Raw genomic sequence first — 57,671 nt, forward strand, 5'->3', positions numbered from 1 at the left:
AGGCATGAGCAACCAGAGCGTCGACACCGAGATCAACCCAACGACGGGGATGCCCGCATCGCCCGCCGGCATGCATCGTCCGCATCATGACGCCGTGGATACCGCCGATATAGCGGCGCATGACGAAGTACTGCACGACGCGGCCTTGCGCGAATCCATGGTGCGCATGCCGCGCTGAGCCGATAGCCGGCTGGCCCATGCGCGGCCGGCCGGAACCGGTCAGGCTCAGTGCCTGCTATTGAAGGTCCAGTCCGCCTGCAACATCACTTCGCGTCCGTAGATGTTGTAGTTCTCGTTATTGAAATACGGATAGCTGACAAAGGTGGGATCGTTGGGCGGCATCTTGTTGGCGATATTGTTGACCAGGAACGACAGCTCCAGCTGGCGCATGAGGCGATAACCCACGCTGCCATTGAAGGTGATCCACGGCGAAAGCCGTCCGGCGCCCGGGTAGCCCGCGCCGTCGTTCGAGGCGATGAAATTCGGCGAGGGGCCGTAGCGGTGCCCATACAGCGTGGCGGTCCATTGTTCATCAGGGCCGGTCCAGGTCAGGCTGCCGCTGACGATGCTCTTGAACTCGTCGCTGTACTGCGGATCGGCCAGTTGATTGATCGGCAGCTCTCCGGGCGCCATTTGATAAGCGTGCTTGAGCATGTCGGCATAATCGAGCTGCACGATGACGCTGCCGAGCCACGTTGGCGCAAAGCGATAGCGTGCGCTGCCGAGCACCGAACTGGTTTCCTCGTTGGATAGATTCGCGTAATACGTGGTGACGCCGGTGATCGGTCCATCGATGTTCGCACGCTGCACTTGGCCGCTGACCGGATGGATGATCGCCTGGCACGCGGCTGAATCGGGATCGAGCTGGCCCAGCAGGCATTGCGCGTCGGTACGCATCAGCAGATCCAGGCTCTGCTGCACGACTTCGTTTTGGATCGCGATATGCAGGTAATCGACGCTCAGGTCCAATTGATCCAGTGGCGACCATACCGTGCCCAGCGTCCAGCTCTCCGCGACCGTCGGTTGCAGGTCGGGATTGGCCAGCGAAGTGCCCTTGACTCCGTACTGATAAGCGGTAGCGCAATTGCTGCCGTGCGCCATCGCGCAGGCGTAATAGTCGACCACGGTGGTGTAGTAGTCGGTGGGCCCGAGAAAGATGGACGCCAGGTCCGGCGCCTTGAACGACGTCGTGTAGTTGCCACGCAGCAGCAGATGATCGAGCGGATGGTATTCAAGGCCGATCTTGTAGGTGAATTTATGATTGTCGCTGCCTCGGTCGAGCGCATAGTGGTCGTAGCGCCCGGACAGATCCAGGGCCAATGTTTTCCATAGCGGCAGGTTCCATTCGAATGCGGTAGCGGTATGTGCGCGCTGGCCGCCGCCGCCGGTCGCGGCATGCTCGAACACGGCGTCTTGCATGTACAGCGGATTGAGCGGTTCATACCAGGCTTCATTGCCGCCCTCGAGCAGGGCGGCGAAACCGGCGTCGCCGCCGGGCAGGGCGAACAGCGAGGCGTCGCTGAGGGTGGCGCGGGTATCGTTGATCCAGGTATTGCTGAATTCGCCGACTCCTTGCATGAAGCTCGCATATTGCGCCGGCGCCAGCGGCTGGAAAAACGCTTTGTAGTCGGGGTTGTACAGGTTGAAGCCGGTGCCGGGATCGACGCCGACGACTGGCCCGAGCACGCGGCTGAAGTACGCATCGATGTTGGCGCTGAGCGCCAGCGGCTCCACCACTTCGGTACGATCGCCGCTGCGCAGGTAGTAGATATCCCAGTTCCAGCCCGAATCGCCCCACTGGCCGTTTGCGCCCAGATCGGCCTGGTAAAGCAGATCGTCCTGCCGATACATCTGGCCAGCCACGCCTTCGGGCATTTCCTCTGGCGCGAAGAATTTTTCGGGATAAAGAATATGCCCGGTCGCGGCATCTTCGATGGCGCCCTGCGGCAGGTCGTCGGCGAACCAGTCCGGCACGCCCGGATACCAGCGCTGCTCCTGCCAGTTCACCATCGCGTCGGCATACAGCCGAACGCGCTCGGTAACTCTGTCGTCGAGTTTCAGCATGCCGCTGTAGCCGCGATTCTGGTTGCTGTAGGTCGTATAGCCGTCCAAGCGCTGCGAGCCGCAATAGAGGCCGGGCGGACTGGTGCTGTGGACCTGCGTGGTGCTGCCTCCGAAAAGACCACTGGCGCAGCCATCCGGCGGGGCGAGGTAACCCAGCGGATAACCGGTAAACGTGCTGGCCGTGCCGTAATCGAGGATGCCCGCCTGCACGCTCGCCGGCGCCGTCCCGCCCGGGCCGGAATCGGTGCCGACCGTCAGTGGACGCTGATAACCCCAGATCGGCGATGCGTTGTCGAACTCCGCCGCGGCCATGAGCCTGAAATTTTTCCAAGCATGGCCATATACCGCGCTGAAGCGCTGGTTCGCGCCACCGCCATCCGAATAATTGCCGGTACGCATCGAAACATCGCCGCCGTTCCAATCGTGCCGCGTGACGATATTGATCACGCCGCCGATCGCCTGCGAGCCGTAGATCGACGATGCCCCGCCCGGCATGATGTCGATATGGTCGACCATGGCGATCGGCAGGTTGGCGACATTGGTGACATTCACGGTGCTGTTGTAAAGCCGGCCGAAATCGGCAATCGGCTTGCCATCGACCAGGATCAGCGTGAACTGTGGGCTGAGTCCGAACAGGCTGACCGGTTGCGCGCCCTGGGTAAACGAGCCCGATACCTGCGGGCCTTGCACCGAGCCGGTGGCCAATACGGAATTCTGCAGGGCCTCGGCGACACTGTTGAAACCGCGCGCCTTGATTTCCGCCGCCGTGATGGTCGACGTAGGTGTCGCGGCCTGGATCTGGGCATTGCCGATCAGCGAACCGCTGACGTTAACCGGATCCAGCGTTCGCGGCGCTTCCGGCGCACGTTTGATAACCGGTGCCGACAATGAGGCTGGCGTGGGTACCAGGATGAACGTGGAAGCATTCACCGCCTTCCAGCTCAAGCCGGTGCCGCTGAGCAACCGGCGCAATGCTTCTTGCGCGGTAAAACGCCCGGCGATGCCATGCGTGTTTTTGCCGGCGGCCAATGGCGGCGAATACACGATTTGCAGATCGCTTTGCATGGCCAGCGCATCCAAGGCATCACGCAAATTGCCCGCCGCGATCGAATAGGTTTTTACCGCGGGAGAGGCCGCGGCTGCGGCGGCCATGGCAAACATCAGGCCCGCGCCAAGCCACGGCACGACCAGCGGAACCAGGCGCGCCATGGCATGACCAAACAAGCTGCCGGGCATGCCTGGGCAGCACGCGGTGCGACGGGAAGGGGTCCGCAAGGACTTTCCCCGGGAACCTCCTTGCATGGCTGTCTTCGGCCTCCCCAACTATCCCTTGAGCGCGAATCTGCACCAGTCCGGACGACACCTGGACTGATGGATCATAGGGCAGCACAAGACCTCCGTAGTGCCCGAATACGCATAACGAAAGCGGATTGGCAGTGGAATCCAGGTGTACGCCAGGATCAGGCTTCCTGCTGCCTGCGATGAAAGGCCTGTGCAGAAAAAACTTGCGACCCGGCAATGCAATGTCCAGAACCGCTGCCTGCGTTGCCGACCATCATGGCAAGCTCAGGCCGTCCCGTTTCGGCAACAGCGCCTGCATCGCCGCACGCCAGTGCGACCATCGTCTTGCCGATGAAAAGCCATTACCGGTTGGGCAGCAACAGGATCTGCGTTGCGCTCATCCGCCTGGCATGGATGGGCCAGCCGCGCTGCAACAGTTGCAGCAGGGTTTGTTGATCCCTCGTGCGAAACACGCCACTGATGTGGATATCGCGCAGCGACGGATCGCCGATTTCCAGCTTGACCGCGTTGTACCGGTTCATTTCCGCCAGCAACTCCGGCAGGCGCCAGTCATGCACGAACAGCTTGCCCTGCGTCCAGCCTTCCGCTTTCTGCACATCGATCGCATGCACCGCTGCAAGGTGTCCGTCTGCACCGAACGCCAGGCCTTGGCCGCCGACCAGTGCCGCCTCTTGCGTGCGACCCTGCGGCGACTCCGCGGCAACGGCAAGCTTGCCCCGAAGCAGCGCGACATCGGTGGAGTCGCCATCGAGCCGCACCTGGAACTGCGTGCCGACGGCCGTTACCGTGCCGTGCCCGGCATGCACTACGAACGGCCAGGCATGATTGCCTTGCACGGTGAATTGCGCCTGCCCGCGCAGCAGGTCCACCCGTCGCGTGCGGGCGCTGTAACGCACCGTCACTGCGGTGTCGGTATCGAGCAAGATGGATGAGCCGTCCGATAGCGGTACGGTCTGCTGTTGTCCGGCGACCGTGCTGTAACGGGTGCCGTCCGCAGCGGCTGGCGTCGTCAGCCACTGCGGCAGGGTGACCACCGCCAGCAGCAATGCGAACCCGGCGGCCAGGGCCGGATAGAGCCAGCGCCGCGGCACGTGGTTATCCGGTCCGCTGCGCAGTGCGCGGTTCGCCGCCGCCACGATCGATGGATCCTTGGCGGCTTCCTCGCTTTGCCGCCAAAGCCGCTCGATCTCGTCGTAGGCGGCGGCGTGCTGCGGGTCGGCGCTGCGCCAATGCTCAAATTCCGCACGCTCGCCCGCCGAACACTCCGGATCGAGCAGGCGCACGAACCAATGCTCGGCATCGTCATACGAGCCCAGGTCCGTCGCTACATGTTGGTCGCCCCTGCCCATGCCCATTAAAACGGTTCCGCCGGCGAATCGCCTACCTTGCGCCGCAACTGTGACAGCGCCGAGGCAAGATGCTTTTCCACCATCTTTACCGAAATGCCGCAGCGCTGTGCGATCTGGGCGTGACTCATGCCATGCACGCGCTTGAGCAGGTAGACCCGCTGGCATTTCGGCGGCAGTTCGAGGATGGCCTTGCGCAGTCGAGCCATTTGCTGCTCGTGGATGGCGCGTTGCTCCGGCGAGTGCCCGGGCGTGGCGATCTCCATCTGATCCAGCGTGACGTGCTCCTTGCTGTGCCGGCTGAGCGCGACCCGGAACTGGTCGTGCGCCACGTTGACCGCGATGCGATACAGCAATTGCTTCCACGCCGAAGGCGGCTCCGACTCGCGATAACGCAATAGCTTGGCCATGCTCTCCTGCATCGCATCTTCCGCATCCTGCTCGGACGCTGTCCGAGCGCGCAGGAACTGCAGCAAGCCGCGGGCCTGGCTGCGGAGGAACGCCTCAAAGCTGTGCGCGTTGGCGCGCACGTCGATGGCCGGCCCCTCCGGCATCGAACTCATCGATACACCCTCCCGCTCGTTTTCCATCCCCGAATGTGCACCTGCCCAACCCAAGGTCCGGCCGAATGTGACCCAAAAGGCGATGGCGCGCAACAACGTGCCGGCCGACGGGCGAGCGATGGCGACCTTGCCGCGCAAAGCACGTTGGACTGTAGCTATCCGCCCCGGACACGACAGGCGGCACGCACCCGACAAGTCACGGGCTTTTGCCGGCGCCTTTTATGAAACATCCTGCGAAGCAGCTACTTTTGAGGGTGATCGGACCCATGGACCAATTGGACGATGACGCCCGGCGTTCGTAAACAAATCAACGCAAAGGCGGGCGTTCCAGCGCTTATTCGGCTATCCGGATGATCTTGATTTCACGCTTCCGACCGTAGAATCGGCCCGGTTGCGGCGGCATGCTGTTGAACAGGGGAACACCTGAGGTTTGCGCCGATGAATACGACAATACCGCTTGAAACCAGCGAAGTGGCGGCGCTCGAACACGTGGCAGAGGGGCTCGCGGCAAGCATGCCCGACGATGTGGCCGAGCGCCTGTTCGGCATGGGCCTGATCCAGAAGGCGGACGCGCGCGCCGGTAACGGCGAAACATGGCAACTCACATCCGCCGGGCTCGCCGTCATCCGGTCGAGCGATCAATAGCACTGCCCGTATCCGGCTTTCTTCCTGCTTGCGTGCGTTGCCTTCATCCCGGCGCGGACCTTTTGCGCCGGGATTCGTGCGGGTGGCCCGCACGATCGTCACCCGGCTCCTGCTGCCTGGAGTGGAGCAAGCCCACGGCGGACAGCGCTATGATCCCTGGATACCCGTGCCAGATCCCATTCCACACATTAAGGATTGCCCATGCGCTTTGATCGAACCCTGATGACCCTTGCCGCGGTGGCCCTGGCGGCCACTCCGGGCATGGCGCCGCACGCCCAGTCCGGCAACGGCAACATGCCGCTGGACGGCCCCGCGATCGCGGGTGTCTGCATGCTGTCCCGCGAAGCGATCTTCGCGAACGCGAAGGTCGGCCTGGCCGCCTCCGCGCGCCTGAAACAATTGGCGCAGCAGGCGCAAAACGATATCGATGCCGAGCGCAAGCCGGTCGACACCGACATCCAGGCATTCCGCACGCAGTCCGCTTCGCTTTCCGCCGACCAGCGCCAGTCACGCGAACAAGCGCTGACCCAGCGCATGCAGGCCATACAGGCCGACCAGGCATTGCGTACCAGGGAACTGGAAGCGACCCGCGCCAAGGCCATGCAGCAGATCGCCCAATACGCACAGCCGGTCATCACCAGCACGTACCGCGGCAAGAACTGCGGCCTGCTGCTCGACCGCAATGCCGTGCTGGGCGGCAACATGAGTAATGACATTACCGCTGCGGTGGTGCAAGGGCTGGACGCGAAGGTCACCACCATATCCTTCAACCTGGAAACGCTTCCCGCCAGCGGTCCGCAAACCGGCACGCCATGACTTCGGCATAAGTGCGCGTTTCCACGCAGCCATTCGCGTTGTGGGTAACTGCGTTTTTTCGGTAACCGCATGATCGCCGCGCAGGCGCCACGATCAAATCCGCGGTCGTCATGCCGCTTTCCCAGGCATGACGACCGCAGGGGTGAAGCTACTTCGAAATCAATAGCAGCAGTGATTGCCCGCATTGGCTGTAGGTGGCGCCGCTTCCGCCAATCAGGGTTTCGTTGCCCGGGGTGACGAAGGTATTGGGACCGTCATTCCAATCGCAGGTATCCGTGACGCGATACCACTGCGTGCCAGTGGGCGGTGGCGGCAACGTAAACGTGACGCTGCCCGACCAGCCGTTGTAGGCGATATACATCGAATTGCTGTCGCCGAACGAAGACCCGTTGACGGTATAGGCAATGGCGTAGTTGCTGGTGTTGTTCCAGTAGCTGCTGGTGGCGGCAGCGCCACTGGGTTCGTACCAGGTGACCTGGCTGGTGCTGTACCACGTGGCAGGGCGCAGCGCCGGATGCGCGAGCCGGAACGCAATCAGGCGTTGCGCAAAGTTGTAGAAATTCGACTGGTTGGTATTCCAGCTGTAATTGAGCCAGTTCGCGGTGGAGTCGAGGTTGTAGGCGTTGTTATTGCACTGGAGCGTGCGCAAGTATTCGTCGCCACCCTGCATGATCGGCGTGCCGGCCGACAACATCACGAAGGCGAGGCCGGTGCGCGCGGCGCGGCGTTGATCGTAGGCGGTGCCGGTACCTGCCGACATGCCTTGGTCCCAACTGTAATTGTTGCTGATGCCGCCATCCGAAGGGCCATACGGCCACGCCTGATCGTTATTGGCGCCGTTGCACGAATACACGTCGTTGAGCGTCAGGCCATCGTGGATATCGATGAAGTTGGTGGAATTCCACGGCGACCGGCCGCTGGCCTGGAACAGTTGGGATGATCCGGAGAAATCATCCGCGTCCTGGCCGATCGAGATGGTCATGTTGCCAAGTTCGTTCTGTGCTTCGCGCAAACTGTCGCGGAACACGCCGTTCCATTCGGACCAGCCTTTCGGGAATCCGCCGAGCTGATATTCGTTGCTGCCGCTTGCCGCCCAGGGTTCGGCATACAGGTCCAGTCCGCTGCCGCCTGCTGCCGGGCGCACCGTGAATTCCTTGAGGATGCGGTTGATCGCGACGTTCTGGTCGGAGGCATCGAAGTTGAAGCCGCCGCTGGGACAATTCGGCGCCGCGGCTTGTGCAGCGCCATTCAAGCAGCTGTTGCCCAAGATGGGGCCTTCGTCGAAGCGAAAACCATCCACACCCATGGTGGTGGACCAATACGCCAGCGAGTCCACGATCAGGTTTTGCGCTACCGTGTTGTAGGTGTTGTAGTTGGCGCCGGTGCCGGTGTTGTCGTAGAAATACTGGTTGGTCGAATCGAGTTCGTAGTAGGTGGCATTGTCCAGGCCGCGCCACGAATATTCGGTCACCGTGTCGGGATCGGAGCTGCTCCAGCTGCCGCCCTCGGCCGTGTGGTTATAGACCACATCCATGTACACCTTGATGCCGGCTTTGTGGAATGCCTGCACCATCGCCTGGAATTCCGCGGTCGGGCCGCCAGGTGCCTTGTTGTAGGCGTAGCGGCGATCCGGCGCGAAATAATCTTCGGTCATGTAGCCCCAGTAGTTCTGGTCGGCATCCGAATTGGGAATGACATCGTTCTCGTCATTCTGGGTCTCCTGCAGCGGCAGGAATTCCACCGCGGTGACGCCCAGGCTCGCCAGATAGCTGGCCTTGAGGCCGGCGCCGTAATAGGTGCCCTGGTATTGGCTGGCGATACTGGAATCCTGCTTGGTCAGGCCGCGCACGTTCACTTCGTAGATCACATCGTCTTTCTGCGCGCGCGTCGGCTTGCTGCCGATGCTTTGCGTGCTCGGCGCAAGCACGATGCCCTTGGGCGCATACGGGCCGCTATCGATCAGCCGGTACGCCGTGCCAAAGGATGCATCGACGTCGCCACCGGTGGCGAAGATGTCGGCGTTCTGGTTCTGCGCGTTGAGCGGGTCCTGGCTGATTTCCAGCGCATAGGGGTCGAGCAGCAATTTGTTCGGATTGAAACGGTCGCCGTTGCTGTCGACGTCGGAAATGAAACCTGCCGATGAACCCTTTGTCCAGCTCGTGCTGTATGGCCAGTTGGGCCCCCAGGCGCGGTAGCCGTAATAGACCGATCCGGTAATGCCGGCGGCCTGGATCGACGATACCGGTACCACCGATTGCCATACGCCGTTGCCGACCGAACTCATGGCATAGGTAGCCGACTCCTGCGCGCCATAACCGCTGGCGTACAGATACAGCACAATGCGCGTGGCTTTGGACGAATAGACGCGAAAGGTTATCTGGGTTTTCTGCGTGTTATAGCTGGCGCCCAGGCTCATGCTGTCGATCGCAGCATGAACCGGTGCGATCGGCGTGGCAGCGAGGCCGACGCAGATCAACAAGGCGGCGAGAATCTTCGGACATTTCATGCGGGCATGCCTCCATCCTGCTTCGTTGACGAACAGGTTCAATGGACGTGCTTGGCGAGTTTTCCCTGGCGAGCTGCAGGGCCGACATGAAAGTCCGCCTGCGGCAGCGGTGTCGAATACCGAATCGATCTCCCCATCGATTGCGTAGTCACGCTATGCGTTACGGGCTATGCGACAGCTGTTGCGGGCATGGTAGGAAGCATCGCAGTGCAGCAACCAGCGGCTGCATACGTATTCATGCAAAGAAAATATGCGGCTTTCACATGGCCTGCACGATATCGGCACCGGCGCAGGTCTGTGCGCCTGGAAGCAGTGCTGGAAAGTTTTTTTTCGGGCAGCTTTTATCGCGCTCGATCGTCGTGTAGACGAAAGCGCAAGCCGTCATCGCGCTTGGCCCGGAAGCAGCAAGACGGACCGGCTGCCCCGTGGATAAAAAAAGCCGCCGCGATTGTCAGGTCGCGGCGGCTTTTTTAAGAGAAGAGCTTATACGTGTCGGCCGGTTACCACGGTGCGGCGACCAAGGAAATGGGTTCCCAGAAAACCGACGATTTCATTGCATGCGGATCGGCAGCAGTGAGGGCTTCCTGGTGGCGCGACGAGGATGTCCAATCGTTCGAGCGCATGATCGCGAACGCGATGGTCAAATTGCCCTGGAAGGCGGGGATGGCGTCGTGGGCGATGGCGCGCAGCGCCAGATCCGACGAAGTCACTTTCATCGCTTCATAGGCCGAAATGATCCGGCAATGGCTGCGCACCAGCGTGCTGGCGAAAGTTTTATCGAAGGCATCGCCGTCCAGCGATTGCAGCTTGTCCATGGTGGCGTCGCCGCTTGCCGGGAATTTCGGATCGACTCGGATACTGCCGCGCGCCAGCAGCTGCGTCAGGCGCGTGTTGAGCGCGGTGCGTTCTTCGATGATGCGATTGGCGAGATCGATGACGCGCGGGTTCCGGGATTTCTCCAGCGCCAGTTTCGCTACCGCGATCTGCGTTGCATTGTCCGACATGGCTCGCATCAGGAAAGCCTGGTCCGCGGATTCGAGCGGCTGACCGTCGGCAGCGCGTGCAAAGGCGGGTGACAGCACCAGCAAGGCCAGCATCAGCGAGATCGAGATGAGTCCGGTGAAATTCGCAGCGCGCATAACAAACCGCCTATTGCCTGAGCAGAACGCCCCCATGCCTGCAATGTGGACTTATACAAGTTCAAAGAGTGTTTAGAAATTGTCAGTCCGTTACCCAGGAGTCCGCTCGCCAGCGTATTCCTTCAGAAAGCTCGTCCGAACGTGTTGGCCGGGATCGATATTCGTCACGCGACGATGGCATTTGGCAGGGCACGGGCTGTGGGCTCGCCTGGTCGGCGCATCGGCCAATCGCGATATATGAAGTCAACCTTTGTAGTTCACCTTATGAACTGCTAGGGTTGCGCGAATGAACAAGCACTCGCCGGCTTCCGCCATTCCGCTTGCCACCACGGTCGGCGACCTGCGCCTGGTAGTGGGCCGGCTCAAGCGCCGCATGCGCGAGGAAGTCGGCTCGGGCGGACTGACCTGGTCGCAGATTTCGGTACTCGGGCACCTGGACCGTGAAGGCCCCGCCACCGTGACCGCGCTGGCGCGCGCCGAAGGCGTGCGTCCGCAATCCATGGGCGCCACGGTGGCTGCGCTTGAAGGGGCGGGCATGCTGGCTGGCGAGCCCCATCCGACCGATCGCCGCCAGGTTTTGCTATCGCTGACGCCGGCCGCGCGTGAATGGATCAAGGCGAGCCGGACGGCGCGCGAGGACTGGTTGCTGCACGTCATCCAGGGCCGTCTTTCGCCAGCGGAGCAAAAGCAGTTTGCGCGGGGCGTCGAGCTGCTCAAGCGGCTGGTGGATGCCTGGCAATAAATTTTGCGTAGTCGCCACACGGCAACGCGCATGTTGCGCGCTGCCACACCACGGAGCATTCCACCATGCCATGGCTTCACTATCTGGCTTATTTCTTCGGCGGTGCGTTTCTTGCCAACGCCATTCCCCATTCAGTCAGCGGCCTGATGGGCCGAGCTTTCCAGACGCCGTTCGCCAAGCCTCCCGGCGAAGGACTTTCTTCCTCGATAACCAACGTATGGTGGGGTTTCTTCAACCTCGTGGTCGGCTATCTGCTGATCTGCCACGTTGGCGATTTCGAGCTGCGCTCGGTGGGCGACGCCGCCGCTGCCGGCCTTGGCGCACTGCTGCTGGCCTTGATGCTGGCGCACCGGTTCGGGCGTTTCAACGGCGGCAACCTGTGACGACAGGCACCTTCCGTTCGTTGCGAGGCTACAACTATCGCGTATGGGCGGCGGGCGCGTTGGTCTCGAACGTGGGCACCTGGATGCAGCGGATCGGGCAGGATTGGCTGGTCCTGACCCAGTTGACGCGCCATAACGCCTCGGCCGTCGGCGTGGTGATGGCGTTGCAGTTCGGTCCGCAAATCCTGCTGCTGCCGCTGACCGGCTATGCGGCCGATCATTTCAACCGGCAACGGCTGTTGCGTTTCACCCAGGCGGCGATGGGCGTGCTGGCGCTCGGGCTGGGCCTGCTCACCATCACCGGCGTGGTGCAACTGTGGCAGGTGTATGCCTTCGCGTTGACGCTCGGCTGTGTAACGGCGTTTGATGCCCCGGCGCGCCAGACCTTCGTATCGGAGCTGGTGGGCGAGGAAGACCTGTCGAACGCCGTCGCGCTCAATTCCACTTCCTTCAACGCCGGGCGCATGATCGGCCCGGCGATCGCCGGCCTGCTTATCGCGGCGGTGGGCACCGGCTGGGTGTTCGTCATCAATGCGCTGTCTTTCGGTGCGGTACTTTGTTCGCTGGGCTTCATCCGGCGCGAACAGCTGCATGTGAAGGAGTGGGCACGGCGCAGCCGCGGCAGCCTTACCGAGGGCTTCCGCTATGTGTGGCGGCGGCCGGATCTTCGTGCGGTATTGCTGATGCTGTTCCTGTTCGGCACCTTCGGGCTGAATTTTCCGATTTATATTTCGACCATGACGGTGACCGTGTTCCACGCCGGCGCGGGCCGCTACGGCCTGCTCACCTCGACCATGGCGATCGGCACCGTGATCGGCGCGTTGCTCGCCGCCAGGAGAGCAAGGCCAAGCATCGGGTTGCTACTGGTAGCTGCCGCGGTATTCGGAACGGGCCTGATCCTGGCTGCGTTTTCGCCCAGTTACGAGTTGTTCGGCGCGGTGCTGGTGTTTATCGGCATATCCGCGCAGACCTTCACCACGTCCACCAACAGCCTGGTGCAGCTTTCCACCGAGCCGGCGATGCGCGGCCGGGTAGTGGCGATCCTGCTCGCCATCGCGCTGGGCGGCACCCCGCTTGGTGCGCCGATCGTAGGCTGGGTGGCCGATACGTTCGGTCCGCGCTGGTCGCTCGCGGTCGGCGCCGCGGCGGGGTTTGCCGCCGTGCTGGTGGGGATCGGCTATCAGGTACGGTACCAGGGCCTGCGCATGAGCATCGATGCCGGACGGATGCGTTTGCGTTGGCATGATGATGGCCTTTGAGCTTTCGCGGCGCGCTAACGCCAGCTCACGCGGACGCTGTCGCGAATGCTTTGCTTTGGCAACGTGATCGTCGCGACGGTGTTTTTATCGTCCCAGCTCCACGTCTTCACAGGCTTGCCATCGGCGCTGACCGACTGCGGTTTGGCGGTGGCATGGATGCGCAGCACATAGGCGCGTGAGGCCAGCTGGCCGTTGAAATGGCCCTTGCTCGGCGCGATGACAAGCTGGTGTGAGCCGTCGGCCGCGGTCGCATATTGCATCGAGGTCAGCGCATAGCCGCCCTTGGCATAGTCGAGCGAGATGCCATCGTCTTCGTAGAGGTCGAAGCTGCCATGACCCGAGCCATAGACGTTGACGATGACCGTATCGAGCGGCTTGGCGTTGGAATAGTCGCTGACTTCCTGTTCGGGCACGATCGAACCCTCGCGCATGAATACCGGTGTTTCGTCCACCGCATAGTGGGCGGTAAACGAGCGGCCGCCGTCGTAATGCTTGCCGCTGAAGAAATCGATCCACGACCCGGGCGGCAGGTAGATGGTGCGGTCGCCGCTGGCGGCAAGCACCGGCGCGACCAGCATGTCCTGGCCGAAGAAGTATTCGTGCGAGTGGCGATAGGCCTCTTCCAGCTCCGGATATTGCAAGTACAACGGCCGCAACAGCGGCATCGAGCGGGTATGTGCCTGCCACGTATAGGTATACACATAGGGAATCAGCTGCGTGCGCAAAGTGAAATATTTGCGCATCAGCGCGATGCCCTGGTCGCCATATACCCAGGGCATGCGTACATTGCCCTCGTGCGGATTGGCATGCGCGCTGTGCATGCGCAGGATCGGGCTGAAGGTGCCGAACTCGATCCAGCGCGCATACAAGTCGAATGGAATCTTCGCGCCGTGGAAACCGCCGATGTCGTGGCTGATGTACGGCACCAGCACATTGCCGCCGCGCGCGGTAAAGGCCACTTCGTAGGCCAGCACCGGCCATTGCGAATACGTATCGCCGGTGAAGAAAGCCGGATAGCGTTCGCTGCCCCAATCGCCGTAGCGGCTCAGGATGAAGCCGCGCTGGCCGGTCACCTGCTGGGTGTAGTCGTAGAAAACCTTGTTGGTCCACAGCTGCTTGTTGAGTCCCGGCATGTCCGCCGCGCCGCCGCCGCCATCCACCCACCAGGCGCTCACGCCGGCCTGCATCAGCGGTCGATGCAGGTCGCGCATGAACACGTCGGCCTGCTGCGGGTTGGACAGGTCGAACGCGATCCGCGCCGGTGGCAGTACGTCCCTGATCGCGACGGGGCCGCGGAAAATGCCGCCGCCGTTCTCGCCCGGCACGACGCGCAATGCGATGTCGTTGCGCTGTCCGGCCTTGGCATATGGGCGGATGTCGGTATAGGTAAGGCGGCGCGGCCATTGCACATGGCTATGCTCCACCTCCTTGCCGTTGACGAAGACGCGATAGTTCTGGCCCACCTCGCCCAGGTACAGGTAAAGCGCGTCCGGCAGCTTCGCCGGCAGCAGGATCGACGCGCGATACCAGCCGATGCCGTGGTAATCCGCATAACCCTGTTGTTGCCACGATTGATCGGTACGGATCGGTTTCCACTGGCCGTTGTCGCCATCGGCGGCGAACCAGCGTTGGGCCACGCCCTGGTCCTGCGGATCGGTGGCAAAGCTCCACTGCCGGGACACGTCCAGGTCGAACGATGGCTTGGGCGGCAACGGCCGACCCAGGTCTTTCAATACTTCCGGGGCATGGCTGTCGTTGAAGGAAAGAATGCTTTCCTCCGTGCCGGCATAGCCAGGATGGTCGTTGAGGCTGAGCTTGATGCCGCGATCGTGCAGCCAGCGCAGGAACTGGTCGGGATGGGGAATCAGCGGACTCCAGTCGTAACCGCCCTGCCAACCGTAGTTGTGCCAGGCGAAATCCAGCACCAGCGTGTCGAATGGAATATGGTTCTGGCGCAGGCGCGACAACTCGTCTTCCAGGTATTGCTGGTTGTAGTGCTCGAAGTCCGGCGCGTGCGCGTCGGCGGTATCGGGAAAATACTCGAAGTTGAAATCGGTCACCCAGGTGCCGAGGGTGTAGCGGGGAATCATGGGAATGGCGCCGCACAGCTGCGCGTATTCCTGGAACACGTTCTGGTAATCGTGGTGATAGGTGAACAGGTACCAATCCTGGCCGTAAGGCTTCGCCCGCGGCGTGATCCATTGCGTTTGCGCGTTCCACAGCGGCGTTTGGCTATCATCGATGAAGGCGTAGCCGCTGCGGCTGAGCAGGCCCGGCTTGGCTGGCTCGAGCGGAATGTCGATGCCGGGAATCATGTCGTTGACCGGGCTTTCCAGGTCCAGCTTGCCCTTGGGCAGATTCGCTTCGCTGACGTGGTCGAGCGAATAGGTGAGGCCGCCGAGATTTTGCGTATCCACTTGGCCCGGATGCCACGCATGCTCGGCGCCGCCCGTGTTCCAGCTCACCTTGAGGTTATCCGCGCTGAAAGGCCCGGTATTCAAGCGGTAGCGCAACGTCATCGCGCTGGTGCTTGCGACCAGCCAGCCGTTTTCCTTCGCCGAATGCACCGGCACCGCGGGCCAGTCGCGCTTTTGCACCACGGCGGTGGGCGCATCGGCAAAAGTACCGGTGGGCGCGTATTCCATGCGCACCAGTGACGGCGTAAGGAACTCGAACCGCGCATCGCCTGCCACCACGGCCGAAGTGTTCTGCGCTTGCGCGTCAGCAGCCGGTGCGAGTGGAACGAAGGCGAACCCTAACCAGCAAGCGATGAAGCCCGTACAGCGGAAGCATTTCATGCGGCAATCTCAGCAAGTCATCGGAGCAGCCAGGTTTTATACTCGCCGCGCCGAGGTAATGGCACCCCCTGGCAGAGCCCGCGATCGATCTGGCCGCTTCGCCACCCATGGAATACGCGCTACGCCGCGTGGCCGGCCCAGTAAGCGTCCCCAAACTGGCGATGAAGCTGATTCACCCAGCCAATAAAAAAGGACGGAGGCGATGGCCTCCGTCCTCCCAGCGATGACCTGCGATGGAATTACTGGCTCAGCGTTGTGATCAGCGCCGCCTTCGGACTGCCCCAGCCGGTCACCAGGTCATAGCCCGTTACAGCCGAGTAGCTGCCGGACTTGCCGCTGGTGATGTCGTGGAAGTCGGTGGAGTAGGTGCTGGTGGTCTTGCCGCCGGATTCGTTCTCCGGATACACGGTTGCGTTGAAGTTACCGATCGGGGCGCTTCCGTTCGCCGCCAGCTGCTGGTTGACCAGCGCGATGAAGCCCGCCCACATCGGCGCGGCAAAGCTGGTGCCACCGTAATCGTTAGCCGTGCAGGTGGTCTGGTCGGCGCAGACATAGAAGGTGAAGTTGGCATTGGCCGATACGTCCGGACCATTGCGATAGGTGGTCGAGCCCTTGTTGCTCGAATTGATTACGCCGGAAAGTTTTTGCCACGAAGGAATGGCGATCTTGTCCGGCGAGATGCCGCCGCCGCTGTCCACCCATGCCGTTTCCGACTTCCAGGCGCCGCCCGCGCTGGCGGTGGTCAGGTCGGTGCCGCCGACGGAAATAACGTAGGCATCGTCGGCTGGCCACGCTTCGTTGCGCGAGGACCAGGTCGAGCTATCGCCGGATGCCGCGAAGAACGTCTGGCCCTGCGCGGCCATCTTCTCGAAATACGGATCGAGCGTGGACGGATCATCGGGCGTCCAGCCCCATGAGCAGCCGATGGTGGTCGGCAGCGGACTGTGCGTGGTCATCGCACTGATGATGGCGGTATCGGTGGAACCGACATACATCACCAGGCTGCTAAGGCCCGGTGCCATGCCCAGCGCCTGCGTCATGTCCAGCGTCTGCTCGGTATCGTCGCAATTGCTCTTGGCGGTACAGGAGGTGCTGGTGCCATCGACCGAAATGACCGAGACCGGCACATTATTGGTCTGCTTGGCGTTCTTGTAGTACGTAGTGAGGTCGGCCAGGTCGGTGCCTTCGTATTCGAACAGGCCAAGGTTCTGACCGGCACCGGTAAGGGCGCTGCCGCCGTAGTAGGCAGCACGCATATCGCTGCCGAGGAACGATGACGACGGGCCGGAACCGGTGGTGGCGTGACTGACCACGGCATCCGGGCTGATGCCGCTGGCCGCTGCGTAATCGCTCTTCTTCACGTACAGCGGCTTGGGAATCGAATAATTATTCAGGCCCGAAACGTGCCACAGCGGAATCGCCAGCGAGGTGGTGGGCTCGCGATCGGCGCTGAAGAAGTTGCGGCTTTCGGTAGGATGCTTGTAGACGCGCATCTTCACGTTGAAGGCCGATTCCACCGCGGAAACCGGACCGGCAATCTGCACGTCCATGCCATCGCGGCTGCCGCCGGTAACAGTGAAGCCGTGCTTGGTCAGGTAATCCACGACGGTGGCGTAGTCATTCTGGGTGGGGCCGAAACGTGCGGTGAATTGCGCGGGCGTGAGGTAATGATGGAAATTGGGGCTGGCCGGATTGGTGACATCCGCCACGAATTGATCCAGGCCCGCCTGGTCGCGCACTGGCAGCACGACATCCAGGCTCATCCATTGCGTGGCCGGCAAGCTGCCGACCAGCTGCGCCGTACCTTGGTTTACCGCATCCCTCACATGGTGCGTATACACCTGCGCAGCATGGGCTGCGTTGGTAGCACCGAACACCATGGCGATGGCAAGCGAAAGACCGCAGGCTTTGCGAACGAGGCCTGTGCCGAGCGTTGTATAAGTTCCAGTCGAATCTGTTCTAGTCATAACTAGCTACTCCCTAAGTGAGCTGTGACAGAGAAAGAAAGATCGAGGAAACAAACGAGCTACTCCCCTCCCCAGGGGTGCCGAATGGCCGCCGGAGCGTAAGACTGCAATTGTGCTTGCCGAGTGAAAAGACGTGTGTTTTGGCGAAAAAAGTTCTTGTGGCGCGAGCGTGCATAAGTGGGACAGGTTGCTTTACAAAGATGATGCGGCTTCTGAGTATCCAGTCATGGCGGCGTGCAAGCACCTGTAGCACGTAACGTGCTTACCTGGCAGCGTGGGTCCTGCTTTGATCGCACCCAACCATTGCGAACAGGCAGCTTCGCCGTGCGCAGATCGGGCCGATATAGAACTTCATTGTCAATCGACGGCTGATATCTGCGCACTGCCGCGACGCCGATCAATCGGCGCGGCTTGCCCGATAACCACTAGGCGTTTTGCACCAGGCAGCGTAGCTTTCGTTCCAAAGAGGCCTGCCTTGGCTGCCGTTCTTTTGGGAGTCACATGAAACATCACCTATTCACAGCCGCCATCCCCGTCGCCGCCATGGTGCTGTATGGCTTCGGTTTGACTGGCGATGCTTCGATGCTCTTTATTGCCGGCGCAGCATGCGAACTCTGGTTCTGGGTTCGGTTGCTTGCCGGAACGCATCCGTTAAGGAAGAGAGTATGAAAAAGACGGACACAGCCGCGGCTCAGTCGGCGTCCGAGCTGATTGATACCAGAATTGCCGAACTCGCAGACTGGCGTGGACAGATCTTGTACAGGGTGCGCGAACTCATCAAAGAAGCCGACCCGGACGTGCAGGAGGAATGGAAGTGGAGGGGTACTCCCGTTTGGTCGCACGATGGAATCCTTTGCACCGGCGAGTCTTACAAGGCGAAGGTGAAGCTGACCTTCGCCAAGGGAGCGTCGTTGCAGGATACGGCCAAACTCTTCAACGCGAGCCTCGATGGGAACGTAAGGCGCGCGATCGACCTGCACGAAGGGGACGTGGTCGACGCGGAAGCGTTCAAGGCACTCGTCCGTGCTGCGATTGCTCTCAACACCTCGGTGAAAAAAGCCAGGTCAAAGCCAAACAAGTAGGCTATCTACCTTTGCCCAAACCGAGCTTGCCTGTCCCTCAGGCAACTTGACGATCTACGAACTCCAAAGCAGTTCGCACCACTTCGCGTCCTGTCAGCGGAGGGGATTCATTGCAAACGCGCGAGGTGCGAAGCGACCAGTGCTTACCGGCAATAGTGAAGCCAATCATCGTAGTTCGGATGGTCGACGCGCTTTCGCTCAACACGGCCATTTGCGGCCTGGATAATCAGGGTACTGAAGGCCGGCGGCGCCCGCCTGCACGTCCATGGCGTCTGCGAGCTTCGATGGATTTTGTCTTGAACCGAAGCCGGGATTTCCGTCTCGGGAGCTATCCATGCAAAACTTGCTTAGCAGCCAAGCCAGGGTACCCACGGTGAACCAGTCAACTGCCTTATTGAGGGCCTCTGATATAGAGGCCATGAGCGCCATACGTTCGGTCCATACGCTGAATGACAACGCCATTCGACTGAAAAAATCCGTTGGCGATGCCGTGGGATTGACGCAGCTCGGCGCACACATCATTACCCTCATGCCTGGCCATGAGTCGTCCGAATATCACCGGCATCTCTATGAAGAAGAATGCGTCTATATTCTTTCCGGGCGAGGAGAAGCGTTAATCGACGATGAGCGCCATAGCATCGGCGCCGGTGATTTTCTTGGCTTTATCCGACGCGGCCCGGCCCATGTCATCACCAACACAGGGCACGAGCCTTTCGTATTCCTGGTCGTTGGGCAGCGGCTGGAGCAGGACGTATGCGATTATCCGCACCAGAGGGTGAGGCTCTACACGGCTGGTGAACATGAGGCCTACGTCAAACTCTGAAGCGTCGCGGCTGGCGATATGTTCAAACTATTCCGTGAGACATTGAAGCCTCCGCTCCGTTTCTTATAGCTACTGGGTACTGCTGCGCCTTTCGAGGCTATGGCAAACCACGTCTTCAGCCTGAAGCAGACACGTTCTTTCGATAACGTATCGGCAACCATCCACCATCAGGAGAACATCCCATGCAGACTCGCATCCAGGGCACGGTGATGCCCGTGCTGGAAATACAGCTTGGTCCCAACGAAAGCGTCTTCGCCGAGAGCGGCGAGCTGTCATGGATGACTGCATCGATCCAGATGACTACGCATACGCAGATGGGCGGCGGCGGTGGGCTGTTGGGCATGTTCAAGCGCGTGGTTGGCGGCGGCAGTTTCTTCATGACCGAGTACCGCGCCATGCAGGTCCCTGGCGAGGTCGCGTTCGCTGCCAGGATGCCCGGCCATATCGTGCCGGTGCCGGTGGGCCCCGGTAGCGAATACCTGGTGCACCGGCATGGGTTTCTGTGCGGCACACCGCAAGTCACCTTGAGCGTGGGTTTCCAGCAGTCATTGGGCGCCGGCATCTTCGGTGGCGACGGTTTCATGCTGCAAAAAGTCGGTGGCACGGGCACAGCGTGGCTGGAACTCTCCGGCGAGCTCATCCGGAAGGATCTGGCACCCGGCGAAACCTTGCGCGTCCATCCGGGACACGTCGGTGCGTTCCAGGCCTCGGTCAGTTTTCAGATCACTACTGTTCCCGGTATCAAGAACGCCATTTTCGGTGGCGACGGCATCTTCCTGGCTGCGCTTACCGGTCCCGGCACAGTGTGGCTGCAGACGCTGCCGATCTCGCGCCTGGCCCACCAGATTGCCGAGTATCTACCCAACAACGGCAGTGGCGGCGCGCGCGCGGCCGGGGTGGGCGGTGGCCTGCTCGGAGGCATCGTGGGCTCGATGTTGAATGGCGACAACAACTGACGCATGCGGCTTCGCGTTCTTGATGATGTGCATCGGATAGCTATCCGTTCTCCTTTTTCAGTTTTTGGAGAAAAAGCAAACATTCCCCGCTCGACGGCTAAAGCCGAACTCTATGTGTACGCCAGCCTGCCGTTGCACAGGTCACATGCCCGCAACGACGGCATGGGCGGCTTGGCGCGAAGAGGATGTGGACTCGTCAACAACTGCATGGTTCCGCTTCCGCCAAGAAACGGCCTTGGAAAACCCGTCGTTTGCAATCGCCACTTGAAAGGGCTGCGTGGACGATAGCCCAAGGCCGATAGCGATCTGCGTCGGGATTCAGCCCTTGATCAAATAGTCATTTATGGTGTGGGATGGAAATGGCTATCAAGAGATATCAATGCTCTTCTTCCAAGACTCGGCAGCCACGATGGCATCCTGCAGGCATTGCGAGGTGAATGGCTTGGTTAGGATGACAACTCCCTCGGCCGTGCCGGTGATGGCCTCCGAGTCGGCGTAGCCCGTAATGATGATGGCGCCTAGACCCGGTTTTTTCGTGCGTAATTGACGGATGATTTCCCCGCCCGACAGTAGCGGCATGGCGTAGTCGCTCACGACGAGATCGACGTCACCGGTTTGTTGCCGCATGAGTTCGAGCGCTTGCGCGCCATCTGCGGCTTCAATGACGTGGTGCCCCAGTTCGATGAGGAGCGCCGCTGTCGTGGTGCGTACACCGTCATGGTCATCGACCAGCAGAATCTTCTTCGATGTGTCGGAGATGCTCGGCTTCGACTTCAGCGCGCTGTCCTTGGACATTGCCGTTGTACGCAGCCCGCGAGGCAGCCAAAGCGTAACGCACGTACCTTGTCCTACCTCGCTCTCGATGAGCAACGTTCCACCCGATTGCTTGGCAAAGCCATAGACCATGCTCAGTCCAAGGCCGGTGCCTTTGCCGACGTCCTTGGTGGTAAAAAAAGGTTCCGTCACGCGCTCCAGCAGCGCAGGAGAAATGCCGTGGCCCGTATCCGCGACAGATAACACCACGTATTCACCGGGGGCCACTCCGTAAGCGGAGTCCTCAATGACGGTCGCGTTACGGCAGGTAATGCGGATGGTGCCGCCTTCGGGCATGGCATCGCGCGCATTGATGGCCAGATTCACCAGCGCCAATTCCAGCTGCGAAGCATCCGCGTACAGGAGCCACAAATCGGGCATCAGCTCCCACTCCAGCGCAACCAGGCCGCCCAGGGTGTGGGTGAGCAGTTGGTCGACGGCTCTTGAAAGAGCGGACATTTCGATTTGCGAAGGCTCCAGCTTCTGCTTGCGCGCGAACGCCAATAGCCGTGACACCACTTCCGTGCCTTGCTGGGCAGAGCGCCGCGTAATATCAAAGATCCGACGCAGTTCCGGCGCCAGCTCGATACGACGTTCCAGGATTTCCAGGCCGGTCAGGACGGCGGCCAGCAAATTGTTGAAATCATGTGCGATGCCGCCGCTAAGCTGTCCAATCGCATCCATCTTGCTCGCGTGCAGAAGCTGCGATTCGAGTTCCTTGCGATCCGAGACGTCGAGTAACGTGCCTGCATATTCCGCTTTGTCTGATCCTTCGTCCCGCAGCAAGATCGCCTGATCGAGAAAGTATTTGTATTGCCCGTTGGCGCACTGCCATCGATATTCCACCGAATAACCCTGTTTCGCGTGCCGTGATTTCATGGCTTCGATGACGCGATCGAGATCTTCCGCGTGGATGCGATCATGCCAATGGGTGCGGTAACTCTTGACTTCGTCGGGCGAGAAGCCCGTCAACGCCTGCACGTCACCACTGACGAATCGCGGTTCGCGCAGGGTACGATGCTGCTCCTCCAAGTACACCAGTATGGGCAAGGAATTGAGGATGGCCGCCTGGCGCTGCTCGACTTGACGCAATTCCTGTTCGGCGCGTAGCAGTTCGGTATGGGCGCGCATGTTGGCCTGCAGCAGTTCTTGCGCCTGGCTGGCCTTGTGTTGCATTTCCCGCGTGGTCTGAAACAAGTCGACGAACACCGCAACCTTGGAGCGCAGCACGATCGGTTCGACAGGTTTGAAGACATAATCGACGGCGCCCATCGAGTAGCCGCGCATCTGGTGCTCGGTTTCTTTGTTTACTGCCGAGAGAAACACGATGGGAATGCGTTTGGTCTGTTCGCGGTCGCGAATGATTTTTGCGGTTTCGTAGCCGTCGATGCCTGGCATATAAACGTCAAGCAGGATAACCGCGAATTCACCCTTTAGCAGATGGCGCAACGCCTCTTCGCCGGACTTGGCCACGACGACATCGGCAAGGTCTTCCAGCACGGTCTTCAGCGCAAGCAGGTTGCGCTCGTCATCATCGACAATCAGGATGCGAGCTCGATCATTTCTGTCACGCAGCACAAGAGAGCCGCTGTCCGGGTTCGTTAAATCGCGCGACCTTCGTTCCTGGGCATTGGTACTCATGGTGCCGCCGTCTCCGTGACTTTCCGGGATTGAGCCACCCATACGCGCAACAAGGCGAGCAGTAATTCGATATCCACCGGCTTGGCGATGTAATCCGAAGCGCCTGCATCCAGGCATTTCTGGCGATCGCCCTTCATGGCCTTGGCCGTCACGGCAATCAGTGGAATGCCGGCTATGGCGGGCTGTGCGCGGATTTGCTGCATGGTTTCGTAGCCATCCATCTCGGGCATCATGATGTCAATCAGCGCCAGATCTATACCTGGGGTTTGTTGAAGAATGGCGATGCCGTCACGGCCGCCTTCAGCATGGAAGACTTCCACGTTATAGCTTTCCAAAACACTGGTGAGTGAATAGATATTGCGGATATCGTCGTCGACGATCAGGATCTTGGCGCCGGCAAGTTCGGGTACGGCGTGCGGTTCGTTGCGGATCTCGGCCGGCGGGGCGGCTTCCTCGGTGGCGGATGATGCGGATGGATTGCGTGCGAACTCGGCAAGGCTGGCGAATATCGCAGCCAATTCCTCGGTGGACGCCGGCTTTTCGGTGGCCCCGATGGCACCAAGGGATAACGCCGACCGCAGCTTTTCCGCACCGGAAATCACGTGGATCGGCATGTGCATGGTTTGGGGGTCATGCTTGAGCAGATCCAGCAGCACCAGTCCATCGATATCGGACAAGCCAAGATCCAGCGTGATGACATTCGGCTGGAGCTTGCGCGCCAAGGCCAGGGTGCCCGCGCCTGCCGTGGCGACCACGCCCTTGAGCCCCGCTTCTCGCGCAATGTCCAGCAGGATGGCGGCAAAGGTCGCATCGTCCTCGACGATCAGAGCAAAAGGCGAGTCCCCTAATGCTTCGCGATCATCAGTGACTTCCATATGACTGACCAGGACATTGGGCACCGTCGCGCCGCTATTGTCATAACGGGCCGTGCTGGTGCCTGGTGTCGAAGCCACCGCATTGCCGGCCTCGATCGGCACGAACAGGGTAAATGTCGATCCCTGACCAGGCATCGAGCGCACTTGCAGTTCACCGCCGAGCAAGCGTGCGATCTCCCGGCTGATGGATAGGCCAAGGCCGGTGCCGCCATATTTGCGGCTGGTGGTGCCATCGGCTTGTTGAAAAGCCTCGAAGATCAATTTCTGCTTGTCTTTGGGGATGCCGATGCCCGTATCGGTAACGGCGATCCCGATAGCGCGCTGCACATCACGCAATACCGGATGGCTGGTGCTCCATCCCCCGGTTACATGCTTGACGGCGAGCGTGACGCTGCCGCGCGCGGTGAACTTGAACGCATTGGAGAGAAGATTGAGCACCACTTGCTGCAGGCGCTTCTCGTCGGTACGGATGGAGTGGGGCAGCGCAGAGTCGAATTCCACGCTGAATTGCAGATTTTTGTCCGCGGCGATCTGCCGGAAGGTGCGTTCCATATGCTGCTTCAGGCTGCTCAGCGGCATATCGGCGATCTCGATCGATACCGTGCCGGATTCGATCTTCGATAGATCCAGAATATCGTTGATCAGGCTAAGCAGGTCCGAGCCGGCCGAATGGATGGTACGGGCAAACTCGGTCTGCTTTTCATTGAGATTGCCCTGTGGATTGTCGGCCAGCAGCCTGGACAAAATCAGCAGCGAGTTCAGCGGCGTGCGCAGTTCGTGGCTCATGTTGGCCAGGAACTCGGACTTGTATTTGGAAGTGAGCGCCAGCTGTTCTGCCTTCTCCTCGACCGCACGGCGAGCCATGTCGATTTCGAAGTTCTTGGCCTCGACCTGTTTCTTTTCGTTTTCCAACAGCTGCGCTTTCTCTTTCAGTTCTTCGTTGGTAGCGTGCAATTCTTCCTGTTTAGTAGTGAGTTCGGTCTGGCGAGCCTGGAGTTCCTGGGTCAGCAACTGTGACTGCTTGAGCAAACCTTCGGTACGCATGGTTGCGGCGATCGTGTTGAGCACGATGCCAACCGATTCCATCAATTGGTCGAGGAAGCTTTGGTGGGTCTCGTTAAAGCGGTTGAAGGACGCTAACTCGATCACGGCCTTTACGTCGTCCTCGAACAGGGCCGGCAAGACAGTGAGGCTTGCCGGTGCTGCGTGACCGAGGCCGGAGCCAATCCGGATGAAGTCGCTGGGAACTTCCGTCAACAGGATGGCGCGCTTGTCCGCGGCGCACTGGCCGACCAGCCCTTCGCGCAGCTTGAAGGTCGGCTTGAGCTTCTCCTTGCTTTCGGCGCCGTAGCTTGCGACCAGATCCAGTACCGTATCGTTCTCCTCGCGGCGCGTTACATAGAACACGCCATATTGCGCATTCACCAACGGTGCCAGCTCGGACATGATCAAATTGGATACGGTCGCCAGATCGCGTTCGCCCTGCAACATGCGCGAGAAGCGGGCAAGGTTGGTCTTGAGCCAATCCTGCTCCGCGTTTTTCAGGGTCTGGTCCTTCAGGTTGCGGATCATTTCATTGATGTTGTCCTTGAGCGAGGCCATCTCCCCGGACGCTTCCACCGCGATGGATCGCGACAGGTCGCCCTTGGTCACCGCGGTGGCCACATCGGCGATCGAGCGCACCTGATTGGTCAGATTCGCGGCAAGCTGGTTCACGTTGTCAGTGAGATCACGCCATAGGCCCGCAGCGCCGGGAACGCGCGCCTGGCCACCCAGCTTGCCCTCGATGCCTACTTCGCGCGCCATGTTGGTGACCTGGTCGGCAAAGGTGGCGAGGGTCTCGATCATGCCGTTGAAGGTGTCCGCCAGCGCGGCAATCTCGCCTTTGGCGTCCACCGCCAACTTGCGCTTGAGATTGCCTTGCGCCACGGCGTTCACCACGTCGGCGATGCCGCGCACCTGATTGGTCAGGTTGGTCGCCATCAGGTTGACGTTGTCGGTCAGGTCCTTCCAGGTGCCGCCCACGCCAGGTACTTGCGCCTGGCCACCCAGCTTGCCCTCGGTGCCGACTTCGCGTGCCACGCGGGTGACTTCCGATGCGAACGAATTGAGCTGGTCCACCATCACGTTGATGGTGTCTTTGAGCGCGAGGATTTCTCCCTTTACGTCCACGGTGATTTTCTTGGAAAGATCGCCTCGCGCCACCGCCGTCGTCACGTCGGCGATGTTGCGTACCTGGCCGGTCAGGTTGTCGGCCATCAAGTTGACGTTGTCGGTCAAGTCCTTCCAGGTACCGGCTACGCCGCGAACCTGCGCCTGGCCGCCGAGCTTGCCTTCCGTGCCGACTTCGCGCGCCACGCGGGTGACTTCCGATGCAAACGAATTGAGCTGGTCGACCATCGTGTTGATGGTGTTCTTCAGCTCCAGGATTTCGCCCTTGACGTCCACCGTGATTTTCTTGGAAAGGTCGCCCAGCGCCACCGCGGTCGTCACTTCCGCAATATTGCGTACCTGGCCAGTCAGGTTGGCCGCCATGGCGTTGACGTTTTCAGTGAGGTCTTTCCAGGTGCCGCCGACGCCGATCACCTGCGCTTGGCCGCCGAGCTTGCCTTCCGAGCCTACTTCACGCGCCACGCGAGTCACTTCGGAGGCAAAGGAGTTGAGCTGATCCACCATCACGTTGATGGTGTCTTTCAATTCCAGGATTTCGCCCTTGACGTCCACCGTGATTTTTTTGGAAAGGTCGCCGCGGGCCACCGCCGTGGTGACCTCGGCGATGTTGCGCACCTGGCCGGTCAGGTTGCCGGCCATCAGGTTCACGTTATCGGTCAGGTCCTTCCACGTGCCGCCGACGCCTTCGACGCGCGCCTGGCCGCCGAGCTTGCCTTCCGAACCCACTTCGCGCGCTACGCGGGTCACTTCCGAAGCGAAGGAGTTGAGCTGGTCCACCATCACGTTGATGGTGTTCTTCAGCTCCAGGATTTCGCCCTTGACGTCCACCGTAATCTTCTTGGACAGATCGCCGCGGGCCACCGCCGTGGTGACCTCGGCGATGTTGCGCACCTGGCCGGTGAGGTTGGCGGCCATCAAGTTGACGTTATCGGTAAGGTCGGCCCAGGTCCCGGCCACGCCGGGCACCTGCGCCTGGCCGCCGAGCTTGCCTTCGGTGCCCACCTCGCGCGCCACGCGGGTGACTTCCGAGGCGAAGCCATTGAGCTGGTCGACCATCACGTTGATGGTGTTTTTCAGCTCCAGGATTTCGCCTTTCACATCGACCGTAATTTTCTTCGACAAATCGCCCGATGCCACCGCCGTGGTGACCTCGGCGATGTTGCGCACCTGGCCGGTGAGATTGTCGGCCATCAGGTTCACGTTATCGGTCAGATCCTTCCAGGTGCCGGCCACCCCGGGTACCTGCGCCTGGCCGCCCAGCTTGCCTTCGGTACCGACTTCGCGTGCCACGCGAGTGACTTCCGAGGCGAACGAGTTGAGCTGGTCCACCATCACGTTGATGGTGTTTTTCAGCTCCAGGATTTCGCCCTTCACATCCACCGTAATTTTCTTCGACAAGTCGCCTGAGGCGACCGCCGTGGTGACCTCGGCGATGTTGCGCACCTGGCCGGTCAGGTTGTCGGCCATCAGGTTTACGTTATCGGTGAGATCCTTCCAGGTACCGGCCACGCCTTCGACGCGCGCCTGACCGCCGAGCTTGCCTTCGGTGCCCACCTCGCGCGCCACGCGCGTCACTTCGGAGGCGAAGGAATTGAGCTGGTCCACCATCACGTTGATGGTGTTTTTCAGCTCGAGGATTTCACCCTTTACTTCTACGGTGATCTTCTTGGACAGGTCGCCCGAGGCGACCGCGGTCGTCACCTCGGCGATATTGCGCACCTGGCCGGTGAGGTTGGTCGCCATCGCATTGACGTTGTCGGTCAGATCCTTCCAGGTGCCGGCTACGCCCTTTACGGTCGCCTGGCCACCCAGCTTGCCCTCGGTACCCACCTCGCGGGCGACACGGGTCACTTCGGAAGTGAAGGAAGCGAGCTGCTCCACCATCGTGTTGACCACTTTACCGATGCGGAGGAATTCACCACGCAGCGGTCGTCCATCAATCTCGACGGTCATGGATTGCGAAAGATCGCCCTTGGCCACGGCGCCGATGACCCGGGCGACTTCGGCCGTCGGCTGCACCATGTCCTCGATGAGCTCGTTGACCGCATGGATGGCGCTCTCCCAGCCACCGGTCGCATTCTTTACCCGTCCACGCTGGGTGATCTTGCCTTCTTTGCCCACGACAGTGGACAGGCGCTCGAATTCCTTGGTCATTTGCTGATTGAGGCTGACGACCTCGTTGAATAACTGAGCGATTTCGCTGTCGCTGCCAGCGAGATCGTCAGGAAGCCGAACATCAAAATCACCTCTGCGCAGACGCCTTAGCGCGGCGATCAACTGCCGGCGCTCCAGGAACTCCCGTGCGGCTTCGGCGTTGGCTACGGATTCCGTGATTGACATTGGCTTTGCCCAAGGAGGAGTGCGCCGGCCGAAAGGCAAGCGCAAGGTATAGGATTCGAACGAACGCCCTTAATACTGTCGTACTCGAAGAGGTCTGCCAATGCCCCGACGACGCTAAACGCGAGGTTAGTAGCCAAGGTTTTAAAAAAATCGACAGTTACTCTTCCAAAGTCCAGGCCGCGGTGAAAAAGGCGTGAAACTTTTTCAGGTATTTTTTTGCCGTTGTTTTTAACTGCGTCTTCTAAAACCCGACCCCGAACGACGTTATCTTCAAAACCAAGCTGGTATACCCTCGGGCGAGCGTAAAAAATTGCAGGACTACTGCTTCCATGCAGGATTAATCACTGGCAAGGGAAGGCGTATTGTGGAGTCATGACGTTGGCGCATTGCCATGGAGTGAACCATGCGCAAGGTGGGTAAAGTCCGTTACCTGAAAATGGGCGCGCTTAAGACTCAGGGTGCCAGCGGCTTGCTTTTCACCCGAGGCGAACGCACTCGCGCGATGAAGATCGCCAACGTAAAATGCCGAGCGCTCACTCTCCCAAGGAGCTGCCTGTCATGAATATTTCAAATATCAGCAGCACGCAGTCGCAGCCTGTAAGTGGACTCGTTGCTGCTGAGCATGCCAGGCACAAAAAGGCCCTCGATGGGTCGACGTCGACAGCGCTCATGGCGTCGACGGATTCCTCCGCCACCACCGTGAACCCGCTGGCTTCAGCTGTTGCCGCTGCACTGTCGCAACTTGGACTAACTTTCTCGCCTCATAAAGCTGGCTCGGATAATGCCGCTACGCCGCTCGCACGCCTGCCAAGGCAGCTGAAAGCTTCGCAGCAGGTACAACAGTACAGAAATATCGCAGCGACATTTTCCAACCTGGCCCAGGCGCTGAATGCCAACTCAAGCAGCGCAGTGCCTACCTCGAGTGGCGCCACTGGTTTGACATCCGTATTCCAAGACCTTTGGGCGTCACTTGGCTCGTCATCCGGATCAGGAACACCCACCGATTCTTCGAATAGCACGATCCCAAGCCTGCAATCGTTTCTGCAAACGTTGGCGCATAATTTCAGTGAAAGCGGCATTTCTGATTTACGTGGGGTGTTTGTCGACACGATCGTTTGAAGACTTGGCTATTAAATATTAGAAAAAATAAAAACCATAGGGTTGGCTGCTTATATGTCTTGAGCAGCCTTGATTGGCCTCGCAGCAGGAACATGGTTGATTCGGCCTGATGCTTCACGTGTGGCCTAACAATTGAACCAAGGCAGACGTTCGCCAACTCGGGCATCAGGCGCTTCAAACCCCTGCGATCGTCAGCATGAGCAATCGAGACGAGAATGCCGCAATACCTGATCTCTACTACCTTCCCGACAACTATGATCCGTCCATCGAAACCGAAGCGACTATCGAAGCAATTCATGCACTTAATAAGGAAATGATCGCTGCTGGTGTCAGGAAGTTCGCTTGTGGTCTGAGCCCAAAGGCAATAACACTCGGGGCAGCCCGACGGTGAGGTGATCGTCATTGACGGGCCATATCTGGAGGCCAAGGAGTACGTGGGCGGCCTTGCGATATTGGAAACCGCAGATCTGGATGAGTTGCTGGCGTGGCGCGCAAAGGTGCCAAAGCGTTCCGTTCAGTGATCGAGGTGCGGGAGGTCTTCTTCATGCCGGCCCCCGCAAAGGAATGAGCGGGACGGCATGGATTGCGTAGGCGGCGTTGGGCTCCGTTGCGCGACAGACCTGGCAACCAGAAAATATTGACCAGGCGGCGACAACTGGTATCGCATCGCCCACAGCCGGCATTCATTTGCACCAATCCAGCGCATTGCCCATGATGGTGCAATGAACGAACAGCATTTCCTTGGCTGGGCTGAGCAGATGTCGACCGGGTTGGCGGTGGTCGATGGGCGGTTGCGGGTGGAATGGATCAATCCGGCGCTGGCGGAACTGCTGGGTCTCGGGTTACGGCACGCACTGGGTTTGCCGTTGGCGGGATTGCTGCAGGATGCGGGGGTGGCGGAGCAGGCGGTGCGCAGCCTGGCCGAGCAGCGCTCGGTGCAGTGTCGAGACGTGGTGCTGCCTGGGACTGGGCACGGGCAGCGGGTGGATGTGGCGCTGCAGCCGCTGGATCCGGGCCGTTTGTTGGTGGAGGTGCATGCGCTGGCGGAATCCGCACCGGCGGCCTCGCCGCTGTCGGCGACCTTGCGCGGCTTTGCACACGAGGTGAAAAACCCGCTGGCGGGTTTGCGCGGCGCGGCGCAGTTGCTGCAACGGCGGCTGGATGACGTGGACATGCAGGCATTGGCGGGCATGGTGATCGCCGAGGCGGACCGGCTTGCGGCCTTGGCGAATCGCCTGTTGCGCCATGATGGCGCGCCGCAGCTGGGAGCGGTAAATCTGCACCAATTGCTGGAACGGCTGAGCGAACTGATCCAGTCGGAAGCGTCGCCGCCGCGTCTGCGGCATGACTACGATCCGAGCCTGCCGGATATGCACGGCGATGCCGATCGCTTGCTGCAAGTGATGCTTAACCTCGCGCGCAATGCGATCGAGGCGGGAGCGACGACGCTTACCTTGCGCAGTCGCGTCGAGCATGGCGTGCGCGTGGGCGAGCGCATGTTTCGCAGTGCCTTGCGCTTGGATGTGATCGACGATGGCCCCGGCGTGCCGGCCGCGTTGCGCGATACATTGTTCGAACCGCTGGTCTCGGGCCGCGCCGATGGCACCGGGCTGGGATTGGCTTTGTCGCGCGAAATCGCGCATGAGCATGGCGGTGAGTTGCGCTACGCCAGCCGACCTGGCGAGACCGTGTTTTCCCTCTATCTTCCGTTGCCACCGCGCGCAGGTGCGGCGATAACCCCGGCTGGACATGCCCATGGCTAAACATTCCGAAACCTCCGGGATCTGGATCGTCGATGACGATCGCGGCGTGCGTTTCGTATTGGCCGAAGCGCTGCGCGATGCCGGATGGCACGTGCGCGAATTCGAAGAGACCGCCGGTGTGCGTAAGGCTTTGCGTGACGCGACGCCCGCATTGCTGGTTACCGATGTACGCATGCCGGGCGAAGGCGGCCTCGTGTTGCTGGAGGAATTGCGCGCTCGGCAGATCGGCCCGGTCATCGTCATGAGCGCCTATACCGATGTGGCGACCACGGCGGCAGCTTATCGGGCCGGTGCGGTCGACTACCTCGCCAAGCCTTTCGACCTGGACCAGGCATTGGCCGCGGTGCAACGTGCCCTGGCCGAGGCAGCGCACCCTGAGCCGATTTCCCCGGCGCCGCTGGCCCCCGCGCATGCGCTGCTTGGCGAAAGCGCGCCGATGCGCGAAGTCTTCCGCTTGATCGGTCGCATCGCCGCCAGCGATCTCAACGTGCTGGTGACGGGAGAAACGGGAACCGGCAAGGAGCTGGTGGCGCGTGCGCTGCATGAAGAAAGCGCGCGCCGCAACAAGCCGTTCGTGGCCTTGAATACGGCGGCGATTCCCAGCGAACTGCTCGAAAGCGAATTATTTGGCCATGAAGCTGGCGCATTTACCGGCGCGACCCGGCGTGTGGCCGGACGCTTCGAGCAGGCCGAGGGTGGCACGCTGTTCCTGGACGAGATCGGCGACATGCCGTTGATCTTGCAGACGCGCCTGCTGCGCGTGCTGGCGGGTGGCGAGTTCTATCGCGTGGGTGGACGCGAATTGATCCGCTGTCATGTGCGGATCGTCGCGGCCACGCATCAGGATCTGGATGCGCGCGTCGCGGCAGGGTTATTTCGCGCCGACCTCAAGCATCGGCTTGACGTAGTGCGTATCGAATTGCCGCCGTTACGGCAGCGACGTGCCGACATCCCGCTGCTGGCGCAGCACTTCCTCGCTAATGCGGCGCAGGAGCTGAAGCTTCCGCCCAAGCGCTTTTCCAAGGCGGCGCTGAAGGCGATCGCACAGCGCGATTTTCCCGGCAACGTGCGCGAACTGGAGAATCTTTGCCGGCGTGTGGCGGTCATCGCTTCGGGCAACGAAATCCTGCCTGCCGATCTGGGCAAGTCCACGCAGGCGCCGCGCGGCGACTGGACCGATGCGCTGCGCGATTGGGCGGACCGCGCGCTTGAGCTTGGCGAGGCGGAGATCCATGCGCGCGCGCGCGAGGCGTTCGATCGCGTGCTGCTGGAAGCCGCGCTGGCGGCGAACGAGGGTCATCGCCAGCATGCGGCGGCGGCGCTGGGGGTCGGGCGCAATACCTTGACGCGGAAATTGGGAACGTCGCGCCCGCGACGCAAATCATAAGAGGAAACAACTATGCCGACCGTGACGGTTCGCCCCGCCAGGCGCGAAGATATTGCCGCCATCGCCGAATGGAATGCGGCGATGGCGTGGGAGACAGAGCACAAACGCCTCGATCTGGAGGTGCTGCTGCGCGGGGTGGGCGCGGTATTCGACGAGCCGCGCCGAGGCTTCTACAGGATCGCCGAACGGGACGGCTGCGCGGTGGGTTGCTTATTGGTGACCTACGAATGGAGCGATTGGCGCAACGGCGATTTCTGGTGGATTCAAAGCGTTTATGTCGCGCCGCAGGCGCGCCGAGGCGGCGTCTTTCGCAGCCTCTACCGCGATGTTGCGCAGCGGGCGAAGGATGCGGGTGCGGTGGGCTTGCGGCTGTACGTAGAAACTGAAAACCGTCGCGCACAAGCAACGTATCGGGGACTGGGCATGGAACAGTGCCACTATTTCCTGTACGAGCAACTGCTTTAGCAGCGGCGAGGCGCCGCGCGGGCGAAGCTTGCGCGCTTTTTCCGGGCGAGGAAGCGCATAGCGATCAGGCAGCCTGTCCGGCAAGCCGCTGCTGGAATACGTCGGCAGGCATGGGCGCGCCGAACAGGAAACCCTGCATTTGCGAGCAGCCGGCTTCGCGCAGGAAACGACTTTGCGCTTCGGTCTCCACGCCTTCGGCGATCACCTCCTTGTTGAGACTGCGCGCCATGGCGATGATCGCGCCGGTAATCGCAGCGGTTTCGGCATCCTGCGTCACGTCGCGAACGAAGGCGCGATCGATCTTCAGCGCATCGACCGGAAAATGCTTGAGGTAGGAAAGGCTGCTGTAGCCGGTGCCGAAATCGTCGAGCGAGAGACGCACGCCGCGCTGGCGGATGCGCCGCAGCAAGCGGATGCTGCCATCGCCGCCGGTCATCATGGTGCGTTCGGTCAATTCGAGTTCGAGCAGGCTGGGATCGAGGCCGGTTTCGTTGAGGATGCCATCAAGGCGTTCGTAGAAGCCGGCATATTGGAACTGCAGCGGTGAGACGTTGACCGACAGGGGAATCGGGCGTCCTTCGCGCTGCCACGCACGCCCCTGCAGGCAGGCCTCGCGCAGGGCCCAGGTGCCGATCGAGACGATAAGACCCGTATCTTCGGCCACTGGAATGAACTGGTCCGGTGCGAACAGGTCCTGTCCGTCCACTTGCAGCCGCAGCAGTGCCTCTGCGCCGACGATATGGCCCAGTCGCGCATCGACCTTCGGCTGGTATTGCAGTGAAAGTTCGTTATGCGCCAAGGCATGCCTGAGCACGTTCTCGATCCGCTGGCTGGCGGCGGAGCGCTGGCTCATTTCTGGCGCGTAGAAACGGTAGCCGTGGCGGCCCTGGGTTTTCACTTCATACATCGCCGCGTCGGCGCTGCGTACCAGGGCATCCGGCTCGGTCGCGTCACGCGGAAACAGGCTGATGCCGATGCTGGCGCGGATGTCGAGCGGCGGCAGGTGCGACACGTGCGTTTGCGTGCAGGCATCCAGCAGTTTCTGCGCAAAGCCGGCGGCATCGTCGGCATCGTCGACACGGGGAAGCAGCACCACGAATTCATCGCCGTTGTAGCGAAAGGCCAAGTCTTCGCTTTCGCGCAGCGCGCCACGGATCTGCTGGGCCACTGCCTGCAGTACCTGGTCGCCCACGCCATGGCCAAGCGTGTCGTTGATGCGCCGGAAGTGGTCCAGGTCCAGATACAGCAGTGCGCATTGGCGGTGGCGCTGGATGGCCATCGCCGTGGCCTGCTCGATGCGCGCGTACAGCAAGCTGCGGTTGGGCAAGCCAGTGAGCGTGTCGTGCTGCGCCAGCTGGATCATCTTCAGCGCCAGCGTGCGGTTCTCGCTGATGTCGTGGCACACCAGCACGCCGCCGGTGACGTTGCCGGCGTGATCGTGGATCAGTGCGGCGGAATTTTCGATTGGCGTTTCGAAGCCGTTGCGGTGGAGCAGGATGGCGCGGCCGCTGAAGTCGACCATCGCATTGCGCCGCATCGCCTGGCGCAACGGATTGTCCAGCGGCTGCCGGTTATTGATATCGCGGATGCGGAACACGTCGTCCAGCGGACAGCCTTTCGCGTCGGCATTGCCCCAGCCGGTCATGGCCTCGGCGATCGGATTGAGCGAGGTAATGTTGAGTGCGACATCGGTCGTGATCACCGCATCGCCGATCGAATTGAGGGTTACCTCGGCCAGCTGGCGCTCGCGGAACAGTGCTTCTTCGTAATGCTTGCGCTTGGTGATGTCCTGCACCTGGCTGACCAGGTAGTTCAGCTGGCCGGCGTCGCTGCGCACCTGGGACACGCTCAGTTGCACGTACACGACATGGCCGTCGCGATGGAGGTAGCGCTTTTCGGTCTGGAAGGCCTCACGCTTGCCATGGCTGATCTGCGCGGACAGCGCCTCGTTCAGCGCGATGTCGTCCGGATGGGTCACATCGCGCCAGTTCATGGTGCGCATCTGTGCTTCGCTGAAGCCGAGCATCTCGCACAATGCGGCATTGACGCGCTGGTAGCGGCCGTTCGGAAGCACCAGCGCCATGCCGACTGCTGCGTGCTGGAACGCTTGCGAAAAGCGCTGTTCGCTTTCGCGCAGCTGCTCTTCCAGGGCGTGCCGTTCGGTGATGTCGGTAAAGACGGTCAGCACGCCGCGCAGCGTGCCGTGCTCGTCGTGATCCGGCGTGAAGCTGCCGTGTACATAACGGTGCTCGGGCTGGCTGAAAAGTTCGCCTTCGTAGCTGGATGCTTGCCCGCCCAGTGCCTGCAGCAGCGCGGCGCGCACGCGCAGGTAGCTTTCCGGATCCAGCACTTCGCTGACCAGCCGGCCCGTCATGGTGCCCGGGTCGACGTCGAACCAGTTGCGGTGGGCTTCATTGGCGAAGACGAAGCGCTCGTCTGGGTCGATGAACGTGATCAATGCTGGCACCCGCTGCACGACATGCGTAAGCAAGTCCGCTCCCGTGAGGGACTGCGGAGCGCCTTCGATGGGGTGCGTCACCTGCGTCATGCGGTTCCGGTTCGAACAGTGTGGGTACATCATGCGCCGGACGGCACCGGAATTGCATCATGCCGGCCGCGCGACCGGCTAAAACCGACCGGATCAATGCAGGGCGGTAGCCGGGGCGCTCAGGGAGCCGCTTTCGTCCAGCACGATCCGGCCCAATGCATGCAAGTCGGAAGAGGCGCCGAAACGGTTGGAAAACGCCGCGATCAGCGGGCCGAGCGCGGCCGGCCGCAGGGGATAGGCATGCGCCAGCACACGTGCGCGGCCGGCGTGGCCGCGCTGCGCCACCGTGACCGCAACGATGCCCAGGCCGGCCGCTTCATGCGCAAACAGGGTGGGCGCTTCATAAGTGGCATCGGCGACCGCCACCGTTTCGGCGAGCCAGCCGTCTCCATGCGCGGGGTCGATGCCGGCAGTGGCGTCAAGCACAAGCGCTAGCCCATGCGCGTGCAGCAGGGCGGCGTACTGGCGCAACTCGAACATGGCGCCCGCGAAGGCATGGCCGCGCTCGGCGGCATCGCCGGTCTGCGCGGCCAGCCATTGCGCCGGCGACTGGATCCAGACCGCGCCTGCGGTATAGCGCAAGGCCAATCCGCGTGCGCTGAGCGCGGTTTCCTCGCGATAGGGCGTGAGCAAGGCCGCTTCCAGCAGTTGCCAAAGCGGTGCGAGGTTGACGTTCTCGTATTGCACGCAGGTAAGGGCGAGCAGGTCGTTGCGGCTGAGGTAACGGGCGTGTTCAAGGCGAATGCCGAGCGTGCGCATCAGCCAGTCCGCGGTGTGTGCGCCGGCTTCGCCGCGACCGACCAGCTCCACTTCCAGTTGTCCGGCCAATTCATCGGCGATGCTGTCGGGTGCCAGCACGCTCAGCGGCAGCAGGCGCATCGGGCCATCGGCATAGGTGGGATCGGGTTCCAGCGGCTGGGCCGGCATGCGGTTTGCGTGGCTGCCGAAGGCTACGACGTTTTCGAGCTGTCCGCGCGGAACGCGGCGCGCCAGTTCGTCCAGGGTGGCCCATACCGGAAAGCCCGGGCGCAGCAGTTCGACCGCATCGAACAATGCGCCCGCCAGAGCCAGCCTGGCCTGCGCCACCTGGGGCACCAGCGCATGCAGGTCCTGCGCGATCAGTGCGGCCAGTTCGGCGGCTTCGTCACGCTCAAGGCTCAGTCGCAATGGGGACCCGCCGGGGGAGAGTTCCAGTGCCAGGACAATGGGCAGGGCTTGCAGCGGGCCGGCTTCCACGCGGTGATTCCAACTCGGGTAGGGCGGCAAGTCTAACATTCGCTGATTGACGGCCAATTCGGGCTTTCAAGCCGGCACCGAGCGGGTTAGCCTTGCCTGATCGGTCGTATCTGGACAGTGAGGCTATGGAAAACACGCAGCAGCGCGTCGGAGTCATCGGCGGCGTGCGCATCCCGTTCTGCCGCAATAACACTGCGTATGCGGACGTGGGCAACTTCGGCATGTCGGTGAAGGTGCTCGGTGCGCTGGTCGAGCGTTTCGGGCTGCACGGCGTGGAGCTGGGCGAAGTGGCGATGGGGGCGGTGATCAGGCACTCCTCCGAATGGAACCTCGCGCGCGAGGCGCTGCTCAGTTCCGGCCTGGCCCCGACCACGCCGGGCATCACCACCGCCCGTGCCTGCGGTACCTCGCTGGACAATGCCATCATCATCGCCAACAAGATCGCCACGGGGCAGATCGAGGCTGGCATTGCCGGCGGCTCGGATACCACCAGCGACGTGCCGATCGTTTACAGCCAGCGCCTGCGCAAGCGTTTGCTGGCAGTGAATCGCGCCAAGACGCCGATGGAAAAGCTGAAGACCGCCGTGCGCGGTTTTTCCTTGAGCGAGTTGAAACCTTCCTTTCCGGGCGTGGCCGAACCGCGCACCGGCATGTCGATGGGCGATCACTGCGAAAAAATGGCCCGCGAATGGCATATCGGGCGCGAAGAGCAGGATCGGCTGGCGCTGCACAGCCACCATAAGCTGGCCGCCGCGTATGACACGGGATTTTTCGACGATCTGGTGGTGCCGTTTCGCGGCCTCAAGCGCGACGGCTTCCTGCGCCCCGAGACCACCATGGAAAAGCTGGCTTCGCTCAAGCCGGCGTTCGACAAGACCTCCGGCCTGGGCACGCTCACCGCGGGCAATTCCACCGGCCTGTCCGATGGCGCCGCGGCGGTGCTGCTGGCGAATGAGGCATGGGCGGCGAAGCGCGGCTTGAAGATCCAGGCTTATTTGCGCGATGCCGAGGTATCGGCCGTCGATTTCGTGCACGGCGAGGGTTTGTTGATGGCGCCGACGGTGGCGGTGCCGCGCATGCTGGCGCGCCATGGCCTCGCTTTGCAGGATTTCGACTTCTACGAAATTCACGAAGCCTTCGCGGCGCAGGTCTTGTGTACGCTGCGCGCATGGGAATCGCCGGAGTACTGCAAGCAGCGGCTCGGCCGCGATGTGCCGCTGGGCAGCATCGACCCGGCCCGGCTCAATGTGCACGGCTCCAGCCTGGCGGTAGGCCATCCGTTCGCCGCTACCGGTGCGCGCATCATCGCCACGCTGGCGAAATTGCTGGAACACAAAGGCGCGGGCCGCGGCTTGATTTCCATCTGTACCGCCGGTGGCATGGGTGTCACGGCCATCGTCGAACGGTAAATGCGTTAGCGCGATCACCTTGGTTCAGCGCTACCGCCGCACCCCAGGGATGCTCTGATCAATGCTACGCAGGCGTCACCAGCTCTGTCTGTTCGCAGACCATAGGTTCGTCGGCGCACGCGGGGAGGGTGCATGGATGTACCCGGCTTTGAGGAGCGAGGAAGGCAGACTGGCCGTCTGTCGAGACGACGAGCCTTCTGGTCATCATGCCGCCTGCGTAGCATTGATATCAGAGCATCCCTAGAGCACGCCTTTCACGCCGGCGCCAAAGGCGGTGATCAGGCGGGTGTAGATCGATTTCGGCGAGATCGCCACGTCGGGGAAGTCGCCCACCGGCTGATAGCAGCGGGTGAAATCGGGGTTGCCCGGCAACATCGGCGTGCAGTCGGGCTTGATCTCGTAGCTGGTGGCATAGCGAAACGGCCAGATGTCGAACAAGGGCAGCCTGGCCGAAAGATCGCCGATCATTTGGCTGAGCGGCCCGAGCACCGGAATGGTTGGCTTGCGCGGCGCGATGACCCAGGCGTTTTGCGGTTCGGTGGCCTGCATGATCGACGCGCGCACCTGCGCGGCAAAACGGGCGTCGTAGACGATCACGCCAGCCTCGGTGTTGTAGTGGTCCGAGCGCGGATCGAAGTTATGCGTGCCGACCATCGCCAGGCTATCGTCGACCACCAATGACTTGGCGTGCAGGCCGAATCGTCGCCCAGCACTGAGCAGGGGGGCGGGCCGATTGCGACGGCCATTGCTGCCGAACAGCCCGGGCCGGCGTTCGGTGCCGGGGAAGCGCTTGCGGCGGGTACCTTTGGCGTCGGGAACGATCGAGGCGTCCGCTTCGTCTTCCTCGTCATCGACATCGGCTTGCATGTAGGCGTCGTTGGCGAACGCGGCGTGCGGCTTCATTTCGAAGATGTCGAAGCCGTATTGCGTGAGGTAATTCTTGCGATGCTTGTACGACAGCGCGTAGACCGCGAAGGCATCGGTGGATGCCAGCGAGTTAGTGGAAACGATGATCCGCGGCGGTGGCGTCTCGTGATGCAGTTGCTCGAAAATCTTTTCCGCGCGCCGGCTCATCACCAGATAGGGCGTCTGCAGTATCACTTCGTGCTTGGCGTTGTTGACCAGGCGCATCAGGTGCGCGGTGAATTCTTGCGCCTCGCGCCGGCTCGGTTGCTCGGTCTTGGCCGGCCGGTCGCTGAAATACTCCACTTTGCCGGTGAGCAGGCTGGTATCGGAAACGTGCTGGGCAAGCCAGTCCGGGTCTTCCGCTTCGGCTTGGGCGCTGGCGACGCGGGCCGGATAGGCATAATGCGGCGCGGGCCACGGTGGCGGAGTGGGATCGCGCCGGATCAACCGGTTCACGTCGCGCAGGTGGGTCAGCGGCACCGAGCGCTTGTGCCGCCAGAACAGATTGAAGCTGGCGGCCATTTCGCGCGCGGCCGGGCCGCCGACCATCACGTCGCGGTCGACGTAGTCGAAATCGTTGTCCCAATTGAAATAGCGGTCTTGGTAATTGCGCCCGCCGGTGATGCCGATGCTGTCGTCCACCAGCAGCAGTTTGTTGTGCATGCGCTGGTTGAACTTGAGGAAGCAGCAAAGGATGCCTGCGGCGAATTCCAGCGGTGGTGTGCGGGAATTCTGGAAAGTGGGGTTGTAGAGACGGACGCGAAGGTTGGGGCTGGTCCTCGCCAGGCGTTCGAGCAACGTGGGGTCCTGGAACGAGAACAGCTGGTCGGCAAGGATGCGCACGTCGACGCCGCGCCGTGCCGCGGCGATCAGCTCGTTGAGCATCAGCTGGCCGGTGTCGTCCTCGTCCCAGATATAGGTTTGCACGTCGATCGATTGGCGGGCGGCGCGAATGAGGTTGATGCGCGCGACCAGCGCGGCCTCGCTGTCGTCGAGCAGGGTCACGACGTGTTCGGGCCGGTCCGGGGTCGAATCAGCCAGCGCCCTGGTGGCGGCATCGAGCAAGGGCGAGGGTGTGGCGCAATGATCGGGCCGGTTGCAGGTGCCTTGGCGATCGACGCTGGCCGCGACGACGGCATCGGCATGCCTGATCTGCGTATGCGTCAGCGTGCAGCCTTGCAGCAGGGCTGCCGCCAGCAGTGCGAGGAGAACGCTGTAATGCAGGCGCATGCAGGGCAATCCGGGTCAGCGGCCGGTCGAGGGTCGCCCGATGGCAAACCGGAAAGCTGCCTGCGCCAGCACCTCTGCCTGAGACTTCAGTCGCTGATGTATCGGCATGCTTCCTCGTTCCTGGGGCCAGCGTCTGCCACGGCACCGTGCAGCGTGGTTTGCGGTATTCGTGCCGGCGGATGCAGGCGAGACCGCGATGCACACCGGCCGCCGCCATCATAACGGGCGCTCAGCGAATTTCGCGTTGCAGCGTGATGCGCAGGTTCAGATCGACGTTGTCGGACAGAGCCAGGCGATCGCTCACCATGCCGAAGACGCTACGGTGCACGTGGCCATGCAGCACGATCTGGCATGGCTCCAGCGCCAAGCGCTCGCAATGCACCGGCCACATGGCGAAGTGCACGGGTGCAGTCACGCCGCGCAGGGTGAGATAACCGCTCAGCGTGCCGCTGTGGTCCAGTTCGCCATGGGCGATCGGGTCGGACACGAAATGGATGACGGGATGGTGTTCGGCATCGAAGAACGCCGGCGTCATCACCCATTGGCGCATGCGCGAGGACGACATCGCGATGCTGTTCACGGCGATCGTGGCATCGACCACCCAGCTATCCGGGTGCGGACCGGACTTGACGTCGCCGTCTACCTGGTTGAAATGGCCGTTGACACTGTCCAGCCAAAGCAGGCGCACGCGGAAGGTGGCCTGGGAGTTGGCTGGATCGATGCGGTACTCGGTCTGGCTGGCGACAGCTAGGGCAGGCAGCAGGAGCAGGCATGGCGCAATTCGCCTCACGGCGACCAGAACGCATCCAGCCGTGCATTGCCCGGTTCGAGCGCTCCATCCAGGTGCAGTACCGCCAGGCCCGCCGGCGGCATGCCGCGAAATTCGTCCGAGCGTCCTTCCACCAGCAGGGCCACCAGGCGTTCGATGCCCGGGTTGTGGCCAACCAGCAGCAGGGTGTTGGCGTCGCCGTGCTGGTCGAGCAAAGCCAGCAATTCGCCGGGTGTGGCGTTGTAGATTTCTGCCGCGGTTTGCATCGCTGGCGCTCTATCCAGCGAAGAAAGCGCCAGATTGGCGGTGGCGCAGGTGCGCTCCGAGGGCGAGCAGAGCACACGGTCGGGTCGCTTGCCATGCGCCTTGAGCCAGGCGCCGGCGTCGCGCGCTTCCTGTTCGCCGCGTCCGCTGAGCCTTCGCACGGCGTCTTCGCCGCCCGGAGGCGCGGGTTGGGCTTCGGCGTGTCGCAGCAGGATCAGTTCGTGCATATGCAAGGATTCTCCTTAATGCTGGCGCTTGATCCAGCGCAGCAGTGGCGTCCAGTCCTGCTGATGGCCGCGCACCTGTTCGGATCCGTAGTCGAAGATGCCTTTGCCCAGCGAGGTAAGCAGCACGTAGGCTTGGGTGTCGCGCAATTGTGCCACGACTGGGAAAGGCGCTTCCTCGGCCAGTTGCGCGATCGCTTCCTGGCTGGCGTGCGTCCATGGCTTGAGCCGATTGCCTACCAGCGCCACTGGCAATTTGCCACGCTTGATCCGGCTGATGCCGCGCAGGTGGTCCAGGAATTGGAGCGTGGCATGCAGGTCGAAGGACGAGGGCAGCGCCGGCACGAGCACGACGTCGGCGTGTTCCAGGTACGGTTCGAGTTCTTTTTGCTGCGAGCCGGCGGCGGTGTCGATCAGCACGCGCTCGGTGTCCTGGGGCAACTTGTCGAGCGCCTTGCGGCCGCCTTCCAGCGCCAGCACGCCGGGGACGTTATCCGGCCGGAGCGTGGCCCAGCGGTAGCTGGAGCCTTGCGGATCGCCATCGATGATCGCCGTGCGCTTGTTGTCCTGCGCCCAATGCGAGGCCAGCTGGGTTACCAGCGTGCTCTTGCCGCAACCGCCCTTGCTGCTTGCTACCAGCACCCTAAGCATCGGTTACCCCTAATGGCGTGAGGTGGACCAAGGGTAGCTTTTGGATCGGGAATAGGGAATGGGCAAAAAGGTAGCAGGGTTTTCCTGCACTGTTCCTCGTTGACGATTCCCATTCCTGCGTCAATCCGCTTTCCTTGGCTCCCAGCCTGCCGGCGCATCGGTGGGCAGGCCTGCATCGTGCAGGGCGGCGAGCATCAGGCTCATCTGGGTACCGCCGTTACGAGCCAGTGCCAGCAGGTGTTGCGATTGGGCCTTGTCGTTCTGCGCGCGCACCGACAATTCGGCGAAGTTCTGTACCTGCCAGACCAGATTGCGGCGGGCGTCCTGGGCGTCCTGTTGCTGCGCCGGATCGGCGCCGAGCGCTTCGCGCAAGTGCAAGCCTAGCGAACGGGCCAGGGGACTGGACCCCCACTCCAGGATCTTGCCCAGTTTCAGGCAATCATCCTTTACCGTTGCGTCCCGGGCGGCCTGCTGCTCGCAGTAGGTGGCGGTGTCGCGCAAGGCTGGCTGCGGCATTGCCGCCGCGGTGGCGAACACGATCAGCATTTGCACGCCATTGGCACCCGCGGCCGAATTCGGATCGATGGTGGCGTTCGGCGGCGGCAGCATGCTGACGGTGCCGGCCAGCGCCTTGAGCGCAATGCCGCTGTAATCGTCATACAGCTGGGCGGAAGCGGCCTTGGCCAGATCCTGGCGGGCATCGTCCTTCTTCAGGGTGTTTGCATCCTGGCTCAGCTTCACCAGCCAGACCGCGGCGTTGTCCGGCGCCTGCTGCACCAACTGCGCCAAGGCGTTGTCGTTTGGACAGGCGTGGGCTTTGGCATCGCAATCGGCCAGGCGCGCCCAGCTGATCGCTGGCCCGGCGTTGCTGGCGTGCGCGGCACGTTCGATCAAGGCATGGAAATTATTGAATTTGGCCTGGTTCGGCAGCGGGCGGGCCAACAGTGCCGCAGCGAACAGGCGATCGGCATCGGCACTGGGCGAAAGCACGCTGACCAGGTCGCCCTGGAAGGCGAGCAGTGCCTTGGCGCGCGCCTGCTGGGTATTCGCGGCGCCGGGAGCTGCCGCCTGCGGACGCGCCGCCACGGTTGCCGTGGCACCAAGTGTGCAGGCCAGGGCGAGGGCAAAAGTGCGCCATCCACGCATCGGAGTGCTCCAATTCATATTGATAAAGCCGCCAGCATAACCGGGCTGGATTGAGGTTGTTCTGAACAGCAGCATCAGCGTTTTCGCTCCATGCGCCTACACGCGCGCAAGCCATGCGAGCTCTTGTTAGCATGGGTGCCTGCCATTGCGTGATGTAGGAGACAGCTGTGGAGTCGTTCTCGATGCTGGCCGAAAGCCAGGCCCCATGGTTCGTGGGATGGGGCACGCTGGCCTTGATTAATGCCGGTCTGGCGCAAGGCAAGAACCGCAATGGCTTGTGGTGGTTCTTGTTGTCGCTACCGTTCGGTCCGCTTGCCACGCTGGTGCTGGTGGTATTGCCGAAGGTGCGCAGCCGGCTGTTTTGAAGCCGGCAATGAGGAATCGTGAAGCATGAAGCCCAGGCGCGATGGTTGGCCTTTACGCTTCACGCAGGGACGATGATCCGGTAGTTATTCGCCCAATGCTTCGCGCACGAATTCCGGCAGCGCCAGCGCGCCTTTGTGCACATCGGCGTTGTAGTAGCGCGTGGTGAAGTTCTTGCTCAGTGCGCCGCGTTCGCGGAAACCGGCCAGGTCGCCGCCCTTGCGTGCCATGGTGCAGCTCCACCAGCCGGTGGGATAGCACGGTTGCGGAAACGGCAGCGTCTTTACCGCATTGAAGCCGGACGTGCGCATCGCGGCACGCATCGACTTGATCAGCTCCAGGTGCGCCAGCGGCGATTCGCTCTGCTGCACCAGAATGCCGCCGTGACGCAGCGCCTTGTGGCAGCTGGCATAGAAGGCCGCATTGAAAAGGCCCTCGGCCGGGCCCACCGGATCGGTCGAATCGACGATGATCAGGTCCAGCGATTCGGGCTCGGCGTCCGCCATGTACTTGATGCCATCGATGAACAGCAATTCGGCGCGTGGGTCGTTGTTCGATTCGCACAGCTCGGGGAAATACTGTTCGGCCAGGCGCGTGACGCGCTCATCGATCTCCACCTGCACCGCATGCTCGACTTCCTCGTGCTTGAGCACTTCGCGCAGCGTGCCGCAGTCGCCGCCACCGATGATCACCACGCGCTTGGCCCGCGCATGGGTAAACAGCGCCGGATGGGTCATCATCTCGTGGTAGAGGAAGTTGTCGCGGCTGGTGAGCATCACGCAGCCATCGATCACCATGAGGTTGCCCCAATCGGTGGTCTGGTAGATCTCGATGGTCTGGAACGGGGTTTTTTCGGCATGAAGCGGCTTCTCCACGCGATAACCGATGGAGGAACCGGAAGCCTGGTGTGCTTCGGTGAACCAGCTGGGCTGCGACATGACCGGAAAATCCTGAGGAGCATGGTTAAAGGAGCGCAATTGTAGCGGTAACCGCCGCCCGCGTCCCGGCGCGACTGACCTCGAATTGTCGCGCCGCGCCATTACAATACGCATCCGGGCCGTCGCTCATGGCGGCGGTCCGCCAAGCCCTTCCGGCCCCGCGGCGTGCGAGGCTTCCGGCCGGTGGGCTTTGCCGCTCCTGTGAGCACGTTCGTCAAGGCTCGCCGCTGCGACGATGTCATCCCCAAGGTCGACCGGCCTGGAAAAGGAGATACGTCACATGGCGAATGCCTGGAACACCGACACCGCCCGGCATGCCTATGCCGTGCCCTATTGGAGCGACGGCTACGTCGATGTCAATGACGCGGGCGATATCGCGATGCGCCCGCAAGGACCGAAGGGGCCAGCTTTTTCCCTGCCAGACATTGTCGAGCGCGCACGCGCCGAAGGCCTGCGCCTGCCGTTGCTGGTGCGCTTCCCGGATATTCTCGCCGATCGCCTCGCGCGCCTGCAGGGTGCGTTCGCCAAGGCGATCGGGGAATGGCATTACGCGGGCGGCTATACGGCTGTCTATCCGATCAAGGTAAACCAGCAGCGCGGCGTGGTCGCGGAACTGGTGGCGGCGGGCGAGCGCGGTTTCGGCCTGGAGGCCGGTTCCAAGCCGGAACTGATGGCGGTGCTGGCGATGGCGCGGCCCGGCTCGATCGTTATCTGCAACGGCTACAAGGATCGTGAATACATCCGGCTGGCCTTGATCGGGCGCAAGCTTGGCTTGCACATCCATATCGTGATCGAAAAGCTTTCCGAGCTGGAGCATGTCGTCGCCGAAGCCAGGAAGCTGGAGGTCGAGCCGCTGCTCGGCGTGCGCGTGCGGCTGGCTTCGATCGGTGCCGGCAAATGGCAGAACACCGGTGGCGACAAGGGCAAGTTCGGCCTTTCGCCCGCGCAGGTGCTGACCCTCGTGTCGCGCCTGGACCAGGCCGGCCTCAAGCACACGCTAAAGTTGCAGCACTTCCACATGGGCTCGCAGATCTCCAACGTGCGCGACATTGCCAACGGCATGCGCGAGGCGACACGTTACTTCGTCGAGCTCAGGCGCATGGACGTGCCGCTGGAAATCGTCGACGTCGGCGGCGGCCTGGGCGTGGATTACGAAGGATCGCGTTCGCGCAGCCACAATTCGATCAATTATTCGCTGGAGCAATACGCGGCGACCATCGTGCAGTCGCTGGCCGAGGCCGTCGCGATGGAAGGCCTGCAGGCGCCGCACATCCTTACCGAGGCCGGGCGCGCGATGACCGCGCACCACGCGGTGATGGTGGTCAACGTCAGCGAAGTGGAGACGGTACCGGCCGGCAGCATGCCGCCTGCCGACGACGACGAGCCCGCCGTGCTGCGCCATTTGCGTGAAGTGCACCAGGAACTGGATCGCCGGCCGCCGCTCGAACTCTTCCACGAAGCGCAGCATCACTTGCAGGAAGGCCAAATCCTGTATGCGCATGGCCAGCTGTCGCTAGCCGATCGCGCGCGCCTGGACGACATGTATTACGCGGTCGTCAACGCGGTACGCGCCCGCTTGCTTCCGGCCGAGCGCGCGCATCGCCAGGCGTTGGACGAGCTCGACGAAAAACTGGTCGACAAGTACTTCGTCAATTTCTCGGTCTTCGAATCGGTGCCGGATGTGTGGGCGATCGATCAGATCTTTCCGATCGCGCCGATTGCGCGCTTGAACGAACAGCCCGCGCGACGCGGCGTGCTGGTCGATCTCACCTGCGATTCGGATGGCCGGATCGATCACTATGTCGATGCCGACGGCGTGGACGTCAGCCTTCCACTGCACGCCTTGAAGGACGGCGAGCCCTATCGGCTCGGCATTTTCATGGTTGGCGCGTACCAGGAAACGTTGGGCGATATCCATAACCTGTTCGGCGATACCGACGCGGTAAACGTGCGCGTGGACGGCGATCACTACGTCTTTGCGCACAAGCGCCGCGGCGATACCACCGACCTGATGCTGGACTACGTGGGCTACGACCTGGAAGCGTTGCGCCGCAGTTACCGTGAGCGCATCGCTGCCGCCGGGGTGCAGGGCGAGCAGGCCGAAACGCTGTTTGTCATGTTGAATGAAGGTTTGACGGGATATACCTATCTTTCCGAGGACGTGCGTTAGCGATCCGGTACGGAATGTTTCGATGGATACGAAGCATTCGTCGATTGCGATGTCCGCACTGCATATTCTTTACCGATTCGAAGGAGTGACACATGGCAAGTCTCGCTGGCAAGGTTGCATTGATCACGGGTGCGGCAAGCGGCTTGGGCAAGGCTATCGCCGAGCTTTACGCGAAACATGGCGCGGCAGTCGCCATTGCCGATATCAACCAGCAGGCGGCGGATGCGGCGGCGGGGGAGATCCAGGCGGCTGGCGGTAAAGCCATCGGCATTGCCATGGACGTCACCAACGAAGAGGCGGTGAATGCCGGTACCGACAAGACGGTCGCGACTTTTGGCAGCCTGGACGTCCTGATCTCTAACGCGGGCGTGCAGATCATCAATCCGATCGATCAGTTCGCGTTCGCGGACTGGAAGAAAATGCTGGCGATCCATCTCGACGGCGGCTTCCTTACCACCAAGGCCGCGCTCAAGCACATGTACAAGGACAACCGGGGCGGCACGGTCATCTACATGGGCTCGGTGCATTCGCATGAGGCGTCCAGGCTGAAATCCGCCTACGTCACCGCGAAACACGGGTTGCTCGGCCTGGCACGCACGCTGGCGAAGGAAGGCGCACCCCACAATGTGCGCTCGCACGTGATCTGTCCCGGCTTCGTGCGGACGCCGCTGGTGGAAAAGCAGATTCCCGAGCAGGCCAGCGAACTGGGCATCAGCGAAGCGGACGTAATCAAGAATGTCATGTTGAAAGACACGGTGGACGGCGTGTTCACCACCGTCGACGATATCGCGCAGACGGCGTTGTTCCTGGCCGCATTCCCGAGTGCTGCGTTGACGGGCCAGAGCATAGTGGTCAGTCACGGTTGGTATATGCAATGAAGCGGTGCTGTCTTGCCATCGCCGGCGAGCGGCCGGTGGATCGGCATGGATTCGCATTGCGTTCGGCAGATCGGGCGTCGGAATCATCGGCGATGCCAGCGGCCGCTTTTTGGCTTTTTCGCTGCTCGCCCTCGTTGCTTGCGCTCTCCTTATGAAAAAGACCTGCGAATGAACATCGCCAGCGACGCGAAGCACGCTTAGGAGCCGATTCATGGCCGCGCACAAAACGCCATCGTCGTTGCCGCGCAGGCAGCGCCATCCCGCGCAGGATGCGTACAACATCACTGCGCTGGTGCTCCAGGGCGGCGGCGCGCTGGGCGCTTACCAGGCGGGCGTCTACGAGTCGCTTGCCGAAGCGGGCCTGCATCCGGATTGGATTGCCGGCATTTCCATCGGCGCCTTGAACGCGGCCATCATTGCCGGCAACGCGCCCGAGCATCGGGTCGAACGATTGACGGAGTTCTGGGAGACGATCTGCAAGTCGGCGTTATGGCCGGACCGCCCCGCGCTGCCCTGGCCGGAAGGTCTGAACCTGCCGCAGCTATTCCGCGATGGCATCAATACGCTCGCCGCCTGGCGCGCCTTGACGGAAGGCCAATCCGGCTTCTTCCGGACCCGCCTGCCGCCGCCGTTGCTGCCGTGGCACGGCACGCCGGCCACGGTCAGCTGGTACGACACGGCACCCTTGCGCGCGACGCTGGAGCGTCTGGCGGATTTCGATCGCATCAACGATGCCCGCACATTGCGCGTATCGATCGGTGCGGTGAACGTGCGTACCGGCAATTTTGCGTATTTCGACAATCGCAAGGAAACCCTGCGTCCGGAACATTTCATGGCATCCGGCGCGTTACCGCCGGGCTTTCCCGCCGTGGAGATCGATGGCGAGTATTACTGGGACGGTGGCATGGTCTCCAATACGCCCCTGTACCGGGTGTTGACGGAACGCCCGCATCGGGATGCGCTGATTTTCCAGGTCGATCTATGGAGTGCATGCGGCGCCTTGCCGCGTGACCTGGGCAGCGTGGCCGAACGCGCGAAGGACATCCAGTATTCCAGCCGCACGCGCCTGGTTACCGAATACATGCATCAGAGCCGGGAACAACAGCAGTTGCTGCACGACCTGATGCAATTGGTGCCAGAGGGTAAGCGCGGCGATCCGGCCTTCCGTCGCGCGCAACGCTATGCCAACGGTGCGCTGACCAATCTCATCCATCTCATTTATCGTGACAAGCCTTATGAAGGGCATTACAAGGACTATGAGTTCAGTGCCACCACGATGCGCGAACACTGGCAAAGCGGCCTGGCCGACATGCGGCATACGCTGGCGCAGCCGCATTGGCTGGCCCCGCCGGATCCTGAAAACCCGTTCGTGACGCACGATGTGCATCGCGGCCCCGACCATGATTGATATTTCGAAGGAAAACGCATGACCCTCAAGGTGGCATTCATCGGCCTCGGCGCCATGGGCAAACCCATGGCGGGCCATCTGCAACGGCATGGCTTGTTGCAGGCCGTGGCCAACCGCACGCATGCCAAGGCCGAAGCATTGGCGCGGGAATGGGGGATCGTCGCTCCGGCGACGCTCGCCGAGCTCGCCGCGCCATGCGATGTCATCGCCTTGTGCGTAACGGCGGATGCCGACGTGCTCGACACGGTCGAGTCGCTGGCGCCACATATGAAGCCAGGCGCGATCGTGATCGATCATTCCACCGTTGCACCTGACACCGCCAAGCAAGCTTCTGCGCGCCTGGCCAAGGTGGGCGCCCATTTCCTGGACGCGCCGGTGTCCGGTGGCGTGGAAGGGGCCAAGAACGGCAAGCTCTCGATCATGGTCGGCGGTGACGCGACCGTACTCGAACGTGCCCGTCCGGTGTTGGAGGCCTACGCCTTGCGTATCACGCATCTGGGCGACGTGGGCGCGGGGCAGGCGACCAAGGCAGTGAACCAGGTGCTGGTCGCCGGGATTGCCCAGGCTGTGTGCGAAGGGCTGGCGCTGGGCGAGGCGTTAGGCCTCGATCCGGAACGCCTGATCCCGACCTTGGGTGCCGGTGCGGCTGGCAACTGGTTCCTGGAGAAACGGGGTGCCACCATGTTGAAGAACGAGTTCAACGTCGGCTTCAAGCTTGCCCTGCTGCACAAGGATCTTGGCATCGTGCGTGGCATTGCCGAGCACGCCGGCACCTCCCGCGAAGTAATCGAGCGCTCGCTGGCCGATTACGCCGAGCTGATGCGGCAAGGGCATGGCGATGACGATATTTCGGGTCTGATCCGCCTCAAGCGCCGACCTTCCTGAACCATGGTCGATACGACAAGGGCGCCTTCGGCGCCCTTGTCGTATCCCTCGTTTTTGGCAGCCCTCGCTCAGGAACCCGCCTTCAATGCGATCGCCGATATGCCTGCCGCGGACAGCCGCTGCTTGGCCGATTCCAGATCGGTGGCCGAATGGAACGGTCCCAATCGCACGCGATGGTAGGTCTGGCCGCCGACATTCACGGATTGCACGTTGGCGACGAAACCCTGCAAGGCGAGTTTGGCCTTCAGTGTTTCTGCATCGGCGGCACTCGGGAAGGCGCCGACCTGTAGCAAATAGCCGCTAGAACCGGCCTTGGCCGAGGATTGGGGCGCTGCCACGGCCGAAGGCGGTGCGGCGGTGATGTTCTGCGTTACCGCGGCCGGCGCATTGGTCGGCAACGGCGGCGATGCCGGCGCCGCCGTCTGCGCCTGCTGTTGCTGTTGCGCGGCAAGTTGCTGCTGCTCGGCCTTGGCTTGTGCGCTGATTTCCGAATCGGGAATGCGCACTTCTTTTTCCGACAATACTGAATAGAAATCGTATTGCGGTTTTTTCGGCGCCGTCGTACCGCCGGCGGGCGTCAGGCCTTCATCGCTGCCTGGCTGCGCCGTCGCTTCCGGATTGGGCTGCGGGCCTTTGGCGGCCATCGGCACCAGTGAATGCCGCATCAGCACGACCACTACCAGCCCGCCAATCAGGATGCCGAGGAGGATTCCCGCCCAGGCTGGAAATCCGCCGCTTTTATTGCGCACGGCCTGCCGGCCTTTGCCCTTGCGTGTTGCCATTACATCTTCTCCGGGGCACTGAGTCCCAGCAAATCCAAACCATTCCGAATGACCTTGCGCGTGGCGACGGCCAACGTGATGCGTGCGTTGCGCAGCTCGGCGTCGTCCACGATCCATTTGTGTTCGTGATAGTAGCTGTGGAGCGCGCCGGCGAGCTCGCGCAGGTATTGCGCGATCAGGTGCGGTTCCAGATTGCCGGCAGCGGCTTCGACTACTTCCGGATAACGCGACAGTTCGGTGAGCAGGATCTGCTCGTGCTCGCTATCGAGCCGTGCCAGCTGTACTGCGCCAGCCTGCGTATCGACCGTTGGTAGGCCGCGCTCGGCGAGCTCCTCCAGCACCCGGCAGACGCGCGCATGGGCGTACTGGATGTAGTACACCGGGTTGTCGTTGCTCTGCGAACGGGCCAGATCGATATCGAACACCAGCTGCGAATCGGAACGGCGCGCGATCAGGAAGTAGCGGGTGGCGTCGCGGCCGGCTTCGTCGATGAGATCGCGCAAGGTGAAGTAGCTACCGGCGCGCTTGGAGATTTTTACTTCTTCGCCGCCGCGCATGACCGTGATCATCTGGTACAGCACGTAATGCGGCCAATCTTTCGGGATACCGGCGTCCAGCGCCTGCAGGCCGGCTTTCACGCGGGCCAGGGTGCCGTGGTGATCGGCGCCCAATACGACCACGGCGTTTTCGTAGCCGCGCTGCCACTTGCTCAGGTGATAAGCCACGTCCGGCACGAAATAGGTGTAGGTGCCGTCGGACTTGCGCATCACGCGGTCCTTGTCGTCACCGAAATCGGTGGTGCGCAGCCATAGCGCGCCGCCGTCTTCATACGTATGGCCGTGGGCGAGCAACTCCTGCACGGTTTCATCCACCTTGCCGTCGGTGTAGAGCGAGGACTCCAGGAAATACACGTCGAAATCGACACCGAAGGCTTTCAGGTCCAGATCCTGCTCATGCCGCAACGCGGCGACGGCGAAGCGGCGGATCGCGTCGAGATCGTCGGGATTTTTCGCGCCGGTCACGCTACCGCCGTCGGCGGACACCGACTCGCCGGCGAGATAGGCCTTGGCCACGTCCGCGATGTAATCGCCGCGATAGCCTTCTTCCGGCCAGCCGGAATCGCCGGGAGACAGGCCGCGCGCGCGCGCCTGCACGGAAATCGCCAGATTCTGGATCTGCACGCCGGCGTCGTTGTAATAGAACTCGCGCTTTACCTGCCAGCCGGTTGCTTCGAACAGCCGGGCCAGGCAATCGCCGAGCACGGCATTGCGGCCGTGGCCAACGTGCAGTGGGCCGGTCGGATTGGCGGACACGAACTCCACGCCCACGGTCCTGCCTGCGCCGCTTTCGTTGCGGCCATAGGCGTGGCCATTGGCGAGAATGCGGCGGACCTCGGCGTGATAAGCCCCTGGCGCGAGGAAAAAATTGACGAACCCCGGTCCGGCGATCTCCACCCTGTCGATCAAGGCGTTGGCGGGCAGGGCGGCGACCAATTTGTCAGCCAGTTCGCGCGGTCTGGCACGGGCCGGCTTGGCTAGCAACATGGCGATATTGGTGGCGAAGTCGCCATGTTCGCGGCTGCGCGCGCGTTCGATCACAAAATTCGGTGATTCCATGTCGATGGGCAGGACATCGTTGTCCCGAAGGGTCCGGATGGCCTGAAGGACCAGTTCGCGTAGCGCTTCTTTCACAGGAGAGAATCGGATCTTGATGGAACCGCGCATCCTAACAGACCGTTTGTCGCCGGCCTCTTCGATGATCGTTTCGTCCGTCGCGTCCGCGCGCTGGGCGTTGCCGGTGGCGTCCTGCGGGGTCAGGGCTGTGGATAAGTCTGTGGGGAAAGTGAAAGTGATGCGAGGGTGAATGGCCGAGAGCCAGGCCGATGCTTATTTGTTGCGCAGATATTTACTTAAAAACAAAGAGTTAGAATGTGATGTTGATGTGATTCTGAGCGATATGCCGGTAAGTGGCCTAATGGCTGTCATGTGCATAAGTCTTGCCATGAGCGATTCGGATTCCATGAACTACTGCATGTCATACGCCAGTCATGACCCATCGCGACAATGAAACGGTATCACCGATGTCTCCCCCGTCGGAACGATACGGGGCTGCCGCATCCCTAATACCCTCCCCTCATGCGGCTCCCGGCGCGAACCCTCCCGTTCGCGCCGTTTTTTTTTGCGGCTAAAGCAACCCTCGGGCGGCCATGGACACCGGCTCGGCGTGACCGATGATCAGATGGTCGAGCACTCGCACGCCGACCAATCGCAGTGCCTGCCCGAGTTCGCGGGTGATTACCTGGTCGGAGACACTCGGTTCGGCCATGCCGCTGGGATGGTTGTGGGCAAAGATCACCGCGACCGCGTTGTGCTTGATGCAGGCCCGGACGACCTCGCGCGGATGGACGCTGGCACCGTCGACCGTGCCGCGAAACAGTTCCTCGAAGGCCAGCACGCGATGGCGATTGTCCAGGTACAGGCAGGCGAACACCTCGTAAGGCAGATGGCGCAGCCGGGCGTTGAGGTAATCGCCGCTGTCGCGGGGGTTGCCCAGCGAAGGCCGATCGGCCAAGCGCTCGGCAAGGCTTCGCCGCGCCAGTTCCAACGCGGCCATGATGCGTGCCCGCTTAGCCGGCCCAAGGCCAGAGGCATGGATATCCCCCTCCTGGCGACCGAGCAGGGCACCGAGACCGCCTGCCTGCAATAGCAATTCACGGCCCAGGGCGATGGCATCCTTGCCACGCACGCCGCTGCCGAGCAGCACCGCCAGCAATTCCGCATCCGAGAGCGCGGCGGCGCCGCGTGCCAGCAGCTTTTCCCGGGGTCGTTCGCCTTCCGGCCAATCTCGAATACTCATGCGCACAGCATCGATGGTGAGATGCGATCGGGGCAGCAGTACCCATACATGAATCCGGTAAGCTAGCCGTCTACCTGTGCGTCAGACCCTGCTTACATCATGACCCTTGCCCAACGTCGCCTATTGCTGGGAGTGTCGGGTGGCATCGCCGCCTACAAATCCTGCGAACTGGTTCGCCGTCTGCGCGAACTCGGCGCGCATGTGCGCGTGGTGATGACCGAGAATGCAACCCGCTTCGTTACGCCGACCACCTTCCAGGCGCTGTCCGGCGAACCGGTCCGCGTGAGCCTGTGGGACGAATCCGCCGAGGCGGCGATGGGGCACATCGAGTTGGCGCGCTGGGCCGAACGGGTACTGATCGCTCCGGCCAGTGCCGATCTGATGGCACGGCTTGCCCAGGGACATGCCAACGACCTGCTCACCACGCTGTGCCTGGCGACTGCCTCGCCGGTGTATCTGGCGCCGGCCATGAATCAGCAGATGTGGGCGCATGCGGCGACGCAGGCCAACCTCGCGACCCTGCGCGCGCGCGGCGTGCATATCCTGGGGCCGGCTGCTGGCGACCAGGCCTGTGGCGAGGTCGGTTCGGGCCGCATGCTGGAGCCGCATGAGCTGCGCGCGGCGATCGTCGCTTCGTTCGGCGACCAGGTACTGCAAGGCAGGAAAGTCGTCGTCAGCGCCGGGCCAACCTACGAGGATATCGATCCGGTTCGCTTCATCGGCAACCGCAGTTCGGGCCGCATGGGTTTTGCCGTCGCCGAAGCGGCTGCGCAGGCTGGCGCGCAGGTGACGCTGGTAGCCGGGCCGGTCAGTTTGGCGACGCCGCAGGGCATCGCCAGGCGCGTGGATGTCCGCAGTGCCGCGCAGATGCATGCGGCGGTGACCGCAGCGACAGCGGATGCTGATATCTACATCGGCGCGGCGGCGGTTGGCGATTACCGGCCCAATAGCGTGGCGCCGCAAAAACTGAAGAAGCACGATGGCGCAGCGCTGGCCCTGCAGCTGACCGAAAACCCGGACATCCTGGCCCATCTTTCGGCGCAGCGCGCGCATCCCTTCCTGGTTGGCTTCGCGGCCGAAACACAAGATGTAGAGCGCTATGCGCGTGACAAACTGCAACGCAAGGGACTGGACATGATTGCCGCCAACCAGGTGGGCGAGGGCCTCGGCTTCGAGACCGCCGACAACGCGATCACGCTGTATTGGGCCGACGGCTCGGCCGAGTTGCCGCGCGCCGACAAGGCGCTGCTGGCACGCCAGCTGATCGAGCGCATTGCCGACCGCTACCGGGCGGTGCGCGGATGATCGATGTCGAACTGAAGATCCTCGACCCGCGCCTGGGCGACAGCATCCCCTTACCGCAAGCCGCCACCGTGGGCAGCGCCGGCATGGACCTGCGCGCCGCGTTGCCGGGACCGCTTACCTTGTCGCCCGGCGAAAGCGCGCTGGTGCCCAGCGGCATGGCGATCCATATTGGCGATCCGGGCTGGTGCGCATTGATCGTGCCGCGTTCCGGGCTGGGCCACAAACATGGGTTGGTGATGGGCAACCTGGTCGGCGTTATCGATGCCGATTACCAGGGGCCCCTGATGATCTCTTGCTGGAACCGTGGCTCGCAGCCATACACGATTGGCGTTGGCGAGCGCATTGCGCAGCTGTTGCTGGTGCCGGTCGGGCAGGCGCGGCTGCGGATCGTTGACGAATTCGTGCCATCGGAACGGGGCGAGGGCGGATTCGGATCGACCGGAAAACATTAGAACCGCGTGGGGAGCGTGGCATGGCGATGAACGGCGCACGAGCGCGTTTGCCGGGATTGCAAGACCAATGGTGGCGATTGCTGATGCTGGCTGGCGGCACGTTGCTGCTGGCACTGGCAGCTTTCTGCGCATGGCAGACCTGGTTGATCGCCGGGCAGGGCAGCGCCATCGAACAGATCCATGCTGCGCAGGGTGAGGCTGTGCAGGCACTGGGCGAGGAAATCGCCAAGGAGCGGAGCGAGATCGACAAGGCCATTGCCGGCGTCGATGTCAGCGGTCTGCCCGCCAGTTCGGCGCAAGTGCTGGCAGCGTTGAAGCAGCGGCTGCCGCAGGCACTCGATGTGGAGTTGTACAGCGCCGGGCTGGATGAAGTGCTGCACGCCAACTATCGCGAGTTCGGCTATGCCAAAGCCGCGCAATTGATGGCCGCGCCCGATGTCGAAGGCCCGCCGCCAGTCGAGGCCAAGCTCAGGGGCCTGGGTGATCGCCGCATGACGCTGGTCGAGCCGCTTGGTCCAGCGCAGAAACCGTTGGCGTGGGCCTGGATCGAGTTGCCGTTCGCGCCGATTGCACAGCGCTTCAACGACCTTCCGGTGAGCGCAGGCAGACTGCAGTTGCAGCAAAGCACCGACCATGGCGAAAACCTTCCATTGCTGGCGCACGGCAGCGCATCGTCCGTGGATGCCGAGCCGGTCGGCAAGCCGGTTCCGGGCAGCCATTTCAATATCGTGGCGGTATTGCCAGGGGCTTATATCGTGCTGCCGCAATCCTGGCCATGGGCGGCGCTGCTGACGTTGGTGTGCCTGGCTGGCGGCTCCGCTCTATTTTGGTTGTTTACGCGCGCATCGGTGCGCAGCACTGTTCCAGTCGAGGAAGAAAGTTTGGATATGAAGGAAAGCCAGCCCAAGTCCCAGCCCGAAACCGCCGAGCCGGTGGTTCGGCCCGTTGCCAAGCTCGCGCCTGCGCCGGCCAAGACCGATGTGGATCCCGCGATTTTCCGTGCTTACGATGTGCGCGGGGTGGTCGGTACGAGCCTGACTGCGGACGTGGCGAAGCTGCTCGGGCAGTCGATCGGCACGGTGATGCGCGAGAAGGGCCTGCATGAAATCGTGGTAGGGCGCGACGGGCGTCTATCCGGTCCCGAATTGGCCGGTGCGCTGTCCGACGGCTTGCGTGCGGCCGGTATCGACGTGATCGATATCGGCGCAGTGCCCACGCCAGTGGTCTATTACGCCGCGTACCGGTTCAACACCGGCTGCGGCGTAGCCGTGACTGGCAGCCACAATCCGCCCGATTACAACGGCTTCAAGATCGTGGTGGGTGGCGAGACGCTTTCCGAAGGCGCGATCCAGGATCTATACCAGCGCATCGCCACCAACGCGCTCGATAGCGATGGCAAGGGCAGTCTGCGTCATATCGATGTCGTGCCCGATTACATCGAGCGCATTACCTCCGACGTGCAGACCGAGCGCCGCCTCAAGCTGGTGGTTGATTGCGGGAACGGCATCCCCGGCGCCGTTGCGCCCCAGGTGCTGGAGGGCATCGGCTGCGAAGTGATTCCTCTGTATTGCGAAGTCGACGGCCATTTTCCCAATCACCATCCCGATCCGTCCGATCCGCACAATCTGCAAGACCTGATCCTGTCGGTAAAGCAGACCGGTGCGGATCTGGGACTGGCCTTCGATGGCGATGGCGACCGCCTTGGCGTGGTAACGCGCAGCGGCGAAATCATCTTTCCCGATCGCACCTTGATGCTGTTCGCGCGCGACGTGCTGTCGCGCCAGCCCGGGGCCACCATCATTTACGACGTCAAATGTACCGGGCACCTGAAAGGACAGATTCTGGATGCCGGCGGCAGTCCGCTGATGTGGCGCACCGGACATTCGCTGATCAAGGCGAAAATGCGCGAGACCGGGGCGGAACTGGCCGGCGAAATGAGCGGCCACTTTTTCTTCAAGGAGCGCTGGTACGGCTTCGACGATGGCATCTACGCTGGCGCGCGCCTGCTCGAGATCCTTGCCGGCGATATCGAAGGGCGGACGCCGGAAGAGATCTTCGCTACCTGCCCGAAGGGCGTTTCCACGCCGGAGCTCAAGGTGGAAATGGCCGAGGGCGAGCACTACCGCTTTATCGAGACATTCCGCGAGCGGGCGGACTTCGGTAACGCCACCCTGGTCACCATCGACGGCGTGCGCGCCGATTGGCCGGACGGCTGGGGTTTGGTGCGCCCCTCCAACACGACGCCGATCCTGGTGCTGCGCTTCGACGCGGATAACGCGCAGGCA

General features: G+C 62.1%; 45 protein-coding genes (1 of these 45 only partly in view). 25 read left to right on the forward strand and 20 right to left on the reverse strand.

Translation table 11 applies throughout. The features are described from left to right. The first annotated feature begins 4 nt into the window (after positions 1 to 4). On the forward strand, positions 5 to 178 hold the full coding sequence (locus ISP15_RS04670) for a hypothetical protein (protein ID WP_404545609.1): 174 nt from the start codon (positions 5 to 7) through the stop codon (positions 176 to 178). A gap of 47 nt (positions 179 to 225) precedes the next feature. Here ISP15_RS04670 and ISP15_RS04675 read toward each other — a convergent pair whose 3' ends face one another. The 3 genes from ISP15_RS04675 to ISP15_RS04685 form a co-directional block, all read right to left on the reverse strand. After that, complete coding sequence (locus tag ISP15_RS04675) at positions 226 to 3,273, reverse strand: TonB-dependent receptor (protein ID WP_404545611.1); 3,048 nt, start codon at positions 3,271 to 3,273, stop codon at positions 226 to 228. Between the two features lie 434 nt (positions 3,274 to 3,707). Further along, positions 3,708 to 4,721, reverse strand: coding sequence for a FecR family protein (locus ISP15_RS04680; RefSeq protein WP_404545613.1), 1,014 nt, complete (start codon positions 4,719 to 4,721; stop codon positions 3,708 to 3,710). Next, complete coding sequence (locus ISP15_RS04685) at positions 4,721 to 5,275, reverse strand: RNA polymerase sigma factor (protein WP_404545615.1); 555 nt, start codon at positions 5,273 to 5,275, stop codon at positions 4,721 to 4,723. The genes ISP15_RS04680 and ISP15_RS04685 overlap by 1 nt, the downstream gene beginning before the upstream one ends. Positions 5,276 to 5,713: 438 nt before the next feature. Here ISP15_RS04685 and ISP15_RS04690 point away from each other — a divergent pair, with 438 nt between their 5' ends. Together ISP15_RS04690 and ISP15_RS04695 are read left to right on the forward strand one after the other, a co-directional pair. Continuing rightward, positions 5,714 to 5,920 carry a hypothetical protein gene (locus ISP15_RS04690; RefSeq protein WP_404545616.1) on the forward strand — a complete coding sequence of 69 codons (207 nt, stop codon included), beginning with the start codon at positions 5,714 to 5,716 and terminating at the stop codon, positions 5,918 to 5,920. Between the two features lie 201 nt (positions 5,921 to 6,121). Beyond that, positions 6,122 to 6,736, forward strand: coding sequence for an OmpH family outer membrane protein (locus tag ISP15_RS04695; RefSeq protein WP_404545617.1), 615 nt, complete (start codon positions 6,122 to 6,124; stop codon positions 6,734 to 6,736). 148 nt (positions 6,737 to 6,884) lie between these two features. Here the strand turns inward: ISP15_RS04695 and ISP15_RS04700 are convergent, their stop codons facing one another. Together ISP15_RS04700 and ISP15_RS04705 are read right to left on the reverse strand one after the other, a co-directional pair. After that, positions 6,885 to 9,242 (reverse strand): alpha-amylase family glycosyl hydrolase, encoded by a 2,358-nt coding sequence (locus ISP15_RS04700; RefSeq protein ID WP_404545619.1) that lies wholly within the window; start codon positions 9,240 to 9,242, stop codon positions 6,885 to 6,887. Positions 9,243 to 9,742: 500 nt separating this feature from the next. Further along, positions 9,743 to 10,381, reverse strand: coding sequence for a DUF4142 domain-containing protein (locus tag ISP15_RS04705; protein WP_404545621.1), 639 nt, complete (start codon positions 10,379 to 10,381; stop codon positions 9,743 to 9,745). A gap of 286 nt (positions 10,382 to 10,667) precedes the next feature. On the opposite strand from ISP15_RS04705, the gene ISP15_RS04710 reads away from it, so the two are divergent. From ISP15_RS04710 to ISP15_RS04720, 3 genes are all read left to right on the forward strand, one after another. Further along, on the forward strand, positions 10,668 to 11,123 hold the full coding sequence (locus tag ISP15_RS04710) for a MarR family winged helix-turn-helix transcriptional regulator (protein ID WP_404545623.1): 456 nt from the start codon (positions 10,668 to 10,670) through the stop codon (positions 11,121 to 11,123). 65 nt (positions 11,124 to 11,188) lie between these two features. Further along, complete coding sequence (locus tag ISP15_RS04715; RefSeq protein WP_404545625.1) at positions 11,189 to 11,506, forward strand: hypothetical protein; 318 nt, start codon at positions 11,189 to 11,191, stop codon at positions 11,504 to 11,506. Beyond that, positions 11,503 to 12,765, forward strand: a complete 1,263-nt coding sequence (locus ISP15_RS04720; protein WP_404545627.1) for an MFS transporter — start codon at positions 11,503 to 11,505, stop codon at positions 12,763 to 12,765. The genes ISP15_RS04715 and ISP15_RS04720 overlap by 4 nt, the downstream gene beginning before the upstream one ends. Before the next feature lie 14 nt (positions 12,766 to 12,779). Here the strand turns inward: ISP15_RS04720 and ISP15_RS04725 are convergent, their stop codons facing one another. Both ISP15_RS04725 and ISP15_RS04730 read right to left on the reverse strand, forming a co-directional pair. After that, positions 12,780 to 15,563: a glycoside hydrolase family 31 protein gene (locus tag ISP15_RS04725; RefSeq protein WP_404545629.1), complete on the reverse strand. Its 2,784-nt coding sequence runs from the start codon at positions 15,561 to 15,563 to the stop codon at positions 12,780 to 12,782. Between the two features lie 239 nt (positions 15,564 to 15,802). Further along, on the reverse strand, positions 15,803 to 17,530 hold the full coding sequence (locus ISP15_RS04730; RefSeq protein ID WP_404545630.1) for a S53 family peptidase: 1,728 nt from the start codon (positions 17,528 to 17,530) through the stop codon (positions 15,803 to 15,805). A gap of 501 nt (positions 17,531 to 18,031) precedes the next feature. Here ISP15_RS04730 and ISP15_RS04735 point away from each other — a divergent pair. From ISP15_RS04735 to ISP15_RS04750, 4 genes are all read left to right on the forward strand, one after another. After that, positions 18,032 to 18,199 (forward strand): hypothetical protein, encoded by a 168-nt coding sequence (locus ISP15_RS04735; RefSeq protein ID WP_404545632.1) that lies wholly within the window; start codon positions 18,032 to 18,034, stop codon positions 18,197 to 18,199. Beyond that, positions 18,196 to 18,612 carry a DUF1801 domain-containing protein gene (locus tag ISP15_RS04740; RefSeq protein WP_404545633.1) on the forward strand — a complete coding sequence of 139 codons (417 nt, stop codon included), beginning with the start codon at positions 18,196 to 18,198 and terminating at the stop codon, positions 18,610 to 18,612. The genes ISP15_RS04735 and ISP15_RS04740 overlap by 4 nt, the downstream gene beginning before the upstream one ends. Before the next feature lie 334 nt (positions 18,613 to 18,946). Further along, positions 18,947 to 19,435: a cupin domain-containing protein gene (locus ISP15_RS04745; protein WP_404545635.1), complete on the forward strand. Its 489-nt coding sequence runs from the start codon at positions 18,947 to 18,949 to the stop codon at positions 19,433 to 19,435. A gap of 182 nt (positions 19,436 to 19,617) precedes the next feature. After that, positions 19,618 to 20,391 (forward strand): TIGR00266 family protein, encoded by a 774-nt coding sequence (locus ISP15_RS04750; RefSeq protein WP_404545637.1) that lies wholly within the window; start codon positions 19,618 to 19,620, stop codon positions 20,389 to 20,391. A gap of 366 nt (positions 20,392 to 20,757) precedes the next feature. On the opposite strand, the gene ISP15_RS04755 is transcribed toward ISP15_RS04750, so the two are convergent. Both ISP15_RS04755 and ISP15_RS04760 read right to left on the reverse strand, forming a co-directional pair. Then, the gene (locus tag ISP15_RS04755) at positions 20,758 to 22,845 is read right to left on the reverse strand and encodes a response regulator (protein ID WP_404545639.1); all 2,088 of its coding nucleotides are present in this window, start codon (positions 22,843 to 22,845) and stop codon (positions 20,758 to 20,760) included. Beyond that, the gene (locus ISP15_RS04760) at positions 22,842 to 28,232 is read right to left on the reverse strand and encodes a HAMP domain-containing protein (RefSeq protein ID WP_404545641.1); all 5,391 of its coding nucleotides are present in this window, start codon (positions 28,230 to 28,232) and stop codon (positions 22,842 to 22,844) included. The genes ISP15_RS04755 and ISP15_RS04760 overlap by 4 nt, the downstream gene beginning before the upstream one ends. A 558-nt stretch (positions 28,233 to 28,790) precedes the next feature. On the opposite strand from ISP15_RS04760, the gene ISP15_RS04765 reads away from it, so the two are divergent. From ISP15_RS04765 to ISP15_RS04790, 6 genes are all read left to right on the forward strand, one after another. Then, complete coding sequence (locus tag ISP15_RS04765; protein ID WP_404545643.1) at positions 28,791 to 29,351, forward strand: hypothetical protein; 561 nt, start codon at positions 28,791 to 28,793, stop codon at positions 29,349 to 29,351. Between the two features lie 196 nt (positions 29,352 to 29,547). Next, positions 29,548 to 29,742, forward strand: a complete 195-nt coding sequence (locus ISP15_RS04770; protein WP_404545645.1) for a hypothetical protein — start codon at positions 29,548 to 29,550, stop codon at positions 29,740 to 29,742. 43 nt (positions 29,743 to 29,785) lie between these two features. Further along, positions 29,786 to 29,872, forward strand: a complete 87-nt coding sequence (locus tag ISP15_RS04775; protein ID WP_404545718.1) for a hypothetical protein — start codon at positions 29,786 to 29,788, stop codon at positions 29,870 to 29,872. A 201-nt stretch (positions 29,873 to 30,073) separates the two neighbouring features. Beyond that, on the forward strand, positions 30,074 to 31,114 hold the full coding sequence (locus ISP15_RS04780; protein WP_404545647.1) for a two-component system sensor histidine kinase NtrB: 1,041 nt from the start codon (positions 30,074 to 30,076) through the stop codon (positions 31,112 to 31,114). Next, complete coding sequence (gene ntrC / locus ISP15_RS04785) at positions 31,107 to 32,501, forward strand: nitrogen regulation protein NR(I) (protein ID WP_404545649.1); 1,395 nt, start codon at positions 31,107 to 31,109, stop codon at positions 32,499 to 32,501. Before ISP15_RS04780 ends, ntrC begins: the two co-directional genes overlap by 8 nt. A gap of 12 nt (positions 32,502 to 32,513) precedes the next feature. After that, positions 32,514 to 32,966, forward strand: a complete 453-nt coding sequence (locus ISP15_RS04790; RefSeq protein WP_404545651.1) for a GNAT family N-acetyltransferase — start codon at positions 32,514 to 32,516, stop codon at positions 32,964 to 32,966. Positions 32,967 to 33,030: 64 nt separating this feature from the next. On the opposite strand, the gene ISP15_RS04795 is transcribed toward ISP15_RS04790, so the two are convergent. Beyond that, a complete protein-coding gene (locus ISP15_RS04795) occupies positions 33,031 to 35,514 on the reverse strand; it encodes a sensor domain-containing protein (protein ID WP_404545653.1) in 2,484 nt (827 codons plus the stop codon). Positions 35,515 to 35,607: 93 nt separating this feature from the next. Continuing rightward, positions 35,608 to 36,750 (reverse strand): hypothetical protein, encoded by a 1,143-nt coding sequence (locus ISP15_RS04800; protein ID WP_404545655.1) that lies wholly within the window; start codon positions 36,748 to 36,750, stop codon positions 35,608 to 35,610. A 125-nt stretch (positions 36,751 to 36,875) separates the two neighbouring features. Between ISP15_RS04800 and ISP15_RS04805 the strand changes: the two genes are divergently transcribed. Continuing rightward, positions 36,876 to 38,159 (forward strand): acetyl-CoA C-acetyltransferase, encoded by a 1,284-nt coding sequence (locus ISP15_RS04805; protein WP_404545657.1) that lies wholly within the window; start codon positions 36,876 to 36,878, stop codon positions 38,157 to 38,159. 240 nt (positions 38,160 to 38,399) lie between these two features. Here ISP15_RS04805 and ISP15_RS04810 read toward each other — a convergent pair whose 3' ends face one another. The 5 genes from ISP15_RS04810 to ISP15_RS04830 all read right to left on the reverse strand — a co-directional run bounded on the left by ISP15_RS04810 (position 38,400) and on the right by ISP15_RS04830 (position 43,349). Further along, a complete protein-coding gene (locus tag ISP15_RS04810) occupies positions 38,400 to 40,295 on the reverse strand; it encodes a phospholipase D-like domain-containing protein (RefSeq protein WP_404545659.1) in 1,896 nt (631 codons plus the stop codon). Between the two features lie 229 nt (positions 40,296 to 40,524). Continuing rightward, complete coding sequence (locus ISP15_RS04815) at positions 40,525 to 41,085, reverse strand: YceI family protein (protein ID WP_404545660.1); 561 nt, start codon at positions 41,083 to 41,085, stop codon at positions 40,525 to 40,527. After that, the gene (locus ISP15_RS04820) at positions 41,082 to 41,555 is read right to left on the reverse strand and encodes a SixA phosphatase family protein (protein WP_404545662.1); all 474 of its coding nucleotides are present in this window, start codon (positions 41,553 to 41,555) and stop codon (positions 41,082 to 41,084) included. The genes ISP15_RS04815 and ISP15_RS04820 overlap by 4 nt, the downstream gene beginning before the upstream one ends. Positions 41,556 to 41,570: 15 nt before the next feature. Next, complete coding sequence (locus ISP15_RS04825) at positions 41,571 to 42,203, reverse strand: nucleotide-binding protein (protein WP_404545664.1); 633 nt, start codon at positions 42,201 to 42,203, stop codon at positions 41,571 to 41,573. 120 nt (positions 42,204 to 42,323) lie between these two features. Beyond that, positions 42,324 to 43,349 (reverse strand): hypothetical protein, encoded by a 1,026-nt coding sequence (locus ISP15_RS04830; RefSeq protein ID WP_404545666.1) that lies wholly within the window; start codon positions 43,347 to 43,349, stop codon positions 42,324 to 42,326. Positions 43,350 to 43,531: 182 nt separating this feature from the next. Between ISP15_RS04830 and ISP15_RS04835 the strand changes: the two genes are divergently transcribed. Beyond that, entirely contained in the window at positions 43,532 to 43,714 is a 183-nt protein-coding gene (locus ISP15_RS04835; RefSeq protein ID WP_404545720.1) for an antitermination protein NusB, read from the forward strand. An 84-nt stretch (positions 43,715 to 43,798) separates the two neighbouring features. On the opposite strand, the gene speE is transcribed toward ISP15_RS04835, so the two are convergent. Further along, entirely contained in the window at positions 43,799 to 44,650 is an 852-nt protein-coding gene (gene speE / locus ISP15_RS04840) for a polyamine aminopropyltransferase (protein ID WP_404545668.1), read from the reverse strand. A gap of 280 nt (positions 44,651 to 44,930) precedes the next feature. Here speE and speA point away from each other — a divergent pair, with 280 nt between their 5' ends. The 4 genes from speA to ISP15_RS04860 all read left to right on the forward strand — a co-directional run bounded on the left by speA (position 44,931) and on the right by ISP15_RS04860 (position 49,991). Further along, on the forward strand, positions 44,931 to 46,820 hold the full coding sequence (speA, locus tag ISP15_RS04845; RefSeq protein ID WP_404545670.1) for a biosynthetic arginine decarboxylase: 1,890 nt from the start codon (positions 44,931 to 44,933) through the stop codon (positions 46,818 to 46,820). A gap of 92 nt (positions 46,821 to 46,912) precedes the next feature. Further along, entirely contained in the window at positions 46,913 to 47,698 is a 786-nt protein-coding gene (locus ISP15_RS04850) for a 3-hydroxybutyrate dehydrogenase (protein WP_404545672.1), read from the forward strand. Between the two features lie 211 nt (positions 47,699 to 47,909). After that, entirely contained in the window at positions 47,910 to 49,106 is a 1,197-nt protein-coding gene (locus ISP15_RS04855; protein ID WP_404545674.1) for a patatin-like phospholipase family protein, read from the forward strand. Positions 49,107 to 49,124: 18 nt separating this feature from the next. Next, positions 49,125 to 49,991, forward strand: a complete 867-nt coding sequence (locus ISP15_RS04860) for an NAD(P)-dependent oxidoreductase (protein WP_404545676.1) — start codon at positions 49,125 to 49,127, stop codon at positions 49,989 to 49,991. A gap of 68 nt (positions 49,992 to 50,059) precedes the next feature. Here ISP15_RS04860 and ISP15_RS04865 read toward each other — a convergent pair whose 3' ends face one another. The 3 genes from ISP15_RS04865 to radC form a co-directional block, all read right to left on the reverse strand. Then, positions 50,060 to 50,773, reverse strand: a complete 714-nt coding sequence (locus tag ISP15_RS04865; protein WP_404545678.1) for an SPOR domain-containing protein — start codon at positions 50,771 to 50,773, stop codon at positions 50,060 to 50,062. Further along, positions 50,773 to 52,464: an arginine--tRNA ligase gene (gene argS / locus ISP15_RS04870; protein ID WP_404545680.1), complete on the reverse strand. Its 1,692-nt coding sequence runs from the start codon at positions 52,462 to 52,464 to the stop codon at positions 50,773 to 50,775. Before argS ends, ISP15_RS04865 begins: the two co-directional genes overlap by 1 nt. 493 nt (positions 52,465 to 52,957) lie before the next feature. Continuing rightward, a complete protein-coding gene (gene radC, locus ISP15_RS04875; RefSeq protein WP_404545682.1) occupies positions 52,958 to 53,629 on the reverse strand; it encodes a RadC family protein in 672 nt (223 codons plus the stop codon). A 99-nt stretch (positions 53,630 to 53,728) separates the two neighbouring features. On the opposite strand from radC, the gene coaBC reads away from it, so the two are divergent. The 3 genes in view from coaBC to ISP15_RS04890 are tightly spaced (at most 20 nt apart) and all read left to right on the forward strand, a layout consistent with a single transcriptional unit that may run on beyond the window. Then, on the forward strand, positions 53,729 to 54,934 hold the full coding sequence (gene coaBC, locus ISP15_RS04880; RefSeq protein WP_404545684.1) for a bifunctional phosphopantothenoylcysteine decarboxylase/phosphopantothenate--cysteine ligase CoaBC: 1,206 nt from the start codon (positions 53,729 to 53,731) through the stop codon (positions 54,932 to 54,934). Then, complete coding sequence (gene dut / locus ISP15_RS04885; protein WP_404545686.1) at positions 54,931 to 55,386, forward strand: dUTP diphosphatase; 456 nt, start codon at positions 54,931 to 54,933, stop codon at positions 55,384 to 55,386. Before coaBC ends, dut begins: the two co-directional genes overlap by 4 nt. 20 nt (positions 55,387 to 55,406) lie before the next feature. After that, on the forward strand, positions 55,407 to 57,671 hold the 5' portion of the coding sequence (locus tag ISP15_RS04890; RefSeq protein WP_404545688.1) for a phosphomannomutase/phosphoglucomutase. Its footprint extends 72 nt past the window's final position; only the first 2,265 of its 2,337 coding nucleotides appear in the window; its start codon is at positions 55,407 to 55,409; its stop codon lies beyond the right edge, outside the window.

Source organism: Dyella jejuensis (assembly GCF_044904675.1).
GTDB classification, from domain to species: Bacteria; Pseudomonadota; Gammaproteobacteria; order Xanthomonadales; family Rhodanobacteraceae; genus Dyella_B; species Dyella_B jejuensis.

Bases quoted from the DNA above. Each gene is read 5' to 3' on its own strand.
- ISP15_RS04740 (WP_404545633.1), top strand. From the start codon at position 18,196: ATGAAAAAGACGGACACAGCCGCGGCTCAGTCGGCGTCCGAGCTGATT.
- dut (WP_404545686.1), top strand. From the start codon at position 54,931: ATGATCGATGTCGAACTGAAGATCCTCGACCCGCGCCTGGGCGACAGC.
- ISP15_RS04675 (WP_404545611.1), bottom strand. From the start codon at position 3,273: ATGGCGCGCCTGGTTCCGCTGGTCGTGCCGTGGCTTGGCGCGGGCCTG.
- ISP15_RS04860 (WP_404545676.1), top strand. From the start codon at position 49,125: ATGACCCTCAAGGTGGCATTCATCGGCCTCGGCGCCATGGGCAAACCC.
- ISP15_RS04730 (WP_404545630.1), bottom strand. From the start codon at position 17,530: ATGACTAGAACAGATTCGACTGGAACTTATACAACGCTCGGCACAGGC.
- ISP15_RS04715 (WP_404545625.1), top strand. From the start codon at position 11,189: ATGCCATGGCTTCACTATCTGGCTTATTTCTTCGGCGGTGCGTTTCTT.
- ISP15_RS04670 (WP_404545609.1), top strand. From the start codon at position 5: ATGAGCAACCAGAGCGTCGACACCGAGATCAACCCAACGACGGGGATG.
- ISP15_RS04745 (WP_404545635.1), top strand. From the start codon at position 18,947: ATGCAAAACTTGCTTAGCAGCCAAGCCAGGGTACCCACGGTGAACCAG.
- ISP15_RS04770 (WP_404545645.1), top strand. From the start codon at position 29,548: ATGAGCAATCGAGACGAGAATGCCGCAATACCTGATCTCTACTACCTT.
- ISP15_RS04705 (WP_404545621.1), bottom strand. From the start codon at position 10,381: ATGCGCGCTGCGAATTTCACCGGACTCATCTCGATCTCGCTGATGCTG.
- ISP15_RS04765 (WP_404545643.1), top strand. From the start codon at position 28,791: ATGAATATTTCAAATATCAGCAGCACGCAGTCGCAGCCTGTAAGTGGA.
- speA (WP_404545670.1), top strand. From the start codon at position 44,931: ATGGCGAATGCCTGGAACACCGACACCGCCCGGCATGCCTATGCCGTG.
- ISP15_RS04725 (WP_404545629.1), bottom strand. From the start codon at position 15,563: ATGAAATGCTTCCGCTGTACGGGCTTCATCGCTTGCTGGTTAGGGTTC.
- ISP15_RS04680 (WP_404545613.1), bottom strand. From the start codon at position 4,721: ATGGGCATGGGCAGGGGCGACCAACATGTAGCGACGGACCTGGGCTCG.
- ISP15_RS04760 (WP_404545641.1), bottom strand. From the start codon at position 28,232: ATGTCAATCACGGAATCCGTAGCCAACGCCGAAGCCGCACGGGAGTTC.
- ISP15_RS04700 (WP_404545619.1), bottom strand. From the start codon at position 9,242: ATGAAATGTCCGAAGATTCTCGCCGCCTTGTTGATCTGCGTCGGCCTC.
- ISP15_RS04825 (WP_404545664.1), bottom strand. From the start codon at position 42,203: ATGCTTAGGGTGCTGGTAGCAAGCAGCAAGGGCGGTTGCGGCAAGAGC.
- radC (WP_404545682.1), bottom strand. From the start codon at position 53,629: ATGAGTATTCGAGATTGGCCGGAAGGCGAACGACCCCGGGAAAAGCTG.
- ISP15_RS04690 (WP_404545616.1), top strand. From the start codon at position 5,714: ATGAATACGACAATACCGCTTGAAACCAGCGAAGTGGCGGCGCTCGAA.
- ISP15_RS04735 (WP_404545632.1), top strand. From the start codon at position 18,032: ATGAAACATCACCTATTCACAGCCGCCATCCCCGTCGCCGCCATGGTG.
- ISP15_RS04795 (WP_404545653.1), bottom strand. From the start codon at position 35,514: ATGACGCAGGTGACGCACCCCATCGAAGGCGCTCCGCAGTCCCTCACG.
- ISP15_RS04755 (WP_404545639.1), bottom strand. From the start codon at position 22,845: ATGAGTACCAATGCCCAGGAACGAAGGTCGCGCGATTTAACGAACCCG.
- coaBC (WP_404545684.1), top strand. From the start codon at position 53,729: ATGACCCTTGCCCAACGTCGCCTATTGCTGGGAGTGTCGGGTGGCATC.
- ISP15_RS04835 (WP_404545720.1), top strand. From the start codon at position 43,532: ATGCTGGCCGAAAGCCAGGCCCCATGGTTCGTGGGATGGGGCACGCTG.
- ISP15_RS04820 (WP_404545662.1), bottom strand. From the start codon at position 41,555: ATGCACGAACTGATCCTGCTGCGACACGCCGAAGCCCAACCCGCGCCT.
- ISP15_RS04790 (WP_404545651.1), top strand. From the start codon at position 32,514: ATGCCGACCGTGACGGTTCGCCCCGCCAGGCGCGAAGATATTGCCGCC.
- ISP15_RS04695 (WP_404545617.1), top strand. From the start codon at position 6,122: ATGCGCTTTGATCGAACCCTGATGACCCTTGCCGCGGTGGCCCTGGCG.
- ISP15_RS04810 (WP_404545659.1), bottom strand. From the start codon at position 40,295: ATGCGCCTGCATTACAGCGTTCTCCTCGCACTGCTGGCGGCAGCCCTG.
- ntrC (WP_404545649.1), top strand. From the start codon at position 31,107: ATGGCTAAACATTCCGAAACCTCCGGGATCTGGATCGTCGATGACGAT.
- ISP15_RS04830 (WP_404545666.1), bottom strand. From the start codon at position 43,349: ATGCGTGGATGGCGCACTTTTGCCCTCGCCCTGGCCTGCACACTTGGT.
- ISP15_RS04710 (WP_404545623.1), top strand. From the start codon at position 10,668: ATGAACAAGCACTCGCCGGCTTCCGCCATTCCGCTTGCCACCACGGTC.
- ISP15_RS04850 (WP_404545672.1), top strand. From the start codon at position 46,913: ATGGCAAGTCTCGCTGGCAAGGTTGCATTGATCACGGGTGCGGCAAGC.
- ISP15_RS04685 (WP_404545615.1), bottom strand. From the start codon at position 5,275: ATGAGTTCGATGCCGGAGGGGCCGGCCATCGACGTGCGCGCCAACGCG.
- ISP15_RS04750 (WP_404545637.1), top strand. From the start codon at position 19,618: ATGCAGACTCGCATCCAGGGCACGGTGATGCCCGTGCTGGAAATACAG.
- ISP15_RS04780 (WP_404545647.1), top strand. From the start codon at position 30,074: ATGAACGAACAGCATTTCCTTGGCTGGGCTGAGCAGATGTCGACCGGG.
- ISP15_RS04855 (WP_404545674.1), top strand. From the start codon at position 47,910: ATGGCCGCGCACAAAACGCCATCGTCGTTGCCGCGCAGGCAGCGCCAT.
- ISP15_RS04865 (WP_404545678.1), bottom strand. From the start codon at position 50,773: ATGGCAACACGCAAGGGCAAAGGCCGGCAGGCCGTGCGCAATAAAAGC.
- speE (WP_404545668.1), bottom strand. From the start codon at position 44,650: ATGTCGCAGCCCAGCTGGTTCACCGAAGCACACCAGGCTTCCGGTTCC.
- ISP15_RS04805 (WP_404545657.1), top strand. From the start codon at position 36,876: ATGGAAAACACGCAGCAGCGCGTCGGAGTCATCGGCGGCGTGCGCATC.